42 protein-coding genes and 2 tRNA genes are annotated in these 57,671 nt (G+C 67.0%); 25 read left to right on the top strand and 19 right to left on the bottom strand.

The window, feature by feature from the left end; translation table 11 throughout:
- Positions 1-59 precede the first annotated feature (59 nt).
- The 4 genes from JJJ16_RS07515 to JJJ16_RS07500 form a co-directional block, all read right to left on the bottom strand.
- Positions 60-743: a Crp/Fnr family transcriptional regulator gene (locus JJJ16_RS07515; protein ID WP_003791132.1), complete on the bottom strand. Its 684-nt coding sequence runs from the start codon at positions 741-743 to the stop codon at positions 60-62.
- 180 nt (positions 744-923) lie between these two features.
- Positions 924-1,829: an alpha/beta fold hydrolase gene (locus JJJ16_RS07510; RefSeq protein WP_219752048.1), complete on the bottom strand. Its 906-nt coding sequence runs from the start codon at positions 1,827-1,829 to the stop codon at positions 924-926.
- Positions 1,826-3,643, bottom strand: coding sequence for a hypothetical protein (locus JJJ16_RS07505; RefSeq protein WP_219752047.1), 1,818 nt, complete (start codon positions 3,641-3,643; stop codon positions 1,826-1,828). The genes JJJ16_RS07510 and JJJ16_RS07505 overlap by 4 nt, the downstream gene beginning before the upstream one ends.
- 54 nt (positions 3,644-3,697) lie before the next feature.
- Positions 3,698-4,627, bottom strand: a complete 930-nt coding sequence (locus JJJ16_RS07500; protein WP_219752046.1) for a hypothetical protein — start codon at positions 4,625-4,627, stop codon at positions 3,698-3,700.
- A 17-nt stretch (positions 4,628-4,644) separates the two neighbouring features.
- Between JJJ16_RS07500 and JJJ16_RS07495 the strand changes: the two genes are divergently transcribed.
- Entirely contained in the window at positions 4,645-5,481 is an 837-nt protein-coding gene (locus JJJ16_RS07495; protein WP_219752045.1) for a hypothetical protein, read from the top strand.
- A 9-nt stretch (positions 5,482-5,490) separates the two neighbouring features.
- Here the strand turns inward: JJJ16_RS07495 and JJJ16_RS07490 are convergent, their stop codons facing one another.
- Positions 5,491-6,261 (bottom strand): HAD family hydrolase, encoded by a 771-nt coding sequence (locus tag JJJ16_RS07490; RefSeq protein WP_219752044.1) that lies wholly within the window; start codon positions 6,259-6,261, stop codon positions 5,491-5,493.
- Positions 6,262-6,266: 5 nt separating this feature from the next.
- A complete protein-coding gene (locus JJJ16_RS07485) occupies positions 6,267-7,151 on the bottom strand; it encodes a hypothetical protein (RefSeq protein ID WP_219752043.1) in 885 nt (294 codons plus the stop codon).
- Between the two features lie 259 nt (positions 7,152-7,410).
- On the opposite strand from JJJ16_RS07485, the gene JJJ16_RS07480 reads away from it, so the two are divergent.
- The 5 genes from JJJ16_RS07480 to JJJ16_RS07460 all read left to right on the top strand — a co-directional run bounded on the left by JJJ16_RS07480 (position 7,411) and on the right by JJJ16_RS07460 (position 10,939).
- On the top strand, positions 7,411-8,523 hold the full coding sequence (locus tag JJJ16_RS07480; protein ID WP_219752042.1) for a TadA family conjugal transfer-associated ATPase: 1,113 nt from the start codon (positions 7,411-7,413) through the stop codon (positions 8,521-8,523).
- 164 nt (positions 8,524-8,687) lie between these two features.
- Positions 8,688-9,767, top strand: a complete 1,080-nt coding sequence (locus tag JJJ16_RS07475) for a type II secretion system F family protein (RefSeq protein ID WP_318836537.1) — start codon at positions 8,688-8,690, stop codon at positions 9,765-9,767.
- 133 nt (positions 9,768-9,900) lie between these two features.
- Entirely contained in the window at positions 9,901-10,173 is a 273-nt protein-coding gene (locus tag JJJ16_RS07470) for a DUF4244 domain-containing protein (protein ID WP_219752041.1), read from the top strand.
- On the top strand, positions 10,170-10,508 hold the full coding sequence (locus tag JJJ16_RS07465) for a TadE/TadG family type IV pilus assembly protein (protein ID WP_219752040.1): 339 nt from the start codon (positions 10,170-10,172) through the stop codon (positions 10,506-10,508). Before JJJ16_RS07470 ends, JJJ16_RS07465 begins: the two co-directional genes overlap by 4 nt.
- On the top strand, positions 10,505-10,939 hold the full coding sequence (locus JJJ16_RS07460; RefSeq protein WP_413243689.1) for an Rv3654c family TadE-like protein: 435 nt from the start codon (positions 10,505-10,507) through the stop codon (positions 10,937-10,939). The genes JJJ16_RS07465 and JJJ16_RS07460 overlap by 4 nt, the downstream gene beginning before the upstream one ends.
- Before the next feature lie 1,099 nt (positions 10,940-12,038).
- Here the strand turns inward: JJJ16_RS07460 and JJJ16_RS07455 are convergent.
- From JJJ16_RS07455 to JJJ16_RS07430, 6 genes are all read right to left on the bottom strand, one after another.
- Positions 12,039-13,232 (bottom strand): S8 family serine peptidase, encoded by a 1,194-nt coding sequence (locus JJJ16_RS07455; protein WP_219752039.1) that lies wholly within the window; start codon positions 13,230-13,232, stop codon positions 12,039-12,041.
- Positions 13,226-14,665: a hypothetical protein gene (locus JJJ16_RS07450; protein ID WP_219752038.1), complete on the bottom strand. Its 1,440-nt coding sequence runs from the start codon at positions 14,663-14,665 to the stop codon at positions 13,226-13,228. Before JJJ16_RS07450 ends, JJJ16_RS07455 begins: the two co-directional genes overlap by 7 nt.
- A gap of 36 nt (positions 14,666-14,701) precedes the next feature.
- Positions 14,702-15,244 carry a hypothetical protein gene (locus tag JJJ16_RS07445; RefSeq protein ID WP_219752037.1) on the bottom strand — a complete coding sequence of 181 codons (543 nt, stop codon included), beginning with the start codon at positions 15,242-15,244 and terminating at the stop codon, positions 14,702-14,704.
- A gap of 108 nt (positions 15,245-15,352) precedes the next feature.
- Positions 15,353-17,935, bottom strand: a complete 2,583-nt coding sequence (locus JJJ16_RS07440) for a DEAD/DEAH box helicase (protein WP_219752206.1) — start codon at positions 17,933-17,935, stop codon at positions 15,353-15,355.
- 125 nt (positions 17,936-18,060) lie between these two features.
- Positions 18,061-18,543 (bottom strand): YbjN domain-containing protein, encoded by a 483-nt coding sequence (locus JJJ16_RS07435; RefSeq protein ID WP_219752036.1) that lies wholly within the window; start codon positions 18,541-18,543, stop codon positions 18,061-18,063.
- Complete coding sequence (locus JJJ16_RS07430; RefSeq protein ID WP_034468041.1) at positions 18,540-18,998, bottom strand: YbjN domain-containing protein; 459 nt, start codon at positions 18,996-18,998, stop codon at positions 18,540-18,542. The genes JJJ16_RS07435 and JJJ16_RS07430 overlap by 4 nt, the downstream gene beginning before the upstream one ends.
- A 261-nt stretch (positions 18,999-19,259) precedes the next feature.
- Between JJJ16_RS07430 and JJJ16_RS07425 the strand changes: the two genes are divergently transcribed.
- The 5 genes from JJJ16_RS07425 to JJJ16_RS07405 all read left to right on the top strand — a co-directional run bounded on the left by JJJ16_RS07425 (position 19,260) and on the right by JJJ16_RS07405 (position 26,594).
- On the top strand, positions 19,260-20,351 hold the full coding sequence (locus JJJ16_RS07425; protein ID WP_219752035.1) for a phosphatase PAP2 family protein: 1,092 nt from the start codon (positions 19,260-19,262) through the stop codon (positions 20,349-20,351).
- 1,022 nt (positions 20,352-21,373) lie between these two features.
- The gene (locus JJJ16_RS07420; protein WP_003791092.1) at positions 21,374-21,898 is read left to right on the top strand and encodes a DoxX family membrane protein; all 525 of its coding nucleotides are present in this window, start codon (positions 21,374-21,376) and stop codon (positions 21,896-21,898) included.
- Between the two features lie 661 nt (positions 21,899-22,559).
- Complete coding sequence (locus JJJ16_RS07415; protein WP_219752034.1) at positions 22,560-24,422, top strand: ribonucleoside triphosphate reductase; 1,863 nt, start codon at positions 22,560-22,562, stop codon at positions 24,420-24,422.
- Entirely contained in the window at positions 24,373-25,236 is an 864-nt protein-coding gene (locus tag JJJ16_RS07410; RefSeq protein ID WP_219752033.1) for an anaerobic ribonucleoside-triphosphate reductase activating protein, read from the top strand. Before JJJ16_RS07415 ends, JJJ16_RS07410 begins: the two co-directional genes overlap by 50 nt.
- 116 nt (positions 25,237-25,352) lie before the next feature.
- Positions 25,353-26,594: a sodium pump decarboxylase gene (locus JJJ16_RS07405; protein WP_070836179.1), complete on the top strand. Its 1,242-nt coding sequence runs from the start codon at positions 25,353-25,355 to the stop codon at positions 26,592-26,594.
- Positions 26,595-26,659: 65 nt separating this feature from the next.
- Here JJJ16_RS07405 and JJJ16_RS07400 read toward each other — a convergent pair whose 3' ends face one another.
- Positions 26,660-27,808, bottom strand: a complete 1,149-nt coding sequence (locus tag JJJ16_RS07400; protein WP_219752032.1) for an acyl-CoA dehydrogenase family protein — start codon at positions 27,806-27,808, stop codon at positions 26,660-26,662.
- A 203-nt stretch (positions 27,809-28,011) separates the two neighbouring features.
- On the opposite strand from JJJ16_RS07400, the gene JJJ16_RS07395 reads away from it, so the two are divergent.
- Complete coding sequence (locus JJJ16_RS07395; protein ID WP_219752031.1) at positions 28,012-28,626, top strand: LytR C-terminal domain-containing protein; 615 nt, start codon at positions 28,012-28,014, stop codon at positions 28,624-28,626.
- 94 nt (positions 28,627-28,720) lie between these two features.
- Here the strand turns inward: JJJ16_RS07395 and JJJ16_RS07390 are convergent, their stop codons facing one another.
- From JJJ16_RS07390 to JJJ16_RS07370, 5 genes are all read right to left on the bottom strand, one after another.
- Positions 28,721-29,968 carry an App1 family protein gene (locus JJJ16_RS07390; protein WP_219752030.1) on the bottom strand — a complete coding sequence of 416 codons (1,248 nt, stop codon included), beginning with the start codon at positions 29,966-29,968 and terminating at the stop codon, positions 28,721-28,723.
- 46 nt (positions 29,969-30,014) lie between these two features.
- Positions 30,015-31,235 carry an MFS transporter gene (locus JJJ16_RS07385; protein WP_219752029.1) on the bottom strand — a complete coding sequence of 407 codons (1,221 nt, stop codon included), beginning with the start codon at positions 31,233-31,235 and terminating at the stop codon, positions 30,015-30,017.
- 154 nt (positions 31,236-31,389) lie between these two features.
- Complete coding sequence (locus JJJ16_RS07380; RefSeq protein WP_219752028.1) at positions 31,390-32,889, bottom strand: multicopper oxidase domain-containing protein; 1,500 nt, start codon at positions 32,887-32,889, stop codon at positions 31,390-31,392.
- The gene (locus JJJ16_RS07375; RefSeq protein WP_219752027.1) at positions 32,882-34,180 is read right to left on the bottom strand and encodes a hypothetical protein; all 1,299 of its coding nucleotides are present in this window, start codon (positions 34,178-34,180) and stop codon (positions 32,882-32,884) included. The genes JJJ16_RS07380 and JJJ16_RS07375 overlap by 8 nt, the downstream gene beginning before the upstream one ends.
- The gene (locus JJJ16_RS07370; protein ID WP_219752026.1) at positions 34,177-35,451 is read right to left on the bottom strand and encodes a hypothetical protein; all 1,275 of its coding nucleotides are present in this window, start codon (positions 35,449-35,451) and stop codon (positions 34,177-34,179) included. Before JJJ16_RS07370 ends, JJJ16_RS07375 begins: the two co-directional genes overlap by 4 nt.
- Positions 35,452-35,667: 216 nt before the next feature.
- Between JJJ16_RS07370 and JJJ16_RS10190 the strand changes: the two genes are divergently transcribed.
- From JJJ16_RS10190 to JJJ16_RS07355, 3 genes are all read left to right on the top strand, one after another.
- Positions 35,668-36,387, top strand: coding sequence for a hypothetical protein (locus JJJ16_RS10190; protein WP_225905235.1), 720 nt, complete (start codon positions 35,668-35,670; stop codon positions 36,385-36,387).
- 116 nt (positions 36,388-36,503) lie between these two features.
- The gene (locus JJJ16_RS07360; protein ID WP_318836536.1) at positions 36,504-37,997 is read left to right on the top strand and encodes an alpha/beta hydrolase; all 1,494 of its coding nucleotides are present in this window, start codon (positions 36,504-36,506) and stop codon (positions 37,995-37,997) included.
- Positions 37,998-38,077: 80 nt separating this feature from the next.
- Positions 38,078-38,596 carry a DUF4853 domain-containing protein gene (locus JJJ16_RS07355; protein ID WP_219752024.1) on the top strand — a complete coding sequence of 173 codons (519 nt, stop codon included), beginning with the start codon at positions 38,078-38,080 and terminating at the stop codon, positions 38,594-38,596.
- A 101-nt stretch (positions 38,597-38,697) separates the two neighbouring features.
- On the opposite strand, the gene pgm is transcribed toward JJJ16_RS07355, so the two are convergent.
- A complete protein-coding gene (pgm, locus tag JJJ16_RS07350) occupies positions 38,698-40,374 on the bottom strand; it encodes a phosphoglucomutase (alpha-D-glucose-1,6-bisphosphate-dependent) (RefSeq protein WP_219752023.1) in 1,677 nt (558 codons plus the stop codon).
- 248 nt (positions 40,375-40,622) lie between these two features.
- On the opposite strand from pgm, the gene JJJ16_RS07345 reads away from it, so the two are divergent.
- The 10 genes from JJJ16_RS07345 (at position 40,623) to JJJ16_RS07300 (ending at position 57,539) form a co-directional block, all read left to right on the top strand.
- Positions 40,623-41,963: an AGE family epimerase/isomerase gene (locus tag JJJ16_RS07345; protein ID WP_219752022.1), complete on the top strand. Its 1,341-nt coding sequence runs from the start codon at positions 40,623-40,625 to the stop codon at positions 41,961-41,963.
- An 82-nt stretch (positions 41,964-42,045) separates the two neighbouring features.
- Positions 42,046-42,132 (top strand) — tRNA-Ser (locus JJJ16_RS07340).
- 78 nt (positions 42,133-42,210) lie between these two features.
- Positions 42,211-42,300 (top strand) — tRNA-Ser (locus JJJ16_RS07335).
- 481 nt (positions 42,301-42,781) lie between these two features.
- Positions 42,782-48,703, top strand: a complete 5,922-nt coding sequence (locus JJJ16_RS07330) for an SdrD B-like domain-containing protein (protein WP_219752021.1) — start codon at positions 42,782-42,784, stop codon at positions 48,701-48,703.
- A gap of 210 nt (positions 48,704-48,913) precedes the next feature.
- The gene (locus tag JJJ16_RS07325) at positions 48,914-51,826 is read left to right on the top strand and encodes a DNA polymerase III subunit gamma and tau (protein ID WP_219752020.1); all 2,913 of its coding nucleotides are present in this window, start codon (positions 48,914-48,916) and stop codon (positions 51,824-51,826) included.
- Position 51,827: 1 nt separating this feature from the next.
- A complete protein-coding gene (recR, locus tag JJJ16_RS07320; RefSeq protein WP_219752019.1) occupies positions 51,828-52,421 on the top strand; it encodes a recombination mediator RecR in 594 nt (197 codons plus the stop codon).
- Positions 52,422-52,543: 122 nt separating this feature from the next.
- The gene (locus JJJ16_RS07315; protein WP_413243688.1) at positions 52,544-53,251 is read left to right on the top strand and encodes a response regulator transcription factor; all 708 of its coding nucleotides are present in this window, start codon (positions 52,544-52,546) and stop codon (positions 53,249-53,251) included.
- Positions 53,248-54,807, top strand: a complete 1,560-nt coding sequence (locus tag JJJ16_RS07310) for a HAMP domain-containing sensor histidine kinase (RefSeq protein ID WP_318836535.1) — start codon at positions 53,248-53,250, stop codon at positions 54,805-54,807. Before JJJ16_RS07315 ends, JJJ16_RS07310 begins: the two co-directional genes overlap by 4 nt.
- A gap of 222 nt (positions 54,808-55,029) precedes the next feature.
- Positions 55,030-56,346, top strand: coding sequence for an aspartate kinase (locus JJJ16_RS07305; RefSeq protein ID WP_219752017.1), 1,317 nt, complete (start codon positions 55,030-55,032; stop codon positions 56,344-56,346).
- A gap of 146 nt (positions 56,347-56,492) precedes the next feature.
- Positions 56,493-57,539, top strand: coding sequence for an aspartate-semialdehyde dehydrogenase (locus JJJ16_RS07300; RefSeq protein ID WP_219752016.1), 1,047 nt, complete (start codon positions 56,493-56,495; stop codon positions 57,537-57,539).
- The last annotated feature ends 132 nt before the right edge of the window (positions 57,540-57,671 follow it).

Genomic DNA, 57,671 nt, shown 5'->3' with positions numbered 1-57,671 from the left:
AAGCAAAAGGTTGGGCCCGGCACCTCACGGTGTCGGGCCCAACCTTGTGTAGGCTGCGGTCAGCGAGCGCGACGCGCCAGGCGATCGACGTCGAGGAGGGTCACGGCGCGACCTTCCAGACGGATCCAGCCGCGCGACACGAAGTCGGCCAGAGACTTGTTCACGGTCTCACGGGAGGCGCCGACCAGCTGGGCGAGCTCTTCCTGCGTGAGGTCGTGGGGGACGTGGACGCCCTTGTCGGTCGCGGTGCCGAAGCGATCCGCAAGGTCCAGGAGGGCCTTGGCGACGCGGCCGGGAACGTCGGAGAACACGAGATCCGAGAGGGACTCGTTGGTACGGCGCAGGCGCTGAGCGAGGGCGCGCAGCATGTGCTTGGCCAGGGTCGGGTTGGTGTCGAGCACGTGCATGAGATCCTCGTGCTCGAGGTAGAGGAGGGACGCCGGGGAAACGGCGGTTGCGGTGGTCGAGCGCGGACCCGGATCGAAGAGCGTGAGCTCACCGATGATCTCTCCGGGGCCCAGGACTGCGAGCAGAGACTCGCGGCCGTCGCTGGACGTGTGGCCGAGCTTCACCTTGCCCTCGGTCACGATGTACAGGCGATCGCCGAGATCGCCTTCGTCGAAGAGAGTCTCTCCGCGACGCAGGGTCGTATGACCCATCTTCTGCTGGAGGGACACCTGCTGTGCATCATCAAGGCCACCGAACAGCGGCACCTGGCTGATGAAGTTTCCGTCACCGATCATGGTGCGGAGCTCCTTCCGCTCGTGCCCGATTGCTCGGGCGTTTCGATTTGGATTGCGCAGTGGATCCCATACGTAATACCACTCACGAGGAGGTACCGCGCATCACACCATTATGCCCTATCTATCAGGTGAAATGGGCTTCATTTCGCGTTTTGTGTGACCTGTCTAATGAAAAACCGGTTACTGAGCGTGCGTGCCGACGTGCTCTGACAGAGCCTCGGCCACAGCCTGCGGCGCTTCTTCGGGGAGGAAGTGTCCGGCTTCGCGAATGACGATCTGCGTCAGCGGCGCATCCACGAATTGGGCGTCGGCCGCGTGATCCAGGGCCGACCATGCCCCGTCGTCGCGCCCCACCAGGGACAGGACGGGCACGCGCACAGGCTCCGACAGCAGTCGGCGCTCTTCGCGCGAGATCTTGCGGGCGGCGCTCAGGCCGCGCAGCGCGGTATGCGCCGCGAAGGGGCGACGCAGCGCGGCGCGGTACGTGCCCGACTGGGAGACGAGGGCGTCGACGTTCCCGGGCGAGGCCCACGCGCGGAACACGGTCGTCACGAGAGAGCCCGAACGCAGTGCGCGCTCACGCCCCGTGGGCAGCGCGAGGCGGCCCTGCAGGACGCGGCCACCCGCCCAGGGCGCGCGACCGATCACGGGCTGGACGCCGAGGGGGTGGGGTGCCGACAGGACGGCCACCGATCGCAGCTCGAGGGGCGCCAGGGCGCCGATCATCCACGCGACCGTGCCGCCGATCCCCATGCCGGCCACGGAGAACGAGGCCACGCCGAGGGCGCGCACAACGCCAATCACGTCGTTCGCCATCTGCTGGAGGTCGCAGTCTCCGCGCGTCAGGTCGGAGGTGCCGAAGCCTCGCAAATCGAGGGCGAACACGCGCGAGGTCGACTCCGCGAGTGCGGGCAGGACGTCGCGCCACGCCCACCAGTGCTCGGGGAAGCCGTGCAGGAGGACGAGCGCATGGTCCATGCCCTCGCCCATGTCAGCGACGTGGAATGCGGCGCCGCCAGCGCTCACGTGCCGATGGGTCCACGGACCCTCGAGCTCGATCGCGCTGGCGGGAATCAGAGTTTTCACTTGCGGGCCGCTTCTTTCGCTGCCTTCTTACGGGCGCGCTTGGAGTAGAAGGCGCCCGCCGGGTTGGTGGCCTCCAGCGAGACGCGCAGCGCCTCCTCGGCGCGGCCGGTGCGGCGTGCCGAGTGGGACACGTACGCCAGGCCCATGAGGGCGATGCCCAGCAGGGCGAAGCGGCCGGAGTAGCCGGAGGCCTGCAGGTGGTGCGAGAGGTTCGCGCCCAGCGATCCCGTGTTGGTGAGCGCGGTGAGCGTAGGCAGCACCGACGCCTCGGTGATGCCGGGGGCCATGAGCCACGGCAGACCCACGACGAGAGTCACGATGCCCATCAGCCAGGCGCCCAGTGACGAGCGGCGCGCGGTCACGAAAAGGATCGCGGAGATGACGATCGCGCCGAGGATCTCGCCCAGGGCCACGATCGAGGCGACGCCCGTGTATATGGGAGCGGCGTCCGCCAGAGTCATGCGTGCACCCGCGTCAGCGGCCAGGTACCAGCCGACGGGCACGAGCAGCAGGAAGAGGAGGAAGGATAGCCAGTGTGCGCCCGTGCGCGAGGGCATCTCCGTGATCTCGGGGGCGGCGGAGAAGAGCTCGTCGTCCAGGCTCGAAGGCGCGTCGGACTTGTCGCCGCGCGCGGCGGTCGACGCGATGGCGGCCAGGGTTGCCGCCTCGCTGTCCTCGTCGCCCTCGCCCAGCAGGGAGCGGCGGCGCGGGCGTGCGGCCTCGGCAGCATCCTGATCCTCGAAGGAGTACGAGGCCTCGGTGTTCTGCGTCGGCAGCTGGGTCGTCGGCTCGGTGAAGGGGGCCTCTTCCTCAGCCTCGGGCTTTTCCTCGGCGGAGGTTTCGGCGGGAGCGTTCTCCTCTTCGGCCGCGACCGCGGGAATCGAGGAGGACAGGGTCTCCTCGTCGCCGAAGATCATGGAGCGGCGCGAGGACGGCGAGTGCGCGGAGGCCTCGGCGGCAGCGCCACCGACTGCGGCGACCTTGTCCTCGGCGACCTCGTCCTCGGCCGGCTCGTCCTCGGCCGGCTCGTCCTCGGAGGGCTGATCGTCGCTCGAGGGGGCCTCGGCCTCGTCGGAAGAGTCGTTGGTCGCCTCGTCGTTGGCCTCGCTCAGGGCGGCGGCCGCCTGTGCGGGCGTCATGACGGGGGCGAGTGCGGGCTCCGGATCCTCGGTCACGTCCTCGGCCGCCTCGCCTGCCGCGTCCTCGTCTGCGGAGGAGAGCAGGGAAGCAAAGGAATTCTCGCCTTCTTCCGCCTGGTCCGCGGACGCCTCGGGCTGCTCGCCCTCCTCATTCGACGAGGCGGGGGCGGGCTCGTCGGAAACGGTGTCCTCTGCGGGAGCCTCCTCAGCGGGGGCCTCCTCTGCGGGGGCCTCGTCGGTGGTCTCGGGCTCATCGGTCGCCTCTGCGGACGGCGCGTCGGCCTCGGCAGGCTCATCGGCGCCCCGGTCGGCGACCGGAGCGTCGGCGGGAGACTCCTGCTCAGCCTGCTCCTGCTCGGGGGCGGAGTCGGCCTCGTCGGAGGAAGAAACGACCGGGAGATCGCCCTCGGGGGCGGACACGACGGGCAGCTCGCCCGTGGAGATCTTGTCCTCGATCGTCGGCTTGAGCGGTGCTGCAGCCGGCACGCGGCCCGTCAGGCCGCCGATCGCGACGGCCTCGATTTCGCCCGTGTGGATGGGATCGCTGGACTCGCCGATGATCGCCGACGCGTCGGAATCCTCACCGGGCAGCTCGATTTCCTCACCGGTCAGCACCAGGTTGTCAGGTGCTTCCTCGGCGCGGTCGCGCTGGGCGTCAAACTCGTTATCAGACATGCTTCCTCCTTATATCTGCCCACATATTACGGTCAGGGTGAGCGCTTGCGCGCATTAGCCCTCGGCAGGCCCCTCTTTTGCCGTCGAATCCTCATCCGCCTCGAGCTTCTTGAGCGCCCGCACGCGTGCCCACAGGACGCCCATCGAGGCGCAGCCGGTCGCCATTCCGAGGGCCGCCAGCGGTGGGCTCGCGAGCGCCATCTTCGTCAGCAGGGACGGGCCGGGGACGATCACGTTGCCCGTCAGCGACGCCCACACGGGCAGGACCACGTACGTGGGGAGCACCAAAATGAACCAGCTCGCGATCTGCGTGCCCGTTATCGACCAGCGGGCGCTCACGACGAGCACCGCGAACGCGACGCCCGCTCCGAGCGCGAGCCAGTGCATCGGCTCGAAGCCCTCGGTGACCCCCTCCAGGCCCATGGCCGCCACGTTCGTCGTGTCCGAGGGGGCCGCCGCGACCATCAGCGTGCCCGCCGCGACCGCCGCGGGAAGTGCCACCGTCGTGCCGAATCCGTGGCGGTGCACGCGGGCCAGAGGCACGCGCGTGCTCTTACCGGCGCGCACTCGCACCGACTTGATCGTCAGCGCGCACGCGCCGAGCATGAGCGACATGCACACCGGGTACAGGCACCAGGACACACCCGCGATGACATCCTCGGCGCCCACGGATGACTTCATGAGAAAAGGAAGGCGCGCCACGCCGAAGAACTGGGCCGCCCCCACGACGATCGACCACACGAAGGTCACGACCATGCCCGCGCTCGACTCCTCGCAATTGAGGGCGATGAGGGCCAGCAGCAGTGACGCGAGCGCCATGCCGATGAGCCCTTCGACCGAGGCCAGGGGCTGGCCGACCGAGGCCAACGCCTGTACGTCAACCATCGAGGACCCCAGGAACACCAGGGCGATCGGGGCGAAAACGAACGCGAACAACCCCGAGCGCAGGCGCGCGGAGAGGTTTCGATGCTGCAAAAGCGTCATGCCCCTAGTGTAGAGGGGTGAGTATCGAAGCCCTCGTCGACCCCGCACCCGCCGTGTTGTGCGCGTCGGCAGCCCGCCCCGACGTCGCCTCCGCCATGAACGAGGCCCACGCGGCCCTCGCCGACCTGCGCTTTAGCGAGGGACTGCGCCGAGGCTGGGAGGAAGCGCGCGCGGAGGCCGCCGTGCGCGAAGCCGCCGCCCTGTCCATCATCGAGGGCGCCCGCACGAGCGTCGACGACGTGCGTGCCCTGTCCATGGCTGACGAAGGGGGAGCGGCCTCGGATCCGGGGGCCGCCCTCGCGCTGGGGATCTGGCGCTCGCAGTGGAACCTGGCCTCGCGCTTCCCCGCGCTCAACACGCGATCCCAGGGCGGCGCGCGCGTCGCCCCTACGCCCCTTCCCGCGCTGATCGCGGGACTGCATAGGGATGCCTGCTCGGGGCTCGTTGCCGCCGGCCTCGTCGAGTCGCGGTCCGTCGCCGTGCCCGCCGACCCGTCCCTGCTCGCACCGGCCCTCGCCTACACGCGCGCCGATGCGCCCGGCCTCGCAGTCGCTGCCGCCCTGACCGCCCACTTCCGTTTCCGGCGCGTCTTTGACCCGGCCTCGTCCGTCGTGGGAGGCGGACTCGCGCGCTGGATCCTCGTCACCCGAGGCGTCGACCCGACCGGTGTGTGCGTGCCCAGTGCCTACGACGCGCTCGACCCGGCGCGCGCGGGACGTGAACTCGCCGGGTGGGTGAGCGCCGACGAGGCCGGCCTGGCCCGGTGGATCATCCACTACTGCGCGGGAGTCGTCTACGGCGCCCAGGTGGGGCGCGACGTCGCCCGCCACGTGCAGGCAGGCCGCCTCTCCTAGGGCTGTTTCTCAGCGGCGCAGGAGCGCGCAGGCCGCCGCGCCCACGGCGACGCCGGCGATGAAAGGCACCGCGACCTTCGCGGGCGTGAGAACCTCGCGCGGCAGGACACGCACCGTGGACGAGAACGTGAGGGTGGGCCAGCCTTCGCGCTGCGCCATCTCGCGCAGGCCGCGGTCCGGGTTGACCGCGTAGGGGTGGCCGACGAGGCGTAGGAGCGGCGCGTCCGACACCGAATCTGAGTAGGCCGAACACTCCGACAGGTCCCAGCCGCGCGAGCGAGCCAGGGCCTCGCAGGCATCCGCCTTGCCCTGCGCCTGGTTGAAGTGCGTGATCTCGCCCGTGAAACACCCGTCGTCGTCGACCGCTGCGCGCGAGGCGAGGACCTCATCAGCCCCCAGCATCTGCGCGATGGGGCGCACTACCTGCTCGACCGACGCTGACGCGATGACGACGATGTCGCCCGCGCGCTTGTGCGCCTCAATGCGCGCGAGCGCCTGAGCGTAGCAGACGGGCTGGATCGTGCGCTCGAGCGCGTCCTCGACCGTCGCCTCGAGGAATGCGGCGTTCCAGCCGCGCCCCATGCGCCCCAGCGCCTGCGCCATCTGCTCCATGCGGGACTCGTCCGCGCCCGTGAGCAGGTAGGGCAGCTGAACCAGGACGGAGGTTAGCGCGGTACGACGGTTCATGAGGCCGGCCTCGATGAAGGGGCCAGAGAGCGCCACGTTCGAGGACGTGTCCAGAATCGTCTTATCCAGGTCGAAAAAGGCCGCGCGTACCATTGCGTTTACTCCAGCGTTGGCTCAATCCACAGGGGTCCTCCATCGGATCCCTCTATGCACAGCGTGGCACCTCGGGTGCGCGTTGTCCACAGGGGCGCGCACGCGGGTGGACGGGACAAACGGTGCGGGCGCATCGTCGTCTTATGAACGCCCACGTCACCCCACCTCGAGGAACCGTTGCACTCGTCGGCCTCGCCCCGCCCGACCTCGACGGCGCGCGCGATGCCGCGGTGCTCGCGGGGGCGCGCGTGTGCTCGAACCCTGGCCAGGCCTCGTTGATCCTGGCATCTGCGTCGGCTCCCGTGCCCGAGGGAGCACCCTGCGTGCGCGTCGGGCAGGGCGGTCAGGTGAGGCTGCCCGGGGATAGTGCTCTCCTCGTGTCCCTCATCGCCGAGTCCTGTGCGCGAACTTGCCGCTCGGGCGCAGTATGGGTGGTCGCCGGGATCGCCGGAGGGGTTGGGGTCACCGGCGTTGTGCGGCTGTTGGCAGGCGAGTGCGGGCGTCGTCGGGGTGTCCGAGGGGGTATGCGGCGCGGGGCACGCGGTGCCCGCCGAGCGAGGTCGGGCGAGGCGGTCGTTGTCGACGCGTCCGGGTCCGTGCCCGGTGTCGCGCTCGCGGGTGACCACGACATTCCCGGCGTGCGGTGGGCGGATCTCGACGCTTCCGAAGACTCGTATCTGCCCTCGCTGCGCGAGCACTTGCCCATCGTCGGGGGCGTGCGGGCCCTCGTCGGGGATGCGCGCGGCGGGGCCGGCGCGGACGACCCGCGGGTGGTGGCCGCCTGTCGATCCCTTGACGCGCCCCTCGTCGTGGACGCGGGCCGATGGGATGAGCGAGCCGCGAGATGCGTGTCCGCGATCCATACCGACGCGCTCGTCTTGGTCACCCATGGGGACCTGGAGGGAGCAGCCGCACTGTCAGCGACATGCGCGGCGGTTCCCCCTCCATGCCCCGCGATCACGCTTGTGTGCGCTGGCGAGCGATGGGGCCCCGGCTTGCGGGAGTGTACCCCCGGGCCCATCCTGCGCGCCCCCACTCGCCCCGGGCGGAAACTGCGCGGCCTCATGCGCGCCCTCGATTCCGTTTCCTCCTCGAGTGCAGGTGGGGCTGCTCCATCAACGGGCGGGCTACTCGAGATCGAGGCGCGCCATGCGTGACGCGCTACGCCTGCTCGCCCGCGGTGAGGACCCCGCTCGTGCGGCCGCCGCGTGCTCTCCGCCCGGCAGCGGAGCCGCCGCGGTCACCTCCACGCTGGAGACGCTGCGCGCCCGGCAACGCGGCATGGACCCGCCCCTCGCGCGCCTCCTCGACGACCCAGCCGTCACCGACGTTCTCATCAACGGCACCCAGGCGTGGGTCGACCGAGGAGGCGGCCTCGTGCGCGTGGACGCCGGTATCAGAGACGAGGTGGACGCCCGCCGCACCGCCATACGCCTCGCCAGCGCGTGCGGCGTGCGCCTCGACGATGCGCGCCCCATCGCGGACGGAACCCTGCCCGGGGGCGTGCGCCTACACGCGGTCCTCGCCCCCGTGTCGGGATCGGGCACACTCATCTCCCTGCGCGTCCTCGGCACCCGTCGGCTGGGGGTCGCGGATCTCGAGGCCTGCGGGACTCTGCCCGGCGCGGTGGGGACGCTCCTGCGCTCCCTCGTCGCCTCGCGCGCCAACGTCCTCGTCAGTGGGGCGACAGGAAGTGGGAAAACGACGCTCCTGAGCGCCGCGCTCGCCCTCGTCCCCGCCGGTGAGAGGATCGTCTGCGTCGAAGAGGTCGCCGAAATCGCGCCCGCTCACCCGCACTGCGTGCACCTCATCGAGCGCGCACCCAATGTCGAGGGGAGGGGCGCGGTCACCCTCGCCGACCTCGTGCGCGCGGCCATGCGCATGCGCCCCGACCGCCTCGTCCTCGGCGAGTGTCGAGGCCCCGAAGTGCGCGACGTCCTCACCGCCCTCAACACCGGGCACGACGGCGGATGGGCGACGATCCACGCCAACGGGACGCGCGATGTGCCCGCAAGGCTCGCTGCCCTTGGAGCGCTGGCCGCCATGAGCGAAAGCGCCGTCGCCGCCCAGGCCGCCAGCGCCATCGACGCCGTCCTCCACCTGCGCCGAGCCCCCTCCGGGCGCCGCTGGGTGTCCGAGGTCGGGGTCCTCACGCGCGCTCGTGGGTCACTCGAGTGCGTGCTCGCGCTCAGCGCCACCGCCGATGGCTGTGTCACCACGCACGAGGCCTGGGCCTCCCTCGCCCGAAGGGTCGGGCTATGAGGGCTGGTTGGGATGCGTTCATGGACTGCCTTGGCCTTGGCGAGGTGGTGGCGGTCAGTGTGTTCGTTATATGCGTGGTTGCATTGTGTTGTCAGTGTTTTGGGGCAGTGTATCGGGGAGCGCGCGAGAAGCACATCGCGCGCGCATGGGCGCGGCCGACGCGTGTGTGTAGCCCGCGGCGCGAGGCCCGGGGGCGGTGGGGTCGGCTCATCCCCGGGCCGGGACGATCCGCGCGTCACCGAGGCCGCGCTCAGGGCCCGCCCACCCCGCGAGAGCTCTCCCTCCTCGTCGCCGAGGTCGCGACCCGTCTGCGCGCGGGAGCCCCCACCTCCCTTGCCTGGGGTCTCGCATTGGCGCGCATCGATGCGGGAGGGAGTGTCGGCGCGGAGGATTCCTACCCGGCCGTCCTCGACGAGTGGGCGCGCGCGCCGACGCGCTGGCGCTCCCTGTGCAGAGCAGAAAGGGCACCGGGCGCGGCCGCATCCCGTGTGAGCGCCGCATCCGTCGCCCTCGCCTGCCGATTCAGCCACGACCTCGGCGCGCCCCTCGCCGACGTGCTCGACGCGATCGGCAGCGCGATAGACGATGCACAGGCGCTCGAGGAAGCTCGTCGCGTTGCCGCCGCGGGCCCGCTCATGTCCGCGCGTGTCCTCGCGGCCCTTCCCCTCGTGGGGATCGCGTGTGCGCTCGCGCTGGGTGCCTCGCCCTGGCAGTTCTACACGGGAGGTGGGGCGGGGCGGATGTGCGCCTTCGTGGGTGTGGCCGCGTGGGGGGCGGGTGTCGCCTCGTGCCGACGGATCCTCGCCCGGTGCAGGCGCGTCGAGGAGGGGATAGACGGCGCGCTCGCCTGCGACCTTGTTTCCTCCGCCTTGGCCTGCGGCGCGGCGATCCCCCGCGCTCTCGACGCGTTGGCCGACGCCTGCGTCGACGAGGCGCTGTCGTGGGCCGCCGCATCGCTGCGGCTCGGGGCGACCTGGGCGGACGCCTGGGAGGATGCGCCCGAGTGGAGCCATCCCCTGCGCGATGCGCTTGAAGCCTCGTGGACCAGCGGAACCGCCCCGGAAACGCTGCTCGCCCGCAGTGCCGCGTGGGAGCGCCGATCTCGTCTCGTCGATGCGAAGGCGCAGGCCGAGGAGCTGAGCGTCCGCCTCGTTGGCCCGCTCGGCGTGTTCTTCCTGCCGGCCTTCCTGGCCCTGGGCATTGCGCCCCTGCTCGCGCATCTCGTGGGAGGAATCGGTGTGTAGGCGTGTTATCCACAGGGGTTGCGGGGCCCCCTTACTTATCCACAGGGGTGCGAATCCGCGTGGAGTTGCGAGGCGATCCCCGCGCACACTGGCCCTGCGCGCGACCGCGCGCGACGAAAGAAAGGACAGATCAATGACGATCATCGACAGAATCGACTGCGCCGCCACGCGCGCCCAGCTCATCGCGATGGCGGCCGTGCAGGAGGGAGCTCGGGCCCTGCGGCCCCGGACCACGGCCGAGCCCACCGAGGGGCGAGACCCCGAGGAGGGTGCGACCACCGTCGAGTACGCGATCGGCACCATTGCCGCCGCCGGATTCGCGGGCCTGCTCATCGTGATCCTCAAATCGGACACCGTGCGCGCCGCCCTCGAATCCATCATCCAGGAGGCGCTCAACACCCGATGAACAGCGACGAGAACGGATACGTCACCGTCGAACACGCCATCGGCTTCGTCGCCGTCACCCTCGTCGTCGGCGTCATCGTCGCCGCCGCGCAGGCCGGGATGACCGGAGCCTCCCTGTGCCAGGCGGTGCGCGAGGGTGCCCGGGCCGCCTCCATCGGACAGACCGACCCGCAGGGAGCGGCCTCGGCCGCCTACCCGCCCGGATCCTACGCGGTTGCGCGCTCCGGCGGGTGGGTGAGCGTCACCGGCACCGCCCCCTACCGCGGGGCGGCCGGCTGGGTCGGGGGCATCGCCCGATGCTCGGTGACCACCATCGACGAGGGGGACCTGCCGTGACGCTTGAACCGACAGCCCCGCGTGCAGCTGTGCATGGACGCGGGGCTGTCGCGGATAGGTGGTGTACCGGCGACCGTTGCGGCGAGGAAGGATCCGGGACCATCAATTCCGTGGGGCTCATTGTCTTGGCCCTCGTGCTTGCGGTTGTCCTTGGCGGGGTTGGCGTTGCTCACCGTGAGCGGGTGCGCCTGCAGGCCGTCGCCGACCTGGCGGCCCTGGCGGGGGCAGAGCAGTCAGCGACGGCTGGCTGGGAGGACGTGGGGGAGCGGCCATGCGGGGCGGCCTCCGCCGTCGCTGTGGCGAATGGCGTGGGCGTCCAGTCCTGCGAGGTGCGCGATCTCGACTGCCTGGTGGTCCTCACGCAGCCAGTCAGAATCGCTGGTATTTCAACGAATGTGAGCGCCCGGGCGCGCGCCGGACCGGAGCGGTGAAAAATTCTCAGGAAATTGCCAGGTTTGTTCAATGGTTCCCACAGGCGGGGTCCGTACATTAATAGTCATCAAGCCAAGGGCGACACCCACAAAGGGTGAGCCAAGAAAGGGAGCGCATCGGAAGACTTGCACTGTGTTGATGGGATACTCGAAGGGGTCGGCCTTATGGCCGGCCCCTTCGAGTATGTGCTGATGCGTTCCGTGTGCCGAGGCCTGCTAGCTGCCTGTGCTTGTCGCCATGGACGTGGGCCCGCTAATGCGCACGTGGGCCCGATGACATGTGCGTGGGTGCGACACCTCGCACGTGAACCCGATGATATGCGCGTGGGCAGCGCCACCCACGCGCACATCTAGAGGTTTACGTGCGTATTAAGGGGTTGACGCGCATATTCAGCGGTTTGCGTGCGACCAACACACCAGGTCAGGCACCGTTGTGCCCAAAACGCAGACCACTTCAGCCACAACACCCTAGTTTCAATGTTTTTCACCGAGGTGGTCTGCGATTTGGGCGCCTTACCGCCCCGAACTGTGACCTCGCCGCCACCAGACGGGGGAATTTGCACCATGAGGGGCGCGACACGCCGGCGACACGCCGAAGGGTAGCTCCTAATGGTGCAAAACCCCCACCGCCGGCATGGAGGGCGCCGGAGGGACCGCAGGGCCTGACTGCGGCACTCGTGGGCGGCACCGACACCACCGCCAGATAAATTTCGCACGTAATTTATCGTGGTCATTTTTCGAGGTGCCTCAAAAACGTTGCAATTCCAACGACGCAAATTCGAAGTTTGAATGAGTCATCGAGGAATTACGTGCGGAATTGCTGGTTGACAGCCATAGCTGGGCATCAGGGCAACGCACCGAGCAACATCAGCCGCGAAGGCCCCACCGGCGTGGAGGACACCGGAGGGACCGCAGGGCCTGGCCGCCGCCCACGGGCACACCAAGCAGCCCGGCCCCATGGCCGGGCCCGGTGCCCAGAAAATCTGCGGGTCCACAAACAACAACCAGCGCCACACAGCAACACGTAGTGTTCTATAACCCCGGATGTGCGGTGCCCGGCACCCTTCGATGTGCGCAGGCGCCCCGCGTCCCCGTTGGCTTACTTGCCGTGGTAGCGCGGGCTGGTCCCCAGGTGGGTGGGGTAGTGGTTAAGATGGTCGCCGACCACGCCCTCGTCGAAGCCGCGGTACGTGTAGGAGTTGTCGTAGGCGATCTCACGGGGGGAGACGACCCCGTCCACGTACTGCTGGATCTCCTCGGGCGTGGGTTCTACATCCGGGCGTTTAGTCATCAGGGGGTTCTCGTCCGGGTACTGGCTGGGGTCCGTATTGACCATGGCGCCGGGGTCAGCGGGGCCGTAGCCCGTGCGATCGTTCCACGCATGATTAGGGTTCGTCCCGGTGTGGACGAGGAGCTGGAGCAGCTGGTTCGGGGTCGCCTCGGGCCACTTCTCGTGGGCCAGAGCCACGAAGCCCGAGACCAGCGCAGTGGACACCGAGGTGCCCGTCACCGTCGTGTTTGCTCCCGTCGAATAGTCGCGCACGGTCGCGGTGCCCACGGCCGCCGATACGAGGCCTTTGCCGCTGGAAGAAGAATCGACCACCTTTCCTTGGGTGTCGATCGCTCCGACGCCGGCGACGCCCGACCACCAGGACAGTGCAAATTGGTCGGAGTACCTGCCTGTGTTACCGGCTGCGGCAATGACAACGACGCCCTGGGAGATGGAGCGGGCCACCGCCCACTTCAGGGCGTCTAGGCTTTCGTCGCTGGATACGGACATGTTGATGATCGTCGCCCCGTCGTTCATGGCGTGGTTCATGAGGGAGGCGTAAGTGTCCTTGGTGACGCCAACAACGGAGTCGTCGTTGCAGTCCTCCCCGGACGTGTCACCCTGGGTGGTAAACGACATGCGATACGACAGGATCGTCGCGTCGGGGGCAACGCCGTAGGCATCCGAGGCAATGATCGAGGCCATCGCGGTGCCGTGCGTCTTGCTCTGCGTGCTGGAGGTGACGGTGCAGGGAGTCTTGTCGGTGATATTCGTTTTCGCCAGCTCGGGGGCTGTCGTGTCGACCTCGCCGTCGATGAGCGCGATCGTGACCCCTTTACCCCTCAAGCCCATGTTGCGGGCTTCGCTCAGGTAGTAGTAGGCAAAATACGGCTGGTCAGCTGCCGTGATCGGGTCGGCGGCGTGCGCGGGGCCGGTCGGCAGCGCGGTGGCTCCCGTGGCGAGCGCCAGGGTCGAGGCCGTGACGCCGAGCAGGCGCGCCGTGCTGATGTTGCGTGTCACCATTGGCGGGGATCCCATCCGTCGTCTTTGCGTGGTGCGGGTGAAAGGTCCTTGTCGGACCCGTAGGTCTGTGACAGGGGGTTCACGTAGCCCTCGGGCAGCTCGTCCTCATCGTCCTCAAAGCGGAACGCGGTGTACCTGTGCCGACGAGCCTTGCGGTCTTCCTTGCCCTTGCCACCCGCACCGGCACCGGCACCCATGAAGCCACCCGTGCCGGGGCGCCCGGCCGCGCCGCCAGCACCAGCTGCGCCCGCGCCGCCCGCAACGCCCGTGCCTCCCACTCCGGCTCCAGCTGCTCCTGTGGTGGCGCTGTTGAGAGACAAGCTGCCGCGCATCCCCAGAGCGCCCGCGCCGAGTGCGCCCGCGCCGAGTGCGCCGGCGCCGAGAGCACCCGCGGCAAGGGCACCGGCACCGAGGCCGGAACCCTTTGCCGGGCCGCCGTTCAGACGCCACAGCGGATGATCGCGGTCGATGGGTGAGGCGGGGGTGTGTCCGCCGATCACGCCGTTTGCGTGCCGGTCTCCGTTCACTCGAGAATGCAGCAGATCGATATTCATAAGATCGTTCGGGTCTGTCACGGGGTTGAGACGAGAGCCGAGTTCGCCTTCGGGCACAAACGTGTTCGGGATGCGCTTCGACGACATGATGCGATCGCTGATTCGGCCGCCTTCGTCGTAACCATCCGGATACACGCCAGACTTCGGGTCGCGTTGGTCGGAGCGGCCAAAATCAGTGTCGCGGTCCCCACCGTAAACGCTTGGATCGTGGGGAGACACCGGCACGTTGCCCCGCTTGATTTCTTTAACGACGGGGGTGGGTGACGGGGGAGGAACGGGGAACTGCGTGCCGTCCTTAGAGCTGGGGATCTTCTTCATTGCTTCTGTGCACTCACGCAGAGAAGAGGCAAGCGAGAACGAGGCCCTTCTCATTTGGGCGAGAATCTCTGCGGATTTCTTCTCGCGCGCCTCGTTCGCCTGCGCTTCGACGGCATTAACGTAGGCCTCGCCCGTTGTCGCGAGGGAGTTAATTGGAAGACCGAAAAAGCCCATGTTCTTCGTATACGGGATGACGACCTGCGCGAGGTCGCGCATCGCCGCGGTCTTTGAGTCGAGGAGGGCGGTTGGGAGGAGCCGCGCGTCCTCGGCGGCGTGCTTCAGCATGCGGCGCGCTTCCACGTAGTGCGAGAAGCCGCTGACGTACCCCGTGAATTCAGCGTCATATCGGGACAGTGAGGCCTCAAGCCACTTGTTGATGGCCTCACCGGTCAGGCCTTGAAACCCCTGATGCTGGCGGAAATGCGTCACTCGCTCGATCATGTCTGCGAGCCCTTCAATGGTCTGCCTATGAAGGGGGTCGTGTTTTTCGAGCTGGCTCAAGCCTGCTTCGGCTGCTTGGGCGAACCGCATCAGCTGCTCGTATTTCGGGCTGGCAACCATGAAACCTCTCCTTGTGCCTGGAACCGCAGGGGAATATTACTGGCCGGTGATCGTGGGGCCGCCGGGCGCGGATTGGCCGAAGTGGGACGGACCCGAATGCGTGGCGTCCGCGGCCGCGGATGCTCCGGTTGCCTCGGTTGCCAACGTGTCGGATCCGTCAGTCTGGATGGGAGCACCGCTTTCATCGGCCTCCTGAGCGGCGGAGGCACCCGCCTGTGGCAGTCCCTTTCTGAGCTTCTCTCTGATCTCAGGGTTGGTAATGCTGTCCTGGATACGTTTCAGTTCATCGCCTGTGGATTCGTTGACGCGAGCGAATTCTGCGATGGCGAGGTCGACGTTCGTGCCGAACTCGTCCAGAGCGTCTTTCTCCTGACGGAAGGCTTCGTTGCAGGCAGAGAAGAAGTTGGCGACGGCCGTGCCAAGAAGCTGCGCCGCAGGTTCGGGCGTCCAGTCTTGCGCGGTCTGTCCTTTGGCTAGGTCCCCGACCGCTTGAGAGCTCTTCTGCAAGCCTTCCTCGCCCTGAGGAACGTCAGACTCCGTGAGCTTGTGATCTGAGGAGTTGAAAGCGACGTCAGCCATGGCTTACCTCCTGTCTGAAGAAACCGTCGAGCGTGTGTCCGGCGAAACAAAGATGGGATTTTGCTCAGGATATGTTGGTTAACTGCTAAATACAAGTTAAAAGGGGACTCATAACGCCCCGGGTGCTCGCTCCAGGAGGTAGGTCAGCAGCGTGATCGCTCCCTGCTTCGACAGGGGTTCGTTGCCGTTGCCGCACTTGGGGGACTGGACGCAGCGCGGGCACCCGGACTCGCAGTCGCAGGAGGAGACGGCCTCGAGGGTGGCCGCGACCCACGACCGCGCGCTGTGGAAGCCGGCGAGCACGTGCCCCGCGCCGCCTCGGAACGCGTCGTGAATAAAGACGGTGGGTGCGCCCGTGTCGTCGTGCAGCTCGGTGGATAGGCCGCCCAGGTCCCAGCGGTCGCAGGTGGCGACGATGGGCAGGATCCCGATCATCGCGTGCTCGGTCGCGTGCAGCGTGCCCGCCAGATCGGCGGCCTCGATCCCCATCGTGGCCAGCGCCGCCGGAGTGAGGGTGAACCACGTCGACTTCGTGGGCAGCGTGTGGGTGGGCAGGAACAGCTCGATGTTGCGGATGAATTCGAGCCCGGGCAGGCGCAGCAGGTCGTAGTCGGTGACACGCGTCGACACGTTCGTCGGCCCGTGATGCCAGGTGACCGTGCCGTCCCTGCACACGTACGTCTCCTCGATGGCGCACACCTCGACGCTCGTGTGGGTCGCCGAGCGCGTGCGCAGGGGAGTGCGCACCTCCTCGACCAGGGCGACGCGCGCGTCGTCGGCCCGCGCGGGCGGGATGATGATCGACGAGGCCTGGGCCCCCTCCCGCTCCCCGCCCCCGAGGTGCTCGGTTCCCCGGGTGCCGCCCGGCGCCTCGGGCAGGAGTGCGCGCGGCCACCCCTGGGCGGCGGGAGCGGTGGGCGTGGTGAGGGAGCTGAGGGAGAGCACGTGGAAGGTGCGCCCTTGGTGGATGTAGATGGCACCGGGGAAGACGTGGGCGTCGGCGGAGGCCTGGTCGATGGTGCCGATGACGGTGCCGGTGGCGGCGTCGACGATCTGGACGTCGCCGGCGGCTCCGCGCAGGTCGGTGAGGTCGCTGGGGCGCTTGGGCCTGGTGGCGTCCCAGAAGTACCCTGCGGGCCGTCGCTTGAGGTACCCGTCGGCGACGAGGCGTTCGGTCACGCCTCGCAGTTCCTGGCCAAAGTAGGTGATATCGGACGGCGTGATCGGTATTTCGGCGGCCGCGGCGGCGACGTGCGGAGCCAACACCCACGGGTTGGAGGGGTCGATGACGGAGGCCTCGACCTCGCCGAGAATGTGCTCCGGGTGGCGCACCAGGTACGCGTCCAACGGGTTGTCGGAGGCGATGAGCACGGATGTGCCCGGCGCGCCCGCGCGACCCGCGCGGCCGATCTGCTGGCGCAGGGACGCGCGCGTGCCAGGCCAACCGACCGTGATCGTCGCGTCCAGGCCCGAGATGTCCAGGCCCATTTCGAGCGCGGACGTCGTGGCGAGCGCCCGCACTCCTCCCGTGCGGATCGCCTCCTCGAGCGCTCGGCGCTCCTCGGGCAGGTATCCGCCGCGATATGCGCCCACCTGGCCCGCGTTCGCGGAACCGCGCGCCGAGAGGCGGTCGCGCACCTGAGCGGCCACGGCCTCGGCCCCCGCGCGCGAACGCACGAAGGCGAGGAGGCGCGCGCCCTCCTCGACGAAGGCGGTGGCCAGGTTGGCTGCCTCGACCCCGGCGCTGCGCCGCACGATCGGGACCTTGAGGGTGGCAGTGCCGGGCGGTGCGTCGAGGGCCTCCAGGAAAGAAGAGATGTCGACCTCGGACTCGTCGGCCATGATCGCGCCCTGCCACAGGACCAGCTCGTGGGCGCCCGCCGGCGATCCGTCCTCGGTGATGGCGATCGCGTCGCGTCCCGTGAGCGCGCGGCCCACAGCCGCCGCATCGCGCACGGTCGCGCTCAGCATGACGACCCGCGGATCCGCGCCCAGGTGGTGGGCGACGCGCAGCAGTCGGCGCACGACCAGCGCAATGTGCGAGCCGGTCACGCCGCGCCAATGGTGGGCCTCGTCGATGACGATGAGGCGCAGCGACGCCAAGAAACGCGACCACCGCTGGTGCGACGGCAGCATCACGTAGTGCAGGAAATCAGGGTTCGACAGGATCAGGTCAGCCCCCGCGCGCGCCCACTCCTTCGCCTCGCGCGGCGTATCCCCGTCCACGGTTGTCGCGCGCACGCGGCGCAGACGCTCATCGACGAGGCCGGGGCGCCCTTCCGCGTCTGCGCTCGCCTGTGCGTCGGTGGGCTTGTCGTCCTGGCCGAGCAGCGCCATGAGCGAAGCCAGCTGGTCCGCCGCCAGAGCCTTCGTCGGAGCCAGGTACAGGGCCGTCGGGCGGCGATGAATCGCGGAAATGCGCGACGAATCCTCGGCCTCCACCAGGTCGGAGAGGATCGGCGTCCACGCGGCCAGCGACTTGCCTGACCCCGTGCCCGTCGCGAGCACGACGTCGAGGCCCTCGCGCACAGCGTCCAAGGCCTCGCGCTGATGAATCCACGGGCGCTCCACGCCGCGCCGCGCCCACGCGTCCACGACCGCGGGCGACACCCACTGCGGCCAATCCGCGATCTTTCCCGATCGGCCCGGCAGCGTCACGTGGCCGAGCAGCCGGTCATCCCCGGCGCTCATGCGCTCCAGAACATCGAGCAGGCGCGCGGGAGAAGGAGACGACAGGCCATCGCGTGCCCGATCGGGCGAGGAAGCCCCGGCCTCGTTCGACGAAGACGTCTGTGAAGAAGGTGAGAGGTCAGCGCTCATTCGCGCCCGGATTCACCGAGCCCCAGCGCCTCGGAGGCGGACTCCTTCACGTACTGGATCGCCGCAATACCCGTCGAAATACCCGACGAAATCGCGTCACGCAGCTGCACGTCCGACAGGCCGGCCTCCGTGTCCACCACGAAATCCGCGTACACGCCCAGCGTCCCCTCCGGCGAGGTCGCCGTGTACACCGTCGGGAAATACTTCTCGCGATTCCAATTGTCGGCCGTCGCAAACAGCGCGGGCTCCGCGCTCTCGGCCGGCAGGTCCGACTCCCACAGCGCACGAATCGACAGGAAACGACCCGCCGCATCGAAAGACACGAGGAACGGAATCTCGTCAAAAATTGCGCCCGCCGCGTGACCCTTCTCGATCACGTCCAGCGCGTAACCCATCTCGCGCACGGCCTGAACGACCCGCTCAAAATCGGCCGGGTAGGGGGTCACCTCATCCTCGGGCACCACGTACGGAACGTTCACAGCGACACCTCCCGACCCTGGGAATCCCAATCCACGAACCCGGGCAACGTCACCTCAAGATCCGCGAAGAAACCCATGATCATCGACATGGACGTCTCAAAGAAATTATCCAACTGAGCCTGCGTAAGCCCCGACATGACCACGACGTTGCACTCCGCGATCAGGCCGTACTGCGTGCCATCCTCCAGGGGCGCCAAGTACGCCTTCGGGCCAGTGCGCGTCGAATTGCAGGCCGCGATCTCGCGGGCAAGCTCACCGAACTGCTCCGGCGTGCGCGCAATCCCGCGCCACTGAGCGCGCAACTGCAAAATCTGAGGGTTCGTCGCATTCCAGAAAAAAGCAGCGTTCGGCGTCAGATACGCCAGCTCGCCCTCGTTGTAGTCGCCGAAACGCACGTCCCGGGAACGCAGCAAATCCCGAATACGATCGGTGCTGACAGGTGAAGATGCAGCCACTGACAACTCCCGCGTGAGACATACAGAATCGGACACCTCCACTGTAACCGAGGCCTCTGCCCCGCGCGCGCCCACGTTGTCCGACAAGTCTTGACATGGGGCCTCCCGTCACTCTTCGACGAGGCCAGGGCAGGTATGCGGCACCCCCACCCGCTGTGTGCTTGCCTTCGATTTGCAAGAAAGCCGAACCAATACACGCGGCCGCGCCCCGCTCCACTACAGTGGACACGGAATACGGCATCGACACGAACGGAGGAGACCATGGACGACCCCAACGCCGCCCTGCCCTCCGACCCCACCGTCGACGAGTCCTACACCAAAGGCTCACGCCCCGTGCGCCCCCGCGCGCGCTCGTCGGCATCCGCCGACACCACCGGCCGCTCCTCCCGAGCGGAGCGCGCCCCCGCCACCCAGCGGCCCACCCGAGGGCGTGCTTCCGGGCCCCAGGCCAACGGCGAGGCCCCGGTGAGCGGGCCCCAGCCTCGTCGCCTGACCTCCGACTCCTGGTACCGGCGCAAGCTCGCCCGACGACTCGGCGGCGTGACGATCTGCCTGCTGCTGACGATGCTCATCAGCCACGTGGCGCTCTCGACCGCGCCCGGGCAGGTCCTCGACACGATCCTCATGGAGGGCACCATGCGCTCCGCGAGGCGCTACGAGGCCTTCTCCACCCTCATCACCGGCATCGTGTCCGTGCCCGTCATGGTCGCGGCCGGCATCGTCGTCGCCCTCGTCGCCGCCGCGCGACGGAGGCCCACGCTCGCAGGGCGCGCCCTCGGGGCGGTCATCGGCGCCAACATTACGACGCAGATCCTCAAGGACTACATCCTCACCCGCCCGAACCTGGGCGTCACGACGGGTGCCGGCAACTCCCTGCCCTCCGGGCACACCACCGTCGCCGTCACCCTGTCACTGGCCCTCATCGTCGTCGCCCCGCAGTGGTTCCGCAGCCCGTCTGCGTGGATCGGCTGGGCGTGGACATCCCTCATGGGTGTGTCCGTCATGATGGAAGGCTGGCACCGCCCCTCCGACGTCGTCACCGCCGCCCTGATCGCTGGGGCGTGGGCCCTCGCCCTGTCGCCCATCGAGCGGCGGCCCCGACACGGCGCGAAAGTCCAACGCGTCATGGTGTGGGTGAGCCTCGGACTCATCGTCATCGCGCTGCTGGCCACCGGCGCCGCCATGTGGGGCTTCAGCATGTCCGCCGCGTCCCCAGGATCCGGCTACGGTTTTGAGGACTTCCTGCAGGTAAGGCCCTGGCGTTCCCGCGTCCTCGGCGTCGCAGCCGTCGCGTGGGTGAGCGCCGTGTGCGGCCTCATCATGCATGAGGTTGATCGCCTCGCGGGCGAGTAATTCCTGCTGAGCGCCGCCTGATTTGTGGCGTCGCTGGTGTTCCGGCGGTGCTTGTGGTCCCACGGGTGTTCCGGGCGCCAGAGGGCCCGGCCGCCCGCGAGGTTAGGCGTCCTCACTTCGTTCGGCGCCGCGCCTCGAAGCCCGGCCAGGCCCCGCAGGCCTCGTGTCCAGCTCTCGCGCACATAGCTGCTGAGTCCACACCCAATTTCGCACGTAATTCCCCTGCGACTCTTTCAAATTCTGAATTCCGATCGTTGGAATTGCAACGTTTTCAGACTTTGTTGAAACTTCGTCCAATCGAATTACGTGCGAGATTTCGGGGGAGCTGTTCCTGTCGCCCAGCAATTTCGCATGCAATTCCCTTGAATGTGTTTCATGGTTTGAAATCTGATCGTTGGAATTCTGCGGAATCTACATTGGTGCGGGGTTGGGCTGAGTTGGAATTGCATGCGGAATTATGGGATGGGTCCTCGTCTCCGCGATGGCGCTTGTCCCTCAGGGGCATTGCACTGCTTGGACAGGCATTGCACTGCTTAGTTGCCAGTGCAATGCTGTGCTATCTGGTGCATTGGTCCTGTATCTAGTGCATCGCTTGCATATCCGGTGCTACGCGTTGCCAGGCTGAGACCGGTGATACCTTTGCGGCCCGGTTTTCGTGGTGGCGGTTTCATTTGGGCGCGAAAAAGTTCGCCCTGCGCGCTGTGTCAATGCGGAAGTACGAAAAAGTTCGCCCTGCGCGCTTAAAACACCCCAAATTCGGCGTTTTTGTGCTTGCTGGGCGAGTTTTTCGCGGAAAGGCCTCTGAAGGGGCCGTGCTGGGCGATTTTTTTCGCGGAATGGGCCCGGCATGGCGCAGTTGTTTGCTCGAAGGTCTCTTCAACCTCGTGCAATCTTCCGGTTGGGCTCGCACAGTGCACCGCCCCTAGCGTTGCGGGGTTTGGCCAGTGGATAATGGGAGAAGGGCGGCACGCTGTCGACGCCCTCACAACGCTCACCTGCAGTTCCGTCCCGAAAGGACTGACATGCCTCGTCCCGCATCAGCCGTCGTCACCTCCAAGCCCGCGCGCTTCGTCCTGGCCCTGCTGCGCATCGCGGTCGGCTTCATTTTCCTGTGGTCGTTCCTGGATAAGACGTTCGGCCTGCACTACTCGACGGGCCCGTCGCGCGCGTGGATCAACGGCGGCACGCCAGCGCAGAGCTACCTGACGGGCGCGACGACCGGCAAGCCCCTGGCCTCCTTCTTCGAGTCGCTGGCCATGCCCGCCATGGATTGGCTGTTCATGCTCGGCCTGCTGGGTATCGGCCTGGCATTCCTGCTGGGGATCGGCACGCGCCTCGCGGCTGTCGCGGGTGTCGTCATGCTGGGCTTCATGTATGCGGCGGTCGCCCCGTGGGTGTGGGGTTCCCTCAATCCGGTCGTCAACGAGCACCTGGTCTACGCTCTCGTTCTCATCCTGATTCCGCTGACCAGTGCGGGTGACACGCTCGGCCTGGGCTCGTGGTGGAAGGGCCTGGGGCTCGTCAAGAAGCTGCCCTTCCTCATCTGATTCGTTCGACAGTCTCGACGAGGCCGTGGCCGGGTTTCCGGTCGCGGCCTCGCTGTGTTGACGTCGGCATTTGTGTCGTAGTTTCCCAACAATCTCGCACGTAATTCCCTCGCACATCTTTCAAACATTGAAATCCAGTCATTGGTATTGCAACGTTTGTGGCGGTTGTTGAATTGTCAAGAAAGTGAATTACGTGCGAAATTTCCGGGGCGAGGCCGGGGTGATGCCGGTGTGTGGGAGTGTTGTCCGGTCGATCCGCGCAGTTCCGTGACGGGACGTTGGTCCTCGGTAGATGTCGAAAAAGCGCGCGCGTGATGAGCGGAACTGCTCGCCGCGCGCGTCGCGCTTCTGACGCACGTATGACACTAGATATTGTGGTCACCGTTCGCATCAAGCACTACATCTAGTGATTGATGGTCGCGCGACCCTAGATCTAGGGGAACCTCACGCCGGGCGGAGGGAAGCACCACCACCCACAGTGCCACGGCCTCGTCCCACGAGGGCGGAGCGTCCGCGCCGTGTCGATCACGCGACCGAACAGCAGTACCGGCCCGCCGCCCACCGAAGCGCAGGGCCAGAGGCGCATGCCGCCCCACGCATCTCCACAACCCAGTGCCCAGCAGCCCGCAGCACACAACGGAATCAAGACAGGACAAGGACCATGACCGCACCCCGCTACGACGTCGACGCCATCGCAACCGTGCAGGAGTACCTCGACCGCTCAGACTGGCGGGTGAACGCCAACGCGAACCAGGGGTATTCGCTCGGTGGCCTGATCTTGAACTCGGCGGGCAAGATCGTCGCCAACTACTGGCTCGAACACGTCTACACCCCCGAGATCGGCGCGCCGCACCGCGAGGGCGACTACCACATCCACGACCTCGACATGTTCGCCGGATACTGCGCCGGCTGGTCTCTCAAGCGACTCATCCAGGAGGGCTTCAACGGCGTGGGTGGCGCGATCGCCTCGGCCCCGCCCAAGCACTTCTCCTCGGCCTGCGGCCAGATCGTCAACTTCCTTGGCACCCTCCAGAACGAGTGGGCGGGTGCCCAGGCCTTCTCCTCTTTCGACACCTACATGGCCCCCTTCGTGCGCCTGGACGACATGGAGTACGAGGACGTCGTGCAGTGCATGCAGGAGCTCATCTACAACCTGAACGTGCCCTCGCGCTGGGGCAGCCAGTGCCCGTTCACGAACCTGACCTTCGACTGGACGTGCCCGGACGACCTCGCGGACGAGCACCCCCTCATCGGCGACGAGGTCGTCGACTTCACCTACGGTGAGCTGCAGCGGGAAATGAACCTCATCAACCGCGCCTTCATCGAGGTTATGACGGGCGGCGACGCGGACGGCCGCGTCTTCACGTTCCCGATCCCAACCTACAACATCACGCCCGACTTCGACTGGGAGGGCGAGAACGTCGACGCCCTCTTCGACATGACCGCGAAGTACGGCCTGCCCTACTTCCAGAACTTCATCAACTCCGACCTGGACCCGCACATGATCCGCTCCATGTGCTGCCGCCTGCAGCTGGACCTGCGCGAGCTCCTCAAGCGCGGCAACGGCCTCTTCGGATCGGCGGAGCTGACCGGCTCGATCGGCGTGGTCACGCTGAATATGGCGCGCCTCGGCTACCTGTACAAGGGTGACGAGGAGGGCCTGGTAGCGCGCATGGATGAGCTCATCGACCTGGCCTCGAAGTCTCTCGAGATCAAGCGCGAGACCATCCAGTACCACATGGACCACGGCCTCTTCCCGTATTCGCATCGCTACCTGGGCACGCTCGATAACCACTTCTCGACGATCGGCGTCAATGGCATGAACGAGATGGTGCGCAACTTCAGCGACGATGCCTACGACCTGACGGACCCGCGCGGCTTCGACATGTGCGTGCGCATCCTGGATCGCGTGCGCGAGCGCATGGTCCAGCTTCAGGAGGCTACCGGCCACATGTACAACCTGGAGGCGACCCCCGCGGAGGGTGCGACCTACCGCTTCGCGAAGGAGGATCGCAAGCGCTTCGCGGACATCATCCAGGCGGGCACGCCGGACGAGCCCTACTACACGAACTCCTCGCAGCTTCCCGTGGGCTATACGGATGATCCGTTCCAGGCCCTCGAGGACCAGGAGGTGCTGCAGGGCAAGTACACGGGCGGCACGGTCCTGCACCTGTACATGGGCGAGCGCGTGTCCTCGGGCGAGGCTTGCAAGGAGATGGTGCGCCGCTCGCTGACGGCCTTCAAGGTCCCCTACATCACGATCACGCCGACCTTCTCGATCTGCCCGGTCCACGGCTACCTGGCCGGCGAGCACTTCACCTGCGAGAAGTGCGCGGCCGCCCACCCCCACGCGGAGCCGCAGGCTTGCGAGGTGTGGACGCGCGTCATGGGCTACTTCCGCCCGGTCCAGTCCTTCAACATCGGTAAGAAGGGCGAGTACCACGAGCGTCAGATGTTCTCCGAGAGTGCTGCGGATGCGCACGGTGAGCTCGTCAGTGCCTTCCCTCCCGCGGGGAGCCGCTGACGTGGGCACCCGTCCCCGCTTCGACGAGGCCGGGGTGACCCGGGAGGGCACGCTGAGCCTGGGCGGCCCCGGCCTCGTCGGGGGGCGGGATGCGCGCGAGTGGACGCCGGACGACCTGCAGATCGCGGGCCTCGTGCCGATGTCGACCGTGGACTGGCCGGGGAAGTTCGTGGCGTCCCTGTTCTTGCAGGGGTGCCCGTGGGCGTGCCCGTACTGCCATAACAGTGCCATCATCGATCCGCGCATCCCGGGCGTGGTCGCGTGGAGCGCGCTGGAGGATCTGCTGGCGCGCAGGCGTGGCCTCCTGGACGGGGTCGTGTTCTCCGGCGGTGAGGCCACCCGCCAGATTGCGCTCGGGGCGGCGATGGCGCGCGTGCGCGAGCTGGGTTTTGGCGTTGGCCTGCACACCGCGGGCCCCTATCCGCGGCGCCTCGAGGAGTTGCTCGGCGCGGGCCTCGTCGACTGGGTGGGCATCGACGTGAAGGCGACCCCTGGCAATTACGAGGCCGTGGCCGGCCGCAGCGGCGCGGGCGAGCGGGCGTGGGAGTCGCTGGGCATCGTCCTGGCCCACCCCGAGGTGGACCACGAGGTGCGCCTGACCGTCTACCCGGACGGTCCCGGCGACGGGTTTGAGGTCGCGGCGCGGGCGCGTGAGATGGGGGCGAGGACCTTCGCCCTCCAGCAGGCCCGCGACCTTGGCGCGCCCGCTGGTTTTTCCGCGACGAGGCCGGGGTGGGACGACCAGGTTCGTTCCCTCGCGCGGGACATCGAAACGCTGGACTTTGACAGGTTTATCTTCCGTGGGGACTCGTAGAGCTTTTGTCAAGTGACAGCGCCGCATGTTGGGAAAAAATATGGGGAAGGTTTCACTTGTGACCCCTGATCGCGGTATTGTGTAACAACCTCGTGACCGTGAAGTCTGGAGTTTCGATGGCTGAAGAGCTGCATTTCGACGACCCTGCGGCGGCTGCCCAGGACCCGTCGACCGACGCTGAAGCGCTGCGCCAGCTGGCGTACCGCTACCCCGAGCTGCGCCCGGCTGTGGCCGCGCATCCGCACGCCTATCGCGGGCTGCTCGACTGGTTGCACCAGTTCAACGACCCGCAGGTCAACGCGGCCCTCGAGGCCCGCGACGACTATGACGGCTACATCGACTCCAACGGCTACCTTGTCATGCACGGAGATGTGTCCGGCGCGGTCGCCGGTTCCTCGATCCGCACCTCCGAATCCGGCATGTACGTGCTCGGCCAGGGTGGCGTGAACTCGTACTCGCAGGTCGAGCGCACCACCCCCTACTCGGCTGTCGTCGGCACGAATGCTCCCGTCCCGCAGGTGGGTGCTCGCGAGCAGGTCGTCGCCCAGGTGCAGCGTCATTCCATCATGGGCAGCAAGGGGACTCAGGACCCCGAGGCGACCGCCGTCTACCCGAGCGCGTCCTCCGGCTCGTCCTACCCCAGCGCGTCGGGCACTCCCGCGCGCCCCCAGTCCACGCCGCAGGCCTACCGGGGTGCCGGTGCCTCCTACCAGGTGCAGCCCAGCGCCTCGCAGGAAGTTGCGCCGCAGGAAGAAAAGGAACGCCGTGGCTTCCCGATGATGGGCCTCGTTCTGGGAATTCTGGGTCTGATCGCGGTCATCCTCCTCGGCTTCGTCATCTACGTCTTCACGCGCGGATATGAGGGCCCGGCCACGGGCTCGGACGCGACCCCCTCGACGTCCTCCTCGGCACCCGCACACGCGACGCCCTCGCCGAGCGCGACCACGGAGGAGCCCGTCAAGTACCCGGCACCCGCCGGCGCGATCACCGTGGACTCCTTCTCGTCCCCGTCCGGCAACATCACCTGTTCGTTCACCGCTGACGGCGTTAGCTGCGGCATCAAGGAATCCGACTGGGCCGAGGACGGATACGCCTCCTGCTCCGGCAGCCAGGTCGGCGTCCTGAGCGCCTCGAAGGACAAGGCGGGCCAGTCCTGCGAGGCCGCGGTGCCGGGTGGTGGCAACGCCCTCGCGTACGGCGCCGCAGCGACCAAGGGCGACTACGCTTGCCACTCCACGCAGGATGGCATCAGCTGCTGGAACACGAAGACCGGCCAGTCCTTCGCGCTGGCGCGCGGCGGCTGGATGACCGGCACGGCCGGCGAGATTGGCCCCCAGAAGTTCAGCTGGAACGACTGAACTCACGCACATAAAAGGGGCGGGCCCGAGGATTTCCTCGGGCCCGCCCCTGTCTTGGCGCAAGCCTACTGTGCCTTCTCGATGGGCCCCAGGATCAGGTTCGCCCACGCGGCGTGCAGGGACTCCTGATCGGAGGGCTGGAAGAGGCCGGCGAGCGCGTCGCGGTACAGGCGCGAGAGCTCGTGCGTGTTGTAGTAGGCGCTGCCGCCGCACGCGCGCATGGCCTGCTCGACGGCTCGCAGCGTGGCCTCGGCGGCCGCGTTCTTCGCGGCGGACAGCTGCGGCATCCAGGAGCGGCCGCGGTCCACGCCCTCGTCGATGTCGCGCGCAAGCTCGCGGATCTGCGGGCCGACCGCGTTCATGATGAGGGCGGCCTCGGCGATGCGCCAGCGAATGTCGGGGTCGTTGGAGTAGGTCGTCTGGTTCTTCACCGAGCGGCGTTTCGCCACGTGCTCGGCGGCGACTTCGACCGCGCGCTCGCCGACGCCCTGGTAGGTGGCGGCGAGCAGGATCTCGAAGTGGGAGAAGATGCCGAAGATGACCGGGTCAGCGCTCGGTCCCGGATCCGTGATCGTGAGGATGCGCTCCTCGGGCACGGTGACGCCCTCGAGCAGGGTCGTCATTGACTGGGTGGCGCGCATGCCCAGCGTGTTCCAGTCGTCCTTGATCGAGTAGCCTTCGTCGTCGCGGTGGACGACGCCGAATACGGACTTGGGGCCCTCCTCGCTCTCTGCGCGCCCGAAGATGAGCAGGCGCGTCCACACGGGGGACAGGGAGGTGAAGATCTTGGTGCCCTCGAAGGAATATCCGCCTTCTGCCGTCGCGGTCGCGCGCGTCGTCGAGCCGAAGAGCACGAGGTCGTTGCCCGGCTCGGAGATGCCGAAGCCAAAGACCTCGCCGGCGACGGCGTCGCGCAGGATCTGCTCGCCGCGCGCGTTGCCGTGGGCGACAAGGTAGCGGCCGAGCCCGACGATGATCTGGTGCATGTTGATGCCCAGCGCCGTGCCGGGAGCCGCCTTGGCCAGCGCCGTCTGCTCGGCGGCGATCTCGGTCAGGCTCAGGCCCGCGCCACCGAACTCGGTGGGAACGAACGCCGATAGGTATCCGGCCTCGCGCAGCTCTTCCAGATCCTTCTCGGGGTAGGTGTTGGTGGCGTCCGCGTCGGCGGCGCGCTCGTGGATGCGGGCGAGCAGGTCGGAATCCAGGAAGCTCATCGCGGTCCTCTTTTCGGTGGGGGTGAACGAGGCCGGGGTGCTCTGCGCACATTGGTGCCCGTCGAGGGGTGGTAGCGCGTGGAATCTCCCCGTTACTCAGGGTGACCTTACTGTATCGCTGAGGTGGGGCGGGGGCGAGATGTAATGTGCCTGACGGGGCGTTGTCTGGCCTCGGGCCGTCCGTATTAGCTAGGGTGGATACTGTGAGTACTCCGAACGCGCCCCGCCCTGCCCTCACTCCGCGTCAGCGTTTCCTGCGCGAGCGTCAGCAGCGCCAGAACATGACGTTCGCTGTCATCGGCATCGCGATGATAGTGGCCGCGGTGGCGGCCGCCCTCGTGTTCACCGGAATCGTTCCCGTCCCCTTCGGCAACGACTTCTCCGTGAAGGTCAAGTACGCCGAGACCGGCGATATCCCGTGTCCGACGGCGGACGCGAAACCTGTGGCGCCCTCACAGGTCACCGTCACGGTTATCAATACGACTCAGCACCAGGGCCTGGCCTCGAAGGCCACGGATATGCTCCAGACCGCGGGCTTCCAGACCGAGGAGCCCTCCAACTCGGACGTGGAGTACACCGGTAGGGTGCGCATCACGGCAGGCGCGGACTCGGTGGACGCCGCCTATTCGGTGGCCCGATTCTTCCCCGGTTCCCACGTGCGCCTGAGCGATGCGCAGGACGCCACCGTCAAGGTTGAACTCGGCACTTTCTACGATGACGCGATGAGCGCCGAGGACGTGCAGCGTGTCCTCAAGTCCAACGACTCGATCGAGCAGCCCGCGAAGTGCCGCCCGATGCCGGGCACGAAGCAGGACTGAGGCAGAAGGAAAGGCCGCCCCGAGTGGGCGGCCTTTTCGCTTCTCTGCGGCGCTCGTTGAGCGCGAAGAGCCGCGGGTGATGGGGACGTCGCTGTCAGCGGTCGCTCAGCGGCCCGGCCGTGCCACGGCCTCGGATGTTCTCCAGGAGTGCCTCGCCGTCCGAGCCGTACCAGACGGGAACGGACTCGGGGACGGTCCACAGGGCGTCGGGCACCATGGCCTCGAAGCTGCCGTGCGCCATGAACTGCTCGATCTCGGACAGGGAACGGATCGCGATGCCCGCGACGCACTGCGGGAACTCGCGGGCGAACTCCGCGTAGATTTCCGGGTCGTGCTGCCCGTTGTCGCCGACGAGGAGCCAGCGCATGTGCGGGAACATGCGGGCCAGGCGGCGCAGCTCGCGGCGCTTGTGCTCCGGTCCCGAGCGGAACCATCCCGTATTTGAGGGGCCGAAGTCCGTCATGAGGAAGCCGCCGGCCGGGTAGCCGGAGCGCTCCAGGAAGGAACGCACCGTCGGCACGACGTTCCACGCGCCGGTGGACAGGTACATGATGGGGGAGTGGGTGCCCTCGGGCACGCCCTCCGACGAGGCCGATGACGTCGTCAGCGTCGTCAGCAGGTGCGCCATGCCGGGGACGGCCTCGCGCGAGGATACGCGGTCCAGGAAGGCATGTTTCGCGGCCGTGATCAGGCGCGGCAGCATTGACACCATGACGGTGTCGTCGATGTCGGAGACCACGCCGAAATGCTCATGATCCGACACGATGCGCAGTCGCACGGAGGTGGGGCGGCCGGCGCGGATGCGGCCCTTGCGGGGCCGCTCGTACATCGCCGAGGCCGGGGCGGGCAACGGGGTCGCCGTGCGCAGGGTGGTCGCGAGCTTGGCGGCGGTGTCCTCGGACAGACCGAGTGCGCGCACGTCGCCCGCGTGCAGGACCTGGATGGTCGCGTTGTGCCAGCCGGGCTCGAGGCCGTGGCCGAGCACCGTCATGTCGACGAATCCGCCGCGGTCCGCGAATGCGAGTCGGCGCGCGTTGCCGACCGTGATGAGCACGGGCTGGCGGGGGACCTGCGCGTTGAAGAACTGACGCCACCCGCGCCGGGTCTGCAGCCAGGAACGACCGTCGTCGCCGCGCGCCATGAGGACGCGACCGAGGATGCGGGCGCTGCGCTCAGAGCCGATGCCGCCGAATCCGACCACGCCCGGGTAGTACCGGCCCTGCGACATGGCGGCGACCAGCAGAGACGAGGCAAATTCACCCACGCCTGCCGTCAGGGCGAGCGCGAGCGACGGTGATTCGTCGTCGATGAGGGGCGGTCGGAGGCGCATGATGGCAATCATAGGTCTTCGCGCCCGGGAGGGCGCAAGAATCGGCGAAGCCCGGTCCTCAGTCGAGGGGGAGCTCGGGCGTCGGGGCGGCCGTGGTGCCCTTACGTAGCGCGGGTAGGCCGATCAGCATGAGCACGACCATCGCCCACCCTGCCCCGGCCATGGTGAACAGGCCGCCGCGCGCGCCGATCGCGTCGATCGCGGATCCGGCGATCGCCGTGCCCAGCGAGGTGCCCAGGCCGATCGAGGTGGACATCCAGGTCAGGCCCTCGGTGAGCTTCGCGGGGGAGACGGACTTCTGGATGATGACGTTGACGTTCGTCATCGTGGGGGCGCAGGTAAGGCCCGTGATGAGGATGACGATGGCCATCGTCCAGACGTTGAAGGCCACGGGGAACAGGCTCATGCCGATCGCCATCGCGATCACGCCGATCACGAAGAGCTGCCAGGTGGGTCGCCTCCACGTGCGTGCGCCGTACACGAGGGCGGCCGTCAGCGAGCCGATGGAGAAGAGGGCGAGGAGGATGCCGCCGAGCGCGGGGGTACCCAGCTCCTCGGTGAAGCTGACCATCGACACTTCCATCGCACCAAACGTGATGCCCATGCCGATGTAGGTCGCCGCCATGACGAGGACGACGGGCTTGCGGATGACGGACTCGCGCGGGGCACTCGGATCGTGGGGGATGATCGCGGGTTCGGAGTCGCGGCGCGACAGGAACAGGAAGCCGCCCACTGCCAGGCTCGCGATCGAGATGATGAGGCCGGTCGCGGGGTGCAGGGCGGTGCCCAGGACGGTGGCCAGCACGGGGCCCACGATGAACACGAACTCGTCGACGGCGGATTCGAGAGCGTAGGCGGTCTGCAGCTGGCCCGGCTTGTGCAGGATCGTCGACCAGCGCGAGCGTACGAGCGCGCCGGGAGCTCCCCACGTGGCACCCGCGAGGGCGGCCGGGATGAAGAGCGTCCACGCGGGGGCGTGCATGATGACGGCCGCGACCAGAGCAGACATTGACAGGACTGAAATAGTCCAGGCTGGGCCCATGACGCGCAGCTGCCCGTGGCGGTCGACGCGGCGCGCGAGGATGGGCGCGCAGAGCGCCATGACGATGATGCTCACGGCAGAGACCGCGCCCGCGAGCGTGTAGTTGCCGTACTCGGCGCGCACCATGAGGATCGTTGACAGTCCCACCATCGACATGGGCATGCGCAGAATAAGGGCGGCCGCGGAGAATTTCCAGGACTGGCGGTAACGCAGAATGTTGAGATAGGTGCCTAGCATCCATTCACTGTATCACCGGGGCAGTGTCCCGAAAGGCAAGCGAAATGTGGCGTACGTAACCATTCGGACCTTCCGCGCTGCCGAGGGTACGCCGCGAAAAAAGCCACGGCCTCGTCCGTGGGGGACGAGGCCGTGGTGCGTCGGCAGCGTGGGCTCAGTCGGTCACCTCGAAGACGCCGAGCTGTCCCTTTTCCGCCAGGGAGAGCGCGTGGTTGACGAATGCGTAGTGGCCGGCCTCGAGCGGCGTGAACTCGACGAATCCGCCCTCGGCGGCGCCCAGGGTCAGGACCTGGCCCCAGCCGCCGCCGGACCCTCCGCCTCGGATCACGTAGGCGCCCTCGCGCCACACGGTGTCGAATTGGGTGCCCACGACGTGGAAGGTGGTCGCCAGGTTCGGGCCCGCGTCCATGACCCACACGCGCACGCGCTCGTTGGTCTTGATCTGGATCGGGTGCGCTTTGTACTGGAAGGGCACGCCGTTGAAGGCCATCGCGTTGGGCTGCAGGGCCGACAGGAGCGAGGCGTCTGCGCTCTGACCGTCCGCGCCCAGGTAGAGCTCGGAGGCGACCATGACGTACTCGCGGTCGACCTTGTCCAGGTCGGTCGGGTCGATGATGACGGCTCCGAACATGCCGTTTGCAATGTGCATCGACATGGGTGCGGTCGAGCAGTGGTAGAGCCAGATGCCCGCGTTCTTGGCGACGAAGGTGTACTCGAGGGTCTGCCCGGGCTCGATGGAGTGCATGACGTTATCGGGGGCGACGAGGCCCGCGTGGAAGTCCAGCGAGTGGCTCATCGTCCCGTTGTTGACGAGCGTGATGTGGAAGGTGTCGCCGATGTGTCCGCGCAGGATCGGGCCGGGAGCGTCCCCGTTGAAGGTCCACGACTCGCGCGTGAGCGAGCTCGTGACGTTCACGGTCTGCTCGGTGACCGTGAAGGTGTAGTGACGCTCGGTCTCGTTCGTGGCCGGCGGCAGCACAGGGTCGCGCGCGTCGATCGTCGCCGCGTAGTCCGTCAGCGCGGTCGGGGTGGCCGGTCCCGCGGCGGCGTCCTGGCCGTGGTCGTGCCCGTGGTGGGCGTGGCTACCCGAGGCCGAGGTCCCCGAGGAGGACGAGGGCGCGCCCGTGGCCTGCACGTGCAGGGTCATGCCCATCTCGCGGTGTCCGGGCAGGGAACACCAGCCCTCGACGTCCCCGGAGATGACGCCAAGGTCCAGCTCCTTTGTTTCACCCGCGGCGAGCGATCCGGAGGATACGCCCGTCTCGAACACCAGGTCGTGGCGCTGGTCACCCGAGTTCGTGAAGTCGATGATGAGACGGTCACCGACCGGCACCTCGATGTGGTTCGGCGTGAAGGCCATACCGTCGACGCCCACGGACACGTGGGTCGTGTGCCCGGTCGGCGTCACGGACGAGGCCGTGGTCCCGGTCCCCGTGCCCGTGCCCTGCGTCGTGGGTGCGGACGGGTTGGAGAGGAAGATCGCCAGCGCGAGTGCGACGACGGAGACGACGCCGACGATCGCTCCGGCCGTGCGGCTCACCGGCGAGTGGTCGCCCGTCGGGCTCATGCGCAGCTTCGGCGTTTCTTTCGACGTGGACGCCTTCGGGTTCTTGCCTCCCGACGACGGCGAAGCAGACAGGTTCAGGTCAGCCACGGCGGCCTCCTTGTGTGGTGGGGGATGAAGCGGCGGCGCGCTTGGCGCGCGCCTGGGCCACGCCGCAGCGGGCCATGAGGACGATGTCGACGACGTAGGTGGCCAGCAGGACCACCCACGCGGCGATGGTGAGGCGTTCGGCGGATGCTCCGCCCAGGGATGCGACGGCAAGTGCGAAGAGCGCGGCAACGTTGCGAGCGGCCTCCCGGATGGGGGCTGCGGCTTCGAGCACGCCGACGCCGACGCGCACCGCGGACGGGCCGCCGCCGATGACGACGGGCATCAGGTAGGTGAGCGCGCCGACGAAGAGCTGGCCCAGCCCGGCCGCGCCCAGGATCGGCATCCACGCGAGGAATGCTGCACGCAGACCGGTCGCGTCCGCCGCTTCGAAGGCGCGCAGGGACGCTCCCGCGCCGGCGACGAGAATCCAGGCGGCGCCCAGCATGAGGGACCACGCGCCGTACTCCGCCGGCCCCTTTGTCAGCGCCACGCGGACCAGCGGAACGCCCACGCCCAGGGCGGCCGCGCCCACGACGACGAGGAGACCCACGGAGGCAACGCGCATCGACCCGGCCACAGCGCCCGTGCCGGCGACGAGAAGCGCGGCCACCCACATGGGCAGGGCGCTCGTCGCGAAGGACACGGCTCGCGGATCCATACGCGTACGCATTGCGGTCGGCCCCAGCGTCACCAGGGTCCCGCCCATCGTCAGGCCCACCCAACCGGCGACACCCGCCAGCGCGTGGGCGACCGTCAGGCGGTCCCGTGCCTCGGCCAGCCACGCGGGAGCGTTCGCGTCGAACATGGCCGCCGTGACGAAACCGGCCAGCGTCGCGCCGACCACCAGGAAGAACGCCGCCGCGATGTAGTACCGGATGATCACCGCGAAACGCGAGGCCAGGCGCTCGCGGGACGCGGTGAGCAGCGCCCACCCGTGCCAGGCCGCGATCAACCCGACAACGGTCGCGCCCGTGACGGTCGCGTGCCACAAGCCCGACCACATGCCGCCGATGAGGAGCAGCAGGGAGAGGTTGAAAGCCGTGATACGCACGGTGTTGTCGCGCCCCGCGCGTCGGTCGTCTGGCGCCAGGTGGGCGAGCGCGCGCGTGAAGTACCAGGACCACTGGAAGATACCGTTCGACAGGACGCCGAGGGTCACCAGGTGGATCATCGTCCACAGGTTCTGCGGGATGCGGCCTCGGGCGACGATCGTGACCGCCGCGGCGACGGCTGCCGCGCACATCCAGACGGAGGTTGCGCGGTCGGTGCGGGGAACGCGGGGCTTACTCATCGGGCCTCCCGAGAGGCCGCGCGCGCCCGGCGAATCGTCACCGTCAGCGTCGTGGCAACAAACAGGAGCATGCCGACGACCCCGAGGGTGCCGCCCAGGCGCCACGGGTAGGCGGCCTCGCGCGCGCCCGCGAGGAGACGCAACAGGAGCGAGACCTGCAGGAACGCGAAGGGCACCCACATGGCGACGTGGTAGGGGACCTCGCGCCGGGCGACCGCCGGGATGATGACGGGCGCGTGGGACAGCAGCATCGAGACGACGAAGCCGATCGTGATCGCGTGGACGCCGGCGTCATAGCCGTATCCGTCGAAGGCGGGCGGAGCGATGACCCACATCAGCGCCGGTACAAGCGCCCACGCGTATCCGCTCAGCATGCACACGGCCGCCAGGCGAGGCAGGCCGCTCATGCGCACGGTGCCGCGCGCGACGTCGTGCCACGCGGTGTCCGCCATGAGAACGCCGAGCGAGAGCCCGATCAGTGGGTATCCGATCGCGGGGGAGTAGAGCGCGACGGTCAGACCCACCATGAGTGCGGCGCTCTCGGCGGTGATGCGCCGCTCGGTGGAGCCGGACGCGAAGGCAAGGCGCGCGAGCTCGACGCGTTCACCGACGATTGTGACGATCAGGAAAGCGAGCCACCAGGGCACCGCGCGCGGCGTCTCGAGGCCTCGCCACCATAGGAGGATGCCGCCCAAGCCAATGAGCGCGCCCATCAGCTGGATGAGGACCGCGTGGGTGGCCTGCCGACGGGTCCATACGTAGCAGTAGATGGCCGTCAGCAGGGCCATACCGAGGGTGATGAGGAAGCCGGGCATCATCCGCTCGGGCGCGAATCCGGGCAGGTGGGCGGCCAGGTAACGCGGAATCGGCAGGTTCGCGAGTGTCGCGCGTACGCCCTCGTTCAGGGAGATGACGACCGCGCTGATGCCGCCGGCTCCGGTGAGCAGGGGAGCGGCGTACGCCCACGCGCGACGCCCGTCGGATTGTAGGGCGACCGCGCGCTCGAGGCAGATCGCGGTGCCCAGGAACCCGTAGATCATGAGGAGGCCGTGCACGGTCCCCAGGCTTGTCGAGGCCACGGGCGCGATGGCTCCCAGACGCACGAGGGAGGCGTCCAGTCCCGCCAGGAGCGCGATGCCCGCGAGGAGCAGGAACGCGAGGCGGCCGACGGGCAGCCGGGGGATGGGAGGCCTCGTCGTCGCTATCGACGAGGCCTGGGCTGGCGCATCCGGTCCCGCGTCGCGTGCGGGTGGGCGGGATGCCTCGCTCATGTGGGCTCCTGGAGTCGGTGGGCGTTGCCGGTATTCCCATGTGGGGACAGTGCCAAGGTAGCGGCCTTGCTCGCACTTTTCCAGGGATAAAAACGGTGAAATTGGATGATGGGCTACAAGAACAATTCGAGGCGCAGCTATGGTGAAGCGGTGCGCCGCCGATATCCATCCGGTAATATTGTGTGTGTCACTGGTCAGTATTCAATGGAGTAAATGATGAGCGATCTGTCCTTTGTTGCGGGTGAGTTCCCGAAGCTCGCCGCGACCTCGCGTGAAACCGCAGACGCCGTCCGGTCTGCACGCCCGGAAGGAGGGGCGAGTGCGTTCGCCTCCGCGATGCCCGGCGCTGACCTGGCGTCGCCGATGCAGGCAGCCGAAGAGAAGCTCGCCGATCAGTGCATGAAGACCAGCGCGAGGCTTGAGGAATGTGCCGACTCGCTTGAGGCCGCCGAACGAGACTTCATCGCCGCGGAGGAAGAGAACGGCCAGCTCATCGGCTCGATCGTTAACGGCGACGACTGCGGTCACTCGGGTCCGGGTGGCGGCGGAGGTGGTCGTAAGAACCCGCGACTGGTTCCTCTTCCCTCGCCGATCAGCGGCGGCAATCCGCCTACGCGAGGCCCGCGTCTTCCCGGTGACCCGGGCAAGCAGAGGGGAGGCCACCACGGGGGCGAGGGGACTCGCGGCCACCGCCGACCGAACCCCGGCACAGGTCGGCCGAAGGTTGAGCCCATGCCCTATAACCCCGTCGGTCCGCTCAAGCCCTTGGATCCGATCATCACAGGGCCGACCGGTCCCCGCCCCTTTCCGAAGCCTGCCATCGAGCTTCCTGAGGTGCCTCCCGTGAAGCTGCCCAAGATGGGAAATCCGACCCCGGGAGTGGATCCGATCCCGGGATTCAATCGCTTTAGCGCAGAACTCGGAGGGCAGTCGTAACAATGAAGTGGTCTGATCTCCTGCAATGGGAGGGCTCGTCCCTCAGCCAGCAAGCGCAGGCATACGAAAAGAGCGCACAGTCGCTCAGGAGTGCGTCTGAGAGTCTTCAATCCAACGTGAGCTCCCTGACCGGTCAGGGGAACACGGTCGATGCTGCCCGTCGCGCGATGTTGAAGCTCTGTGCGGAGGTTGAGCGGCAGGAAGAAAAGCTCACGGCTCTCGCGAGCGTCCTCAGCGAGGCCTCGGAGGGTGCTGAAACGGTTGGAACGGCCGCCAGGAAACTCGACGGCACCGCCGCGAACCACTCCCTCCATATCGGGGCGGATGGATCCGTTCAGTACGTGGGGCCGCACAACGTGTCTCCGGCCGATGCGGTGACGATCAAGAAGAACATGAAGATCGTGTCCCAGCAGGTTGCCGCGATCATGGAAAAAGCGACGAGCGTCGTCCAGAACACGCAGAGCAAGCTCGCGGCCCTGGGTGGTGGAGCAAGCTCCTACGCGAATGGGTCAACCAAGGGAACACGAGTCCCGAAGAAGAACCTGAAGCTGCCGCCCAAGGGAGCCTCCGAAAAGGAAGTGGCCAAGTGGTGGTCGTCGCTCAGCGACGCCGAAAAAGAGCAGATGATCAAGGCTCACCCCCAGGAGATCGGCAACCTCAACGGCATCGACGGAACGTCGCGTAACAAGGCGAACCGCATTTACCTGGAGGACGCCACCGAGCGCGAAGAGAAGAAGCTCGAGCGTCTCAAGCAGCGCTACGGCCCACATCCCTCGCGCCGCGAGCGCCAGGAGCTGGAGCTCGTCGAAGAGCGTGTGAAGGCGCTCCATAACGTCAAGGACACGATCAAGAGGGAAGATCAGGACGGTGTGCCCCGCCAGCTCCTGAGCCTGGAGACCTCGGGCAAGCACGTCACCGCAGCTGTCGCGCAGGGCAATGTTGACACGGCCGCTCACGTCGGTGTGGTCGTTCCCGGCCTGTACTCCAATGTCGCCGAGAACTTGGATGACTATGACAAGCGTGCGGGTATCATGCGAGAGAATGTTCAGAAACACGCTCCGGGTGAGGGGGTTGCGATCGTTTCCTACCTTGGCTACGAGGCGCCCCAGAACCTCGCAGAGGTAGCGGACATTGGCTACGCCCGGAGGGGCGCGGATAAGCTGTCCGGATTCCTCAACGGCCTGGACGCGTCGCGCGAAGCCGGCCCGGCGGGCGACGCGCACATCAGCGTCGCCGGTCACTCCTTCGGGTCGACGACCGCCGGTATCGCGCTTACCAAGGTCAATCCCGGTGTCGTGGACGACCTCATCCAGTTTGGCTCTCCGGGCTCGGGTGTCCAGGATGTCTCCGAGTTCAAGCTGGAGAAGGGGCATGCCTGGGTGAGCGCCACGGACTACAAGCAGGACATGGTCCAGGGCATAGGAGACGACGGTCGATTCGGAAAGAATCCCGCCAAGATGCCGGGCTATAACCACCTGTCCGGCGATGTTGGCGACGAAATCGACAAGTCGCAGCCCTATCCGTTCCAGAAGCACGGCGGATATTTCAACAAGGACAGTAAGGCACTCGACGATATCTCTCGGGTCATCGCGGGCCGAGGTAAGAAGTGAGGCGCCCGCTCGTCGGAGCGCTCGCGGTTGTTCTAGCAGTGGTGTGCGCCTCGTGCGTACCGTTCGGAGGAGGAAAAGGAATGAATCCGGAACAGAAGGAAAGCCTGGAGCGGGCCTCATCTCTTGAGTCTATTGAGGCGTTCAAGCGAGACGTGGAGCCGGCGATCATTCGTGCGCGCGATACGCTGATGACGCGTGAGAACTACCGCAGCTACAGCCGCAACGATTACATCTATCGTGTCGATGTCGGTGACCAGGTTCTGTTCTCGATGGTGTCGCGTACGTACAATTTCGAAGAACGTGATCCTGCCCGGGTGCGCGCAGCATTTGACGCCGAGCTGAAGCCCCTCGGTTTCGATTTCCGTGAACACGTCTATGAGGATGACGGCCGTGGCAGTGACACGGTTCTCGCCTGGACGAGTGAACGATACGGAGCGACCGTACACATCATGGTGTCGGGTATTGGGTTGACAATGATGGACTATTACACGGGTGATCTGCGCAGCGACGGAACGTCCGCTAATCCCCAGGAACTGGCGGATATCCCCGGGCGCGTGCCGGACTGGTTCGCCGACGCGGCCGCCGGTACGCAGTCGTGACGGGATCCAACTCAGCAACCTGCTAGACGACGAAGGGGGCGGCGCTCAATCGAGCGCCGCCCCCCTTCACGCAACCCGCGTGAGCGGGCAGCGTCAGAGCGTCAGCTGTTCAGGGCATCGGACACGACCTGCTTGGCGGCCTCCTGGACCTGGGCCAGGTGCTCGGCACCCTTGAAGGACTCGCCGTAGATCTTGTAAACGTCCTCGGTGCCCGACGGGCGTGCGGCGAACCACGCGGACTCGGTCGTCACCTTCAGGCCGCCGATGGGTGCGTCGTTGCCGGGCGCGCGCACCAGCTTGGCGACGATCGGGTCGCCGGCCAGCTCGGTCGCGGTCACGTCGTCCGCAGACAGGGCTGCGAGCTTCGCCTTCTCCTCGCGGGAGGCAGCCGCGTCGATGCGGGCGTAGGCGGAGGCGCCGAAACGCTCAACCTGCTCCTCGTGCAGCTGGGAGGGGGTCTTGCCGGTCACGGCCAGGATCTCCGATGCGAGCAGCGCCAGGATGATGCCGTCCTTATCGGTCGACCACACGGTGCCGTCCTTGCGCAGGAACGAGGCTCCCGCGCTCTCCTCGCCGCCGAAACCGACGGTGCCGGACAGCAGGCCGGGCACGAAGTACTTGAAGCCCACGGGCACCTCGATGAGGTCGCGGCCCATGGAGGCCACGACGCGGTCGATGAGCGCGGAGGACACGAGGGTCTTGCCCACGGCCGCGTCCGCACCCCAGCCGGGACGGTGCGTGAACAGGTACTCGATGGCGACGGCCAGGAAGTGGTTCGGGTTCATCAGGCCGTCGGGGGTGACGATGCCGTGGCGGTCCGAATCTGCGTCGTTGCCGGTCGCGATGTCGTAGGGGGTGTTGCCCTCGGCGTCGGGGGTCATGGCCTCGCGCAGGGACGCCATCGCGTAGGGCGAGGAGCAGTCCATGCGGATCTTGCCGTCCCAGTCCAGGGTCATGAACGGCCAGGCCGGGTCGACCTCGGGGTTGACGACGGTCAGGTCGAGGCCGTAGTGCTCGCCGATGGCCGCCCAGTAGTCGATGGACGCGCCGCCGAGCGGGTCGGCGCCGATGCGCACACCCGCCTTGCGGATGGCCTCGATGTCGATGACCTGGTCCAGCTGCGAGACGTAGTAGTCCAGGTAGTCGAAGGGCTTGATGTTCGGGTCGTGCAGCAGGTCAGAGCCGGTGACGCGGGGAACGTTCTTCCATTCACCCGAGTCGAGGAGCTCGTTGGCGCGCGCCGCGATCCAGCCGGTCGCGTCGGTGTCGGCGGGGCCGCCGTGAGGCGGGTTGTACTTGAAGCCGCCGTCGCGCGGGGGGTTGTGGCTGGGGGTGACGACGATGCCGTCGGCCAGGCCGTCGCCCTCGGTGCGCAGGTTACCCGGGGCGCCGTTCGCGCCGAGGATGGCGACGGACACGGCGGGGGTGGGCGTGTAGGAGCCGCGCGAGTCGATGCGCGTGTCGATGCCGGCGGCCGCGAGGACCTCCAGGGCGGTGCGCCACGCGGGCTCGCTCAGGGCGTGGGTGTCGCGGCCGATAAACAGAGGACCGTTGAAGCCCTGGGAGGCGCGGTACTCGATGATCGCAGCGGTGATGGCGATGATGTGCGCCTCGTTGAACTTGGCGTCCAGCGAGGATCCGCGGTGACCCGAGGTGCCGAATGCGACGCGCTGTCCCACGTCGGTCGGGTCGGGCGTGATGTCGTAGTAAGCGGAGATGACATCGTCGACGTTGATGAGGTCTTCAGGTAGGGCACGTGTGCCAGCTCGTTCATGCATAGGGACAGTGTTGCACGTTACGCCCGCTTGTGGGTAATACTGTCCCACGGCGTGGACTTTTCCTTGTTTTCTCTTGTTCGAGGTCGTGGCTGGCCGTCTGGAAAAGGCCAGGTGAGAGCGCGCCGCGCCCCGGCCTCGTCCGTGTGGGCAGAGGGGTGTATGCACGTATTCCCAAAAACGGCGCCGAGCGACTATCCTATGAGATGTCGGTCACCGCAGACCGTGACTGTGTTGTCAGGAGGAACATCGTGGGATGGTTTGATTCCATCGAACATAACCGTTGGCTGAGCGGCCACATGCAGGCACTCATTGAAGAGGCAGAAGGCGCGATCGTCGCGACTGGTTTCGCGCATCTCGACGCCGATGGAAAGCCCGACCCGACCCGATCGATCGACCTGGCCGTCACTGGTCGCATGGCCTACGTGTTCTCGCTTGGCGCGCTCATGGGTCTGCCCGGCACGCGCCGCTACGCCGATCATGCCGTCAAGGCGCTCACCAACTACTTCACGGACCCCGTCAACGGCGGCATGTGGTTCGCCATCAAGCCCGAGCCTGACGCGGATGGTCGCGGCGTGCCGTGGGACGAGGACGCGCGCGTCAAGTCGCAGTACCACACGGTGTATGCGCTGCTGGGCGTCGCCGCCGCGACGGTCGCGGACCGCCCCGGAGCCCACGAGTTGCTCAACCGCATGCTCGAGGAACAGAAGGAGCTGTGGACCGACGACTACGGCCTCGTGTGGGATCAGTACGACGAGGCCTTCAACGAGCCCGTCCCCGTCCACACCCTCGGCACGCTCATCCACACGATCGAGGCCTACATGGCCGCGGCCGAGGCGACAACCGAGCCCGAATGGCTCGACCGCGCCGAGAAGATGACGGCCTTCGCCTACAAGGTCGCCTCCAAGAACGGATGGCGCATTCCGGAGTATTTCGACGAAAACTGGGAGCCCAGCCCCGAGGCGGGCAAGCTCCTCAACGACGGACGCCGCTACTACGTGGGCTACGTGACCGGCCACTCCATGCAGCTCGGGCGCTTCGCGCTGCAGGTGCGGGCGGGCCTGCGCTCGATGGGCTGGACCGTGCCCGACTACCTCCTCGAGATGGGCACTGAGCTCTTCGAGCGCGCGCGCGTCGACGGCTGGCGTCGCACCGACGGCAACCCCGGCTTCTCCACGGGCGTCAACGACGAGGGCGACCCCGTGCCCGGCGAGGACGAGCACCAGCAGTGGGTCGTCTGCGAGGGTGTGTGCGCCACCGTCGCCGTGCGCCGCGCGATGCTGGACGACGGTTCCGGTGTCCCCGACGTCGAGCACTTCGAGCACTGCTACCGCTCTTTCGTCGACTACATCCACGACTACCTCATCAGCCAGCCCGGCCGGTGGGTGCGTCGCCTCGGTCCCCGCAACGAGAACGTGCAGCCCGCCAAGTCGTCGCGCTGGGATGTCTACCATGCCGTCCAGGCGACGCTCGCGATCCGCCTGCCGCTGTGGCCGCCGACGGCCCCCGCGCTGTCGCGCGGCCTCCTCGATCACCCCGAGGAGCCGGCCCCCGACAAGAAGTCCTGGAACTTCTTCGGGCTGCGCGGCTGACGCGCCAGATGTCTGATGGGCTCGGGCCCGGGGATGCGAGGGTCGCATCCCCGGGCCTGGTCCTGTAGGATGATCCGCGTCTGGAGGGCTGTCTGAGTGGCCGAAAGAGACGGTCTTGAAAACCGTTGTGTCAGCAATGGCACCGGGGGTTCGAATCCCTCGCCCTCCGCCGAGCCGGCCGCCCACGGGCGTCGCAGCGGGTGCACGTTCGCGCTCGCGGCGAAAATGCCTTAAAGTAGTCGGCACTGGAGACGTCGCATAGTCCGGTCGAGTGCGCCTCCCTGCTAAGGAGGTAGGGGTGCATAGCCCCTCGCGGGTTCAAATCCCGCCGTCTCCGCGCATAACCCCCGCGCTTCCCTCGAAGCGCGGGGGTTTCGTATTCTCTGGCCCAGTGGGCGGGGAGCTATCCGGCGTTGCGCAGTTTATTTGCTAGTTGGTTTGGAAAGTGTGTCGTGCGTGGACCGCACGCGCGCCCTGGGAATACGGAGTAATTATACAAACGGCAGTATCTAAGTGTAATGCGTCACTAAAACCCGAGGTTGATTGTCGCCCAATCCATATTGCAGTGGTCATAATTTGATGATGCAAACAATGGCACGCTGATAATTATTGAAAAATCTATTGCTGATGCTCGAAACTGAGTGCTGACCAAGGGTTCAGAGAAGTTGTTACATTGCCGTTATGCCCGAAATTTCAACGAAATACATCGTTGTAGTTGTGGCTTAGGCGATAGTTGTTAGGCATGGTGGTTCACTCTGCTCCTTCACTAGGCTGGGATGCAAGTCCTGTCCACATTTCAACAAAAGAAGGAGAAGACGATGTCTCGACTGCGTCCGTTCCGCGCCCGTGTGGGCGTTGCGGGTGCTGCCAGTCTGGCCGCTCTCTCGCTTCTCGTCACGTCGCTGACACCCCTCGCTATGCGAGCCAGCGCCGCTGATGAAAGCACGCAATCGCCTGACGTAGCTTCCTCTCAGGAAGCTGCCACGGCCTCGTCCAACTCTGAGGCCGCAGACGCGCCCGCTGCCGAGGCTGGTGCTGAGGCTCCCGCCGCCGAGGCTGGTGCTGAGGCTCCCGACGCCGAGGCTGGTGCTGAGGCTCCCGCCGCCGAGGAAGCCCCCGAGGATCAGCCCCGCACGCGCCGCGCACGCTCAACCTCTGAGAAGCCGGCGACCTTGGCAATGACTGTCACGAACGACAGCGACACCCTTTCGGTGCGCGAAAACCAGGTGACGACGATCAACTACTCCTGTTCGTCGGTAACCACCCCCTGTGAAGGTGCCTCCATCAAGTTCTTGCTCCCCGAAGCAGTCACTCCCGCCGGAGTTCAGCTGAAGGACAATCTCTACACGGCCACTGCTGTTACCGGCTCTACCGTCGCCCTTACCAGCCAGAGTATTCTCCCCGGGCCTCCCCGTATGAAGCAGTTCATTTACTCTCTGAACCGCACCATCCCGGCAGGCACCTCCGACCGTATCCAGATCACCTGGCACTACGACGGAAACGATGCACCGACTAACTCGACAACCACTCAACGTGTCGAATTTACGGCGTGGAACGCAGATCCCGTCGAGGATTCGAAAACCACCACGTGGACCGCGGACACCGATATCGCCATTGAGAAGAGCGGTTCGACAAACCCGAACAGCTACCCTGCTGTCGGCGGTGAAACGACGTACAAGCTGCGCTACGGCTACCAGCAGATCGACCAAACCGACCCCAATAAGGTTGGTATCCGCTGGAATGGTTCCTCACTGAAGGGTGGCGTCAACGGCACCAACTTCGTGCAGGTCCAGGACATTAAGGTCGTCGATCCGCTTCCCGCACAGGCAGTATTCGTTTCCGCTACCAATGGCGGCGTTTACGATGCAGCGACGCACACTGTTACTTGGTCCTATGACAAGTGGGCTTGGCAAAACCCCATCGAGTCCTTGGTTACCGTGAAATACCCCGAAGGTTCGGTAACGACGGCCGACACGGTTACAAACAAGGCCACCATCACCGCCAAGGTGATGAATGATCCTTCAACGACCTTGACGAAGAGCTCTGAAATCACCCATGGTTTCTCCCTGCGCAAGCCGGGCGGTCGACTCGCCAAGGCCGGTAACGACAACACGTATGCCTTCCGTGAGGGCATGAGCGCGTGGCGTTTCGGTGTGTCGAACACCGGTAACACAACGACTCACGCTCACTTTGATGACACCATGCCCTGTACCTGGTCCTCTCAGGATGCCAAGGCAGCAGGCGGCTCGTGTGATCAACCGACCATGGTTGCCCCTTACCGTTTCAGTATTTTTGGCAAGTCTGGCTACGAAGATAAGGGCGGCTGGACTCTTGAGTACTGGACCAACAAGGGCAACCACGAGGTCGTCAACTACACCGAGACAAGCACTTTGAACCTTCCCGATGGCGAGTGGATCACCCGTTTCACCATCGATTCGGATGTTGCACCACAAACCAATCCATCCGTGTGGTTCTACGGCACGATCCCCTCGACTCTTCCCACCGAAGAGCCTGCGGATTTCGCCAGCCACTACAACACGGTTGCCCCGCCTGAGAAGTACTACAACTATGTCGCTTCTCCTGACTACGTCCGTTTCCAGAACTGTGCATCCGGCACCTTGACGGATAAGGACAGCGGCCAGGTCGTTGCCTCTGCCGATGATCTGTGCACCTGGATGCGCGTGCGCCAGGACTTCCCCAGCGTGGGAGTTGTGAAGGTTGCTCGCACGAACCCCGTGACCGTTGGAAAGACAGCCTCTTTCGGCGTTAACGGTATTGTTCGCAAGAAGTCCGAAGGCGGTAAGCCCACCCCATTTACCCTTGCGGATCTGCTGCCCGAAGGCTTCGATATCGACGATGCATCTCAGGTCAGCATCTTTTCTAGTTCACCTCTGACGAATCCTGATGGAAGCAAGTACGACGTCAGCAAGGTCCAGATTGAGATCACGAAGAATTACAACGGATCGGGCCGAACCCTGCTCCGTATGATTGTTCCTGATCCCGTCGAAGGAAATCTTTACACGGCCTTCAACACGACTGTGAAGAATACAGCGCCTGCTGGTCAGACCACGAACGATGCAAACGCCTACATGCCCGGCGACGGCGCGAAGGCGACCACCGAGGATAAGAGCCTGCGCAACACGAACTACTGCCTCACCGGCCGCGTGCAGGACACCTTCGACGTCAACGGCAACGGTTCAACTGAGGACTACGTCTGTTACGCCACTGCCAACTTCAACGTTGCGACCACCCCCGCAATGAGCATCGCGAAGGAAGTCAAGGGCAATAAGGACGCCGACTTTGTTCCTGCCGGAGACGTCGCAAAGATCGATCCGGGTTCGGATGGCGCATACCGCTTCACCATTGCAAACGCTGGCAACGCTCCCCTGACGAAGGTTGTCGCCTATGACATTCTTCCTCACCCGGGCGACACGGGTGTGGGTCCCGCCTCTTCTCAGGCACGCGGCTCCTCTTGGCAGCCTTTCTTGAACTCGACCAACTGGACCTTCCAGTCGATCAAGGAAAAGTCGGGCCAGGACCCCGAAACCAGCGAAATTCCCGCCTCGGATATCACGATCCAGTACACGACGGTTGAGAATCCCTGCCGCGGCGAGGTTATGAGCGTCGGTGGCGCGATGAACGACGGCCCTGCCGGTTGTACCCCCGACGCGTGGGGAGCAGCACCTGCAGACCTGAAGACCGTTAAGGGCTTCCGCCTCGTCATGAACCGCGATATTGAGGTCGGCGAAAAGATCCAGTTCGTGGCAACCATGACCTCTCCGGTTAACGCCAACCTCATTGCATGGAACTCCGTTGCAATGTCCGGTGGCGTCACCGAAAACGGCAAGGTTTCCTACCTGCAGCCGAACGAAGCACCCAAGGTTGGCATCAACGTCTCCACTGACGTGTCGGTCACCAAGAAGGTTGCTCGCGTTAAGGTGAACGGCGATCAACCGGTCATGGATGCAAATGGAATCCCGGAGACCATCGAGTCGACTGACCCGGTTATGCCCGGCGATTACATGCTGTACTCGATCACCTTGAATAACAAGGGACCGGCTGTCGCCTCTGGCATGAAGATTAAGGATGTCCTTCCGCAGGGAATCGAAGCCATCTCCACGCAGGTCCGCCTGTGCCAGACTGATGCAACCACTCCCTGCGTCGGCGTGCAGCACAATTCGGCTCCAGATCTCGCGAATTTGGACACCGACTGGGAGGCCATGCCCTCCGGCCAGTTGAATACAAACCTTGCGGTGAACGGAACCCAGACACTCTACGTTCTGGTCAAGGTCTCCGAGGGCTCCGAAGGTAAGACCATCACGAACACGGCGACGCTGGGTGAGTTCGATCAGGTCGACTCCAACCCGGATAACAACACGGACAGCGCGACCTTCAAGGTGGGCGGCTCCATTTCGGGAACCATCTACAACGACACGGATGCCACTTGGATCAATGATCGCGGAATCGACAAGCCTTTCGAAGGCGTGACTGTCCGTCTGCTGGATGCTAACGGCAACCCCGTTAAGGATTCCTCTGGCGCTGACATCACCGCGACTACCGACGCCAACGGAAACTACACCTTTAACCGCCTGCCTTTGGGCGACTACAAGGTTGAGGTCGTTCCCGACCATGCCACCGTTGACGGAGAGAACGTGTCACTGTCTGACTACACGCAGACCTACGGCTACCAAACCTCGACCAAGCGCAGCGAGGCAGGCAAGGGGAATCTCACAACCCCGACGATTTCTCTAACTACCTCGAACGCCAATGTTTCGAAGGTTGATTTCGGATTCGTCAAGCCCGCTTCGGTGGGTAACTTCGTGTGGTTCGACGCCAACAAGGACGGCGTCCAGGATGCGGATGAGGTCGGCGTTGCCGGCGTCACCGTCACCCTGACCGACGGCGCCGGCAACCCGGTCATCGACCTGGGCGGCAACCCGGTCAAGCCGGTGACCACGGACGCCAACGGCAAGTACGAGTTCACGAACCTGATGCCGAACGTCGATCGGATCGTCGCGAGCGCGGGCGAGGAGAACTACAAGGTCACCTTCACGGTCCCCGCCGGCTACTCTGCGACCAAGTCCTACGCGGCTTTGGATGATGAGAAGGACTCCAACGGCACCGAGAGCAGCGTGACGCTCACCGAGGGCCAGAACGATGAGACCGTCGACTTCGGCCTGATCGCCGATGGCACGATTGGTGACACCCTCTTCTGGGACGTCGACAACAACGGTGGTTCCGAGCCCTCGGGTGCGGACAAGCCGCTGGCCGGCGTGACCGTCAAGCTGACCTACACGACCCCCGCCGGCGTGGAGAAGACGCTGACCACGGTCACGGACGAGAACGGCAAGTACTCGTTCAAGGACCTGGCTCCCGGCGATTACGTCGTGACCGTTGACAAGGCCTCCCTTGCCACCGTGTGCCCCGAGTGCACCGCTCAGACCCACGCCCCGTCGGGCGACCTGACGGCCTCTGAGGGCCAGGAGCTCTCCCTCACCTCCAAGGTGACGCTGAGCCCCGGCGCGATGACGAACAACGACCAGGACTGGGCGTTCACCGGTTCGGCTGACACCGCCATCAAGAAGGCGATCACCACTCCCTCAGCAGAGGAGCAGGGCACCTTCGATTTCGCACCCGGAAAGGAAATCACCTACTCCCTCACTCTGACCAACAATGGTCCGAGCGTGGCAACCGGTGTAACCGCTTCCGATAAGCTGCCCGCAGGCGTCACCTTCGTGTCCGCTGAAGGCGATGGCTCTTACAACGCAGAGACCGGTAAGTGGGATCTGTCGAACCTGACCATTGCGAAGGACGAGGTCAAGACCATCACCATCACCGTGCGTATCACTGGTGAGGGCGTTGGCTCGCTGATCACGAACGTCGCAACGATCACGCACCAGGATCAGGTGGGCGATGATCCGACCAACAACGAGTCCTCGGCCTCGTTCAAGGGCGGATACAACCTGGGTGGCACGATCTACCGTGATTCGGATGCGTCGTACTCCAAGAGTGATTCTGAGCAGCGCTTTAAGGGCGTGACGGTTGCTCTGCTGAACGAGGACGGCACTCCGGTGCTTGACTCTGAGGGCAAGCCGATGACTGCGACCACGGATGAGAAGGGTGCCTACCAGTTTGTGGGTCTGGCTCCGGCCTCGTACCGCGTCGTGATCGTGGATCCCGATAAGGGTGATCTGGCTGGTCTGATCCCGACCCAGGCCTACACGGGCAAGGGTGCGACCGAAGCGGCCGTGACGATTACGGATGCGTCGGTGCAGGGCGTGGACTTTGGTCTGGTTGCCCCCGCCACGATCGGTGATCGTGTGTGGAATGACAAGGACGGTAACGGTGCGGATAACGGTGAGCCGGGTGTGCCTGGTGTGACCGTGATCCTCAAGGACGCCAACGGCGTGGAGGTGGGTCGTACCACCACTGACGCGAACGGTAACTACCGTTTCACTGGCCTGGTTCCGGGTACGTACACGGTCGATATTGAGGTTCCTGCCGGGTTTAACGCGGCGACGACCTCGATGACGGTGACGGTTGGTGAGGGTGAGGAGAACCTGAATGTGGACTTCCCGCTCACGGTGATCCCCACCCCGACCCCGGCTACCACGGTCGCCAAGGTCCTGGCTCGTACCGGCTCGGACGCATCCGTCCTGGGTGGTATGGCAGCCATGGCAGCTATCGCTGGCATCGCGGCCCTGGCGGGCAAGCGCCGCCGCGAGCGTGAGGATGCCTAACCCCACGGGTGCACACCCCACCCACACGGGGTAAGCCCACCTAGGTGAGGGGGCGCGAGACCAACACAGGTCCCGCGCCCCCTCCCGCATACCCACCCCGCCCCGACCCCACGACCCCGCCCCGGCCTCGTCAATGACAAAGGATTCCCAGAGCGTGTGGAACGCGCGGCGCGGGGCGCAGATGAGGGTGGGAACAACTAGGCTTGGAGGGTGACCACAGCTCTGTATCGCCGGTATCGCCCCGACACCTTTGATCAGGTGATCGGCCAGGAACACGTGACGGAGCCGCTCAAGGCGGCGCTGCGCGCGAATCGCGTGACGCACGCGTACCTGTTCTCCGGGCCGCGTGGATGCGGTAAGACCACCTCGGCGCGCATCCTCGCGCGCTGCTTGAACTGCGCGCAGGGCCCCACGGACACCCCGTGCGGCCAGTGCGAATCGTGCCGTGAGCTGGCCACCGGAGGCCCCGGCTCGCTCGACGTCGTCGAGATCGACGCGGCCTCACACGGCGGCGTCGACGACGCCCGCGACCTGCGCGAGCGCGCCACCTTCGCACCGGTGCGCGACCGCTACAAGATCTTCATCATCGACGAGGCCCACATGGTCACGAACCAGGGCTTCAACGCGCTGCTCAAGCTCGTCGAGGAGCCGCCCGAGCACGTCAAGTTCGTCTTTGCGACGACGGAACCCGAGCGCGTCATCGGCACGATCCGTTCGCGTACCCACCACTACCCGTTCCGCCTGGTGCCGCCGGACATCCTCGGCCCCTACCTGACGGGCCTGTGCGCCGAGGAGCACATCGGAGTGGGTGAGGGCGTCCTGACCCTCGTCATGCGAGCGGGCGGCGGCTCGGTGCGTGACACCCTGTCGGTGCTCGACCAGCTGATGGCCGGCGCGATCGACGGTCAGGTCACGTATCAGACGGCCGTCGCACTGCTCGGCTACACGGACTCCGCACTGCTGGACGAATCCGTCGACGCTCTCGCGGGTGGCGACGGTGCCGCGGCCTTCCGCGTCGTCGAGCGCATGGTCGAGTCCGGCCACGACCCGCGCCGCTTCGTCGAGGACCTCCTGCAACGTCTGCGCGACCTCCTCATCATCGCGGTCGCCGGTGATGGCGCGCGCGATGTCTTGGCGGACACCCCGCACGACCAGTTCGAGCGCATGCAGCGCCAGGCACAGAACTGGGGGCCGCACGGACTGTCCCGCGCCGCCGACCTGACCGACGAGGCCCTACGAGCCATGACGGGCGCGACCTCGCCCCGCCTGCAGCTCGAGCTCCTCGTCGGGCGCATCCTCGTGCCCGCCCCCGGCCCCGCCCAGGCACCCGTGCAGGGCACGGTCGGCATGACCGGTGGGGGAGCGCCGCGCGAGGCTTCCGCGCCGTCGTCCGAGGCCTCCTCGGGTCGTTTCGGTGCCCGCGAGGCCCGCGAGGCCCTGGCCCGCAAGAAGCAGGAGCGTGCCGAGGCCTCGGCCCCCGCCCCTCAGGCGCCGGCGTCGTCTGCCGCGCCTGCCCCCCAGGGCATGCCCGCGTGGGGGAGTGACCCTGACTGGTCCGCTCAGAAGCCCGCGGCCCCGGAGCCGAGCTCCGCTCCGGCGCAGTCCAAGCCGCAGGAGGCTCCGCGCCGGGAGGTCGCCCACGAAACGGCCCCCGCCCGCAAGGCCATGCCCGTGCAGGCCGAGCCGCGCCCCGCCGCGCCTCCGCAGCAGAGCAGCGAATTCGCCGCGCCGCAGCGCTCGGAGGCACCAGCACGCGCAGAGGCCCCGGCTTCGGGCCGCGACGCCGACATGCTGCGTGGTCGCTGGAACGAGGTCATCGAGCGCCTGTCCTCCATCAGCCGCGTCACGTGGTCGATGGTCGGCGGCAACGCCCAGCTTGGTGCCGTCGACGGCTCCCAGGTGGTCCTCCTCTTCCCCGTCGAGGCCATGGTCAACGCCTTCTCGCGCGGCCCCCGCGCCGCCGACGTCGAAAAGGCCATCAACGAGGTCACCGGCCTGACCGTGAGCGTATCCGCGCAGGTCGGGCAGGCCTCGGGCGGCCCCGCGACGACCGGTCCGTCCGCGCAGGCCTCGCACCCCGGCCCTGCCGCGCAACACTCTCAGCCCGGCGGCTGGGTCTCGGAGCCGCCCCCTTTTGATGAGGCCGCCGCGCAGGCGGCACCCCAGGGCGACCCCGAGCCGGTCGACACCGGCTGGCCGCAGCCAGCCCGTGCGCCGGAACCCGAGCTGCAGCCCACGCCCGAACCCGAGGATGCAGGGTGGCCCGAGCCCGTGCGCGCCCCCGAACCCGCTCCCGAGCCGGTGGAATCCGGGTGGCCCGCCCCCGCGACGGTGACGCCGATCCGACGTGACGAACCCGTCGCGCCCGCACCGGCACCGATCGCGCAGGTTGAGGATCCCCGGCCCGCCGAGCGTCCCGCGCTGCCCGAACGCGCCGCCCGCGCGCTCGCCCAGGCTTCCGCCGATACGCCCGAGGCCACCCATGCCTCGTCCCCGAAGGGTGACGCAGCCCCGCGCAAGCGTTCCTTCACGGTGTTCCGCTACCCCGGCGACCCGGAGCCCACCGACGAGCCGGCGGGCACACCTGCGCAGGCCGAGCCGGCCTCGTCCCCCGTCTTCGACGACGCTCCCATCGTGCCCGCCGCGCACACCCCGTCGACCCCGACCGGCTGGGGCGACCCGGTCGTGATCTCGGGCGGCGCGTCCGTTAACTTTGACGACGGCGCGGACTCGTGGACCCCGCCCGAGTCCTCGGCCCCCGCCGACGTGACCCCGATCAGCGCTGCGCCAAGCGCCCCGGCGCAGGCCCCGGCCTGGCTGGCCGCGGCCCCCGAGCCAGCCCAGGACTCCGCGCCCGGATTCGGCGCCCCGGAACCCCAGAGCGACGCCACAGGCGCGTCCGACGGCCCGCCGACCGGACGCGCCGCCGCCGAGGCCGCCCTGCGCGAGAAGGCCCAGCGCGAGGCCGCCGTCGTCTCGACCCGCACTCACGCGGCCGACGACGACAGCGCCAGCATCGACGACGAAAATATCGAAAACTCGCAGACGATCGGCCTGGCAGCGGTCCTGGAGATCCTCGGCGGACGCGTCATCGAAGAAAAGATGACCGAGGGAGGATACTGACATGTACGACGGCGCCCTGGCCGACCTCATCGACCAGTTCGGGCAGCTGCCGGGCATCGGCCCGAAGTCCGCGCAGCGCATGGCCATGCACGTCCTGGACGCGGAGCCTGAGGACGTCGCGCGCCTCGTCGACGCGATCAACGCCGTGCGCGGGCGCGTGCGTCACTGCGATATTTGCGGCAACCTCACGGAAGAGGACGAGTGCTCCATCTGCCGCGACGTGCGCCGTGACCCCAGCGCGATCTGCGTCGTCCAGGAACCCAAGGACATCCAGGCGATCGAGGGCGCGCGCGTCTTCCGCGGTCGCTACCACGTCCTTGGCGGTGTCATCGACCCGATCCATGGGGTGGGGCCCGACCAGCTGAACATCGCCTCGCTGATGAGTCGCCTCGCGGACGGCTCGGTCACCGAGGTCATCCTGGCGACCAACCCGAACGTCGAAGGCGAGGCGACGGCCGCCTACCTCGCGCGCATGCTCTCCACGATGGGTGTCGAGACCTCGCGCCTGGCGATGGGCCTGCCCATGGGCGGTGACCTGGAGTACGCGGACTCGGTGACGCTGGGCCGCGCGCTCGAGGGACGCCGCCGCCTCTAGGTTCTTATCGACGAGGCCGCGACCTGCGGTGTTTGTCGCGCTGCGGGCCGCGCGTCCCCCTGTCGGTGACGCACGTGTGACACAATCGTAGGGACCACGCTGCGACAGACGAGGAGGCCATGATGGCGACCCAGGCGAGCTCAGGCGCGCCCCGAGTGCTGGTTGTTGACGACGAGGCGATGCTGGCGGACCTGCTCTCGCAGGCCTTGCGCCACGAGGGCTGGGAGACGGCCACAGCGAAGGATGGGCTGGACGCGCTGGCGAAGGCGTCGAGCTTCCACCCGGACGTCGTGATCCTCGACGTGCAGATGCCGCGCATGGACGGACTGGAGACGCTGGAGCGCCTGCACGCTCGCGACCCGGAGCTGCCGGTCCTCTTCCTCACCGCCCGCGACGCGGTCGCGGATCGTGTGCAGGGCTTGCGCGCTGGCGCGGACGACTACGTGACGAAGCCCTTCGACCTGGACGAGGTGGCGGCCCGTGTGGAGGCGCTGCTGCGCCGGGCGGGGCGCACCCAGCAGGCGGCCTCGACGGTCCTTCAGGTTGCCGATCTGATCCTCGATGTGGACTCACACGATGTGCGCCGTGGCGGGGAAGAAATCACGTTAACGAACACTGAGTTCGAATTGCTCCGGTATCTCATGGAAAACGTTGGAATCGTGCTGTCCAAGCAGAAGATTCTTGACGCCGTGTGGAGCTACGACTTCGGCGGCCAGGTGAACGTCGTCGAGCTGTACATTTCGTACCTTCGTAAGAAGATCGACGCGGATCGCCCGGCACTCATCCGCACGGTGCGCGGCGCCGGCTACATCATGCGGGAGCCGCAGTGACGCGGCGGCGTTCCCTCGCCGGGCGCCTCTCGCGCGCGCTGGCCGCGTGCGTCGCCCTCGCGCTCATCGTCATGGTCGCAGCGTCCACCCTGGTGATGCGCTCCTGGATGCTCGGCAACATGGACTCCGAGCTGCACCGTCTCTCCCAACGTGCGGGTGAGCATCTGGATGTCGAGGATGCGCCGGACGATGAGGTGGACGCGGACGACGACTCCGACGACGATTCCGACGAGGGCGCCCGCGCGGTCCCGCAGTCGGGCGGGCGGGTGCCTCGTCCCGGTGGGCCTGTTGTCCCCGGCGGTCCCAAGGGGCCGGGGTTTGGCGGTTCCGGCATCGCCGAGGGCACACTCCAGTATGTGAGCGAGGATGGGCAGGCTGCAGGCGCGGTCGTCTCGAACTTCTCGGTGACCTACTTGAATGAGCCTGCACTGGCGATCCTGGCAGCGGTGCCCACGGATGGTGCCCCGCATACCGTGCGACTCAAAGGTTTAGGCACGTTCCGCGCGACCTCCCAGGTCGTCGATGGCAAGACGGTCCTCGTCGGCGTGCAGATGGACAGAGTCGATGACGTGGTCCTGATGCTTGTCGCGGTCGAGGTCGGCCTGTCCCTTGTTGTCGCTATCGCGGCGGGTTTCGCCGGCCGAGCATGGGTGCGCCGCGAGCTGCGTCCCCTCGGTGTCGTGCGCGCGGCAGCCGCTGACATCGCGAGCCGCGACCTGGCCGACGACGCCGAGGAGCTGACCCGCGTCGGCGAGGAGGCCACCTCCGGCCCCGTAGAGGTCGCGGACGTCGCGGGGGCCCTGAACTCGATGATCGACGCGGTCGAAGACGGCATGGAGCGCCGCGCCCGCAGCGAGGCGAAGCTGCGCCAGTTCGTCGCCGATGCCTCGCACGAGTTGCGCACGCCGCTGGCCTCCGTGCAGGGCTACGCGCAGCTCGCGCGACGCGACATTGACGAGGCGTTCCGGACCCAGGCGCTCGAGCGCATTTCCTCGGAGGGGGCGCGGATGGCATCCCTCGTGGAGGAGATGCTGACGCTGGCGCGCCTGGACGGAGATCGCTCCCTCAAACGGGAGAATGTCGACGTTATTCCGCTAATACTGGACGCCCTGTCAGATGCCCACGTGGTCGCTCCCGACCATGCGTGGGAGCTCGGCGAGGCAGCCGACGTGCAAGTCCTCGGCGACGAGGCTGCACTGCGCCAGATCCTCACGAACCTCCTCGCGAACGCCCGCGTGCACACGCCCGCCGGCACCCGCGTGACCGTCTCCCTGACCCGCGCCACCCAGGGGGCGGAAACCGACAAGGGTGCCCCGGCCTCGTCGATGGTGACCCTGCGCGTCGCGGACGACGGTCCCGGTATCCCGGCCGAGATCCGCGACCGCGTGTTCGACCGTTTCGTGCGTGGCGACTCCTCGCGCACGCGCGACGGCCGCGGCTCCTCGGGCCTGGGAATGTCGATCGTCGAGTCGCTTGCCCGCGCGATGGGTGGGTCCGTGCGGCTGGTCGACTCCGAGAAGGGGACCGTCATCGACGTGACATTGCCCGCCGCCTGAGCGCACCCGCACGGACGGCGATTTCGCACGCTGATCAGGATCGTTGCAATTCCGGGCAAAAAAGGGATGTGTGGCCTGGGTCGCCCCGGCGCGTCCCATGTCACCTGCGCCCACATGCCGGTCTTTCGCGGCGCGATGCCTAGCGGGCCGTAGGATTGTTGTGGTGGCGTGCGCCACCCGAAGGCGTGCGAATCGGCACGTACAGATAGAAATGAGGCTCTAGTGGCACTGATCGTGCAAAAGTACGGCGGTTCTTCCGTCGCCGACACCGAAGCCATGAAGCGCGTCGCCCAGCGCATCGTGGACACGCACAACGCGGGACACCGCGTCGTTGTCGTCGTATCGGCGATGGGCGACACGACCGACGACCTGCTCGACTCGGCCGCAGCCCTCACGGACACCCCGCCCGAGCGCGAAATGGACATCCTCCTGTCGGCCGGCGAGCGCATCTCGATGGCCCTCCTCGCGATGGCCGTCAACGAACTCGGCGTCGAAGCCCGCGCCTACACCGGCGCGCAGGCCGGCATCCAGACCGACAGTCGCTTCGGTGCCGCGCAGATCGTCGGCATGGTCCCCGAGCGCGTCGCCCGCGCCATCAAGGACGGCCAGGTCGCCATTGTCGCCGGCTTCCAGGGCATCTCCAAGGACGACGACGTGACGACGCTGGGCCGCGGAGGCTCCGACACGACCGCCGTCGCCCTCGCCGCCGCCCTCCACGCCGACGTCTGCGAAATCTACACGGACGTCGACGGCCTCTTCTCCGCCGACCCGCGCATCGTCCCCAAGGCCCACCGCCTGCGCACCCTCACCCAGGAAGAAACCCTGGAAATGGCCGCGCACGGCGCCAAGATCCTCCACCTGCGCGCCGTCGAATTCGCGCGCCGCTACGGGGTCCCCCTGCACGTGCGCTCCTCGTTCTCCGAAAAGAACGGCACCTGGATCTCCGACTCTCCCGCAAACCCTGAACTCAAGGGCCTCGTGCCCGACGCAGCCCTGAAGTCTCCCGAGGAAAACGCCATGGAAAAGCCCGTCATCTCCGGTATCGCTCACGACCGCTCCCAGGACAAGATCACCGTCACCGACGTGCCGAACAGCCCCGGCGTCGCCGCCCGCGTCTTCGCCGTCGTCGCCGAGGTCGGCGCCAACATCGACATGATCGTCCAGAACCTGCCGATCTCCGACCCCACGAAGGCCAACATCACCTTCACCCTGCCCGAAGGCGACGCGCAGAAGGCCCTCGACGCCCTTGAGGCCCACCGCGAGGAGATCGGCTTCAACGAGCTGCGCTACAACCCCAACATCGGCAAGCTCAGCCTCGTCGGCGTCGGCATGCGCACCAACCCCGGCGTCTCCGCGCGCCTCTTCAGCGCCCTGTCCGACGCGGGCATCAACATCGACCTCATCTCGACCTCCGAGATCCGCATCTCCGTCGTCACCCGCCTCGACGACCTCGACCGCGCCGTGAAGGCCGTCCACACCGCCTTCGGCCTCGACGCCTCCGAAACCGAAGCCGTCGTCTACGGCGGCACCGGCCGCTGATCGTTCATCGACGAGGCCCGGGCCGGGCTCCGTTCATCCGCGCGAGCTCCGGTGCCCCCGGGAGTGCGCCCCGGCCTCGTCCCCATAGATTTCACCCAGCGTTCGCCCCGTCGTATGGGCGCGCGCACCAACACAAGGAGAACACCATGAGTGGATTCAACGTCGCCGTCGTCGGCGCCACCGGCCAGGTCGGCCGAGTCATGCGCACCCTGCTGGAGGAGCGCAACTTCCCGGTCGAGACGATTCGCTTCTTCTCGTCCGCGCGCTCGGCCGGCACCACCCTGCCCTGGAAGGGCCAGGACATCGTCGTCGAGGACGTCGCGACGGCCGACTACTCCGGCATCGACATTGCCGTGTTCTCCGCGGGCGCCACCGCCTCGCGCGAGTACGCCCCCAAGTTCGCGGCCGCCGGCGCGGTCGTCGTCGACAACTCCTCCGCGTGGCGCAAGGACCCCGAGGTCCCGCTCGTCGTGTCCGAGGTCAACCCTGACGACGTCGACAACCGCCCCAAGGGCATCATCGCGAACCCCAACTGCACCACCATGGCCGCGATGCCCGTCCTCAAGCCCCTCGTCGAGGCGGCCGGCGGCATCAAGCGCCTCTTCGTGTCCTCCTACCAGGCCGTCTCCGGCTCGGGCCGCGCCGGCGTCGCCGAGCTGACCAGCCAGATCGAGGCCGGCGTCAAGCAGGACCTCGCGGGCCTCGCCCTCGATGGCCGCGCCGTCACCCTGCCCGAGCCCGGCGTGTACGTTGCGCCCATCGCCTTCGACGTCGTGCCGCTCGCCGGCTCCATCGTCGACGACGGCTCCGAGGAGACCGACGAGGAGCAGAAGCTGCGCAACGAGTCGCGCCGCATCCTGCACACCCCGGACCTCGCCGTGTCCGGCACCTGCGTGCGCGTCCCCGTCTACACCGGCCACACCCTCACCATCCACGCCGAGTTCGCCGGCGACATTACGCCCGACCAGGCCCGCGTCCTGCTGGCCGAGGCTCCCGGCGTGCGCGTCGTCGACGTCCCGACCCCGCTCGAGGCCGCCGGCCGCGACGAGGTCCTCGTCGGCCGTATCCGTCACGACCAGGCCGTCGACGGCAACCGTGGCCTCGTCCTGGTCGTCTCCGGCGACAACCTGCGCAAGGGCGCTGCTCTCAACGCGGTCCAGGTCGCCGAGGTGGTGGCCCAGCGACTGCGCTGAGTGCTTGAGTTCTCGACCGTGCTGAGTGCTTGCACTCTCGATTGTGTTGAGTGTCTGATCTAGTCGCGTGAACGCGCGGCGGCCCTGGCGGGCTGCCGCGCGTTTGCGTTGCTTGTGGCGCCGCTGGTGTTC

Origin of the sequence: Schaalia sp. ORNL0103, from assembly GCF_019429565.1 — a bacterium.
Taxonomy (GTDB): domain Bacteria; phylum Actinomycetota; class Actinomycetes; order Actinomycetales; family Actinomycetaceae; genus Pauljensenia.
Note: the sequence above shows the minus strand (reverse complement) of the source record. Positions and strands in the feature narration are given on the sequence as shown.

What these genes read in the sequence shown, in the direction of transcription:
- JJJ16_RS07490 (WP_219752044.1), bottom strand. Translation starts at nt 6,261, where the DNA reads ATGGTACGCGCGGCCTTTTTCGACCTGGATAAGACGATTCTGGACACG.
- JJJ16_RS07300 (WP_219752016.1), top strand. Translation starts at nt 56,493, where the DNA reads ATGAGTGGATTCAACGTCGCCGTCGTCGGCGCCACCGGCCAGGTCGGC.
- JJJ16_RS07410 (WP_219752033.1), top strand. Translation starts at nt 24,373, where the DNA reads ATGCGCACGGTGAGCTCGTCAGTGCCTTCCCTCCCGCGGGGAGCCGCT.
- pgm (WP_219752023.1), bottom strand. Translation starts at nt 40,374, where the DNA reads ATGCATGAACGAGCTGGCACACGTGCCCTACCTGAAGACCTCATCAAC.
- JJJ16_RS07370 (WP_219752026.1), bottom strand. Translation starts at nt 35,451, where the DNA reads ATGAGCGAGGCATCCCGCCCACCCGCACGCGACGCGGGACCGGATGCG.
- recR (WP_219752019.1), top strand. Translation starts at nt 51,828, where the DNA reads ATGTACGACGGCGCCCTGGCCGACCTCATCGACCAGTTCGGGCAGCTG.
- JJJ16_RS07500 (WP_219752046.1), bottom strand. Translation starts at nt 4,627, where the DNA reads ATGACGCTTTTGCAGCATCGAAACCTCTCCGCGCGCCTGCGCTCGGGG.
- JJJ16_RS07445 (WP_219752037.1), bottom strand. Translation starts at nt 15,244, where the DNA reads ATGGCTGACGTCGCTTTCAACTCCTCAGATCACAAGCTCACGGAGTCT.
- JJJ16_RS07450 (WP_219752038.1), bottom strand. Translation starts at nt 14,665, where the DNA reads ATGGTTGCCAGCCCGAAATACGAGCAGCTGATGCGGTTCGCCCAAGCA.
- JJJ16_RS07405 (WP_070836179.1), top strand. Translation starts at nt 25,353, where the DNA reads ATGGCTGAAGAGCTGCATTTCGACGACCCTGCGGCGGCTGCCCAGGAC.
- JJJ16_RS07415 (WP_219752034.1), top strand. Translation starts at nt 22,560, where the DNA reads ATGACCGCACCCCGCTACGACGTCGACGCCATCGCAACCGTGCAGGAG.
- JJJ16_RS07375 (WP_219752027.1), bottom strand. Translation starts at nt 34,180, where the DNA reads ATGAGTAAGCCCCGCGTTCCCCGCACCGACCGCGCAACCTCCGTCTGG.
- JJJ16_RS07485 (WP_219752043.1), bottom strand. Translation starts at nt 7,151, where the DNA reads ATGGGTGACCAAGACGAGCGCGTCGGTATGGATCGCGGACACGCATCT.
- JJJ16_RS07420 (WP_003791092.1), top strand. Translation starts at nt 21,374, where the DNA reads ATGCCTCGTCCCGCATCAGCCGTCGTCACCTCCAAGCCCGCGCGCTTC.
- JJJ16_RS07480 (WP_219752042.1), top strand. Translation starts at nt 7,411, where the DNA reads ATGCGTGACGCGCTACGCCTGCTCGCCCGCGGTGAGGACCCCGCTCGT.
- JJJ16_RS07400 (WP_219752032.1), bottom strand. Translation starts at nt 27,808, where the DNA reads ATGAGCTTCCTGGATTCCGACCTGCTCGCCCGCATCCACGAGCGCGCC.
- JJJ16_RS07425 (WP_219752035.1), top strand. Translation starts at nt 19,260, where the DNA reads ATGGACGACCCCAACGCCGCCCTGCCCTCCGACCCCACCGTCGACGAG.
- JJJ16_RS07390 (WP_219752030.1), bottom strand. Translation starts at nt 29,968, where the DNA reads ATGATTGCCATCATGCGCCTCCGACCGCCCCTCATCGACGACGAATCA.
- JJJ16_RS10190 (WP_225905235.1), top strand. Translation starts at nt 35,668, where the DNA reads ATGAGCGATCTGTCCTTTGTTGCGGGTGAGTTCCCGAAGCTCGCCGCG.
- JJJ16_RS07465 (WP_219752040.1), top strand. Translation starts at nt 10,170, where the DNA reads ATGAACAGCGACGAGAACGGATACGTCACCGTCGAACACGCCATCGGC.
- JJJ16_RS07315 (WP_413243688.1), top strand. Translation starts at nt 52,544, where the DNA reads ATGGCGACCCAGGCGAGCTCAGGCGCGCCCCGAGTGCTGGTTGTTGAC.
- JJJ16_RS07355 (WP_219752024.1), top strand. Translation starts at nt 38,078, where the DNA reads ATGAATCCGGAACAGAAGGAAAGCCTGGAGCGGGCCTCATCTCTTGAG.
- JJJ16_RS07455 (WP_219752039.1), bottom strand. Translation starts at nt 13,232, where the DNA reads ATGGTGACACGCAACATCAGCACGGCGCGCCTGCTCGGCGTCACGGCC.
- JJJ16_RS07470 (WP_219752041.1), top strand. Translation starts at nt 9,901, where the DNA reads ATGACGATCATCGACAGAATCGACTGCGCCGCCACGCGCGCCCAGCTC.
- JJJ16_RS07440 (WP_219752206.1), bottom strand. Translation starts at nt 17,935, where the DNA reads ATGAGCGCCGGGGATGACCGGCTGCTCGGCCACGTGACGCTGCCGGGC.
- JJJ16_RS07515 (WP_003791132.1), bottom strand. Translation starts at nt 743, where the DNA reads ATGATCGGTGACGGAAACTTCATCAGCCAGGTGCCGCTGTTCGGTGGC.
- JJJ16_RS07330 (WP_219752021.1), top strand. Translation starts at nt 42,782, where the DNA reads ATGTCTCGACTGCGTCCGTTCCGCGCCCGTGTGGGCGTTGCGGGTGCT.
- JJJ16_RS07385 (WP_219752029.1), bottom strand. Translation starts at nt 31,235, where the DNA reads ATGCTAGGCACCTATCTCAACATTCTGCGTTACCGCCAGTCCTGGAAA.
- JJJ16_RS07505 (WP_219752047.1), bottom strand. Translation starts at nt 3,643, where the DNA reads ATGTCTGATAACGAGTTTGACGCCCAGCGCGACCGCGCCGAGGAAGCA.